The sequence below is a fragment of the Leyella stercorea genome (assembly GCF_021531655.1).
Genome location: NZ_JADYUF010000008.1, coordinates 1 through 57,671, shown reverse-complemented (window position 1 = coordinate 57,671; position 57,671 = coordinate 1). Strand labels below are relative to the sequence as shown.

47 protein-coding genes and 1 tRNA gene (1 of these 48 running past the window's edge) are annotated in these 57,671 nt (G+C 48.1%); 39 read left to right on the top strand and 9 right to left on the bottom strand.

Going from position 1 to position 57,671, the window contains the following annotated elements; all coding sequences use genetic code 11:
* From I6E49_RS03810 to I6E49_RS14405, 11 genes are all read left to right on the top strand, one after another.
* A protein-coding gene (locus tag I6E49_RS03810) for an efflux RND transporter periplasmic adaptor subunit (RefSeq protein ID WP_235400552.1) crosses the window boundary here: on the top strand, window positions 1-752 show its 3' portion. The gene continues 451 nt to the left of window position 1, outside the view; 752 of the gene's 1,203 nt are visible here — the last part of the coding sequence; the start codon falls outside the window, past its left edge; the stop codon is at window positions 750-752.
* Between the two features lie 154 nt (window positions 753-906).
* A complete protein-coding gene (locus I6E49_RS03805; RefSeq protein ID WP_235400551.1) occupies window positions 907-4,158 on the top strand; it encodes an efflux RND transporter permease subunit in 3,252 nt (1,083 codons plus the stop codon).
* A gap of 96 nt (window positions 4,159-4,254) precedes the next feature.
* Window positions 4,255-5,640 carry an efflux transporter outer membrane subunit gene (locus tag I6E49_RS03800; protein WP_235400550.1) on the top strand — a complete coding sequence of 462 codons (1,386 nt, stop codon included), beginning with the start codon at window positions 4,255-4,257 and terminating at the stop codon, window positions 5,638-5,640.
* A gap of 393 nt (window positions 5,641-6,033) precedes the next feature.
* A complete protein-coding gene (gene lpxA / locus I6E49_RS03795) occupies window positions 6,034-6,807 on the top strand; it encodes an acyl-ACP--UDP-N-acetylglucosamine O-acyltransferase (protein ID WP_262911508.1) in 774 nt (257 codons plus the stop codon).
* Window positions 6,808-7,158: 351 nt separating this feature from the next.
* Window positions 7,159-7,725, top strand: coding sequence for a DUF3575 domain-containing protein (locus I6E49_RS03790; protein WP_235400549.1), 567 nt, complete (start codon window positions 7,159-7,161; stop codon window positions 7,723-7,725).
* An 8-nt stretch (window positions 7,726-7,733) separates the two neighbouring features.
* Window positions 7,734-9,179 carry a DUF3868 domain-containing protein gene (locus I6E49_RS03785; RefSeq protein ID WP_235400548.1) on the top strand — a complete coding sequence of 482 codons (1,446 nt, stop codon included), beginning with the start codon at window positions 7,734-7,736 and terminating at the stop codon, window positions 9,177-9,179.
* A gap of 347 nt (window positions 9,180-9,526) precedes the next feature.
* Window positions 9,527-11,275, top strand: coding sequence for an Mfa1 family fimbria major subunit (locus I6E49_RS03780; protein WP_235400547.1), 1,749 nt, complete (start codon window positions 9,527-9,529; stop codon window positions 11,273-11,275).
* Between the two features lie 98 nt (window positions 11,276-11,373).
* A complete protein-coding gene (locus I6E49_RS03775; protein WP_235400546.1) occupies window positions 11,374-12,441 on the top strand; it encodes a FimB/Mfa2 family fimbrial subunit in 1,068 nt (355 codons plus the stop codon).
* 108 nt (window positions 12,442-12,549) lie between these two features.
* Complete coding sequence (locus tag I6E49_RS03770; RefSeq protein WP_235400545.1) at window positions 12,550-15,408, top strand: fimbrial protein; 2,859 nt, start codon at window positions 12,550-12,552, stop codon at window positions 15,406-15,408.
* Window positions 15,409-15,433: 25 nt separating this feature from the next.
* The gene (locus tag I6E49_RS03765; RefSeq protein WP_235400544.1) at window positions 15,434-17,833 is read left to right on the top strand and encodes a hypothetical protein; all 2,400 of its coding nucleotides are present in this window, start codon (window positions 15,434-15,436) and stop codon (window positions 17,831-17,833) included.
* A 139-nt stretch (window positions 17,834-17,972) separates the two neighbouring features.
* Window positions 17,973-18,101 (top strand): hypothetical protein, encoded by a 129-nt coding sequence (locus I6E49_RS14405; protein WP_262911507.1) that lies wholly within the window; start codon window positions 17,973-17,975, stop codon window positions 18,099-18,101.
* A 194-nt stretch (window positions 18,102-18,295) separates the two neighbouring features.
* Here I6E49_RS14405 and I6E49_RS03760 read toward each other — a convergent pair whose 3' ends face one another.
* Entirely contained in the window at window positions 18,296-19,522 is a 1,227-nt protein-coding gene (locus tag I6E49_RS03760) for an L-serine ammonia-lyase, iron-sulfur-dependent, subunit alpha (RefSeq protein WP_235400543.1), read from the bottom strand.
* A 580-nt stretch (window positions 19,523-20,102) separates the two neighbouring features.
* On the opposite strand from I6E49_RS03760, the gene I6E49_RS03755 reads away from it, so the two are divergent.
* On the top strand, window positions 20,103-21,488 hold the full coding sequence (locus I6E49_RS03755; RefSeq protein WP_262911506.1) for a DNA cytosine methyltransferase: 1,386 nt from the start codon (window positions 20,103-20,105) through the stop codon (window positions 21,486-21,488).
* A gap of 4 nt (window positions 21,489-21,492) precedes the next feature.
* On the top strand, window positions 21,493-22,638 hold the full coding sequence (locus I6E49_RS03750; RefSeq protein WP_235400542.1) for a hypothetical protein: 1,146 nt from the start codon (window positions 21,493-21,495) through the stop codon (window positions 22,636-22,638).
* 214 nt (window positions 22,639-22,852) lie between these two features.
* Here the strand turns inward: I6E49_RS03750 and I6E49_RS03745 are convergent, their stop codons facing one another.
* Both I6E49_RS03745 and I6E49_RS03740 read right to left on the bottom strand, forming a co-directional pair.
* Window positions 22,853-23,182: a hypothetical protein gene (locus I6E49_RS03745; protein ID WP_235400541.1), complete on the bottom strand. Its 330-nt coding sequence runs from the start codon at window positions 23,180-23,182 to the stop codon at window positions 22,853-22,855.
* A 718-nt stretch (window positions 23,183-23,900) separates the two neighbouring features.
* The gene (locus I6E49_RS03740) at window positions 23,901-24,101 is read right to left on the bottom strand and encodes a helix-turn-helix transcriptional regulator (protein ID WP_235400540.1); all 201 of its coding nucleotides are present in this window, start codon (window positions 24,099-24,101) and stop codon (window positions 23,901-23,903) included.
* A gap of 206 nt (window positions 24,102-24,307) precedes the next feature.
* On the opposite strand from I6E49_RS03740, the gene fic reads away from it, so the two are divergent.
* The 7 genes from fic (at window position 24,308) to tamL (ending at window position 35,748) form a co-directional block, all read left to right on the top strand.
* Window positions 24,308-24,856 (top strand): protein adenylyltransferase Fic, encoded by a 549-nt coding sequence (gene fic / locus I6E49_RS03735; protein WP_235400539.1) that lies wholly within the window; start codon window positions 24,308-24,310, stop codon window positions 24,854-24,856.
* Window positions 24,857-24,945: 89 nt separating this feature from the next.
* The gene (locus tag I6E49_RS03730; protein WP_235400538.1) at window positions 24,946-26,100 is read left to right on the top strand and encodes a Fic family protein; all 1,155 of its coding nucleotides are present in this window, start codon (window positions 24,946-24,948) and stop codon (window positions 26,098-26,100) included.
* 390 nt (window positions 26,101-26,490) lie between these two features.
* Window positions 26,491-27,087, top strand: a complete 597-nt coding sequence (locus tag I6E49_RS03725) for a TetR/AcrR family transcriptional regulator (RefSeq protein ID WP_235400537.1) — start codon at window positions 26,491-26,493, stop codon at window positions 27,085-27,087.
* Window positions 27,088-27,164: 77 nt separating this feature from the next.
* Window positions 27,165-27,923 (top strand): 3-oxoacyl-[acyl-carrier-protein] reductase, encoded by a 759-nt coding sequence (fabG, locus tag I6E49_RS03720; RefSeq protein ID WP_089544922.1) that lies wholly within the window; start codon window positions 27,165-27,167, stop codon window positions 27,921-27,923.
* Between the two features lie 81 nt (window positions 27,924-28,004).
* The gene (locus I6E49_RS03715) at window positions 28,005-28,682 is read left to right on the top strand and encodes an RluA family pseudouridine synthase (protein WP_235400535.1); all 678 of its coding nucleotides are present in this window, start codon (window positions 28,005-28,007) and stop codon (window positions 28,680-28,682) included.
* 44 nt (window positions 28,683-28,726) lie between these two features.
* A complete protein-coding gene (locus I6E49_RS03710) occupies window positions 28,727-33,355 on the top strand; it encodes a translocation/assembly module TamB domain-containing protein (RefSeq protein WP_235400533.1) in 4,629 nt (1,542 codons plus the stop codon).
* Between the two features lie 23 nt (window positions 33,356-33,378).
* Window positions 33,379-35,748, top strand: coding sequence for a translocation and assembly module lipoprotein TamL (gene tamL / locus I6E49_RS03705; protein WP_235400531.1), 2,370 nt, complete (start codon window positions 33,379-33,381; stop codon window positions 35,746-35,748).
* 119 nt (window positions 35,749-35,867) lie between these two features.
* Here the strand turns inward: tamL and I6E49_RS03700 are convergent, their stop codons facing one another.
* The 3 genes from I6E49_RS03700 to I6E49_RS03690 form a co-directional block, all read right to left on the bottom strand.
* Window positions 35,868-36,275, bottom strand: a complete 408-nt coding sequence (locus tag I6E49_RS03700; protein ID WP_235400529.1) for a type II toxin-antitoxin system VapC family toxin — start codon at window positions 36,273-36,275, stop codon at window positions 35,868-35,870.
* Complete coding sequence (locus tag I6E49_RS03695) at window positions 36,256-36,537, bottom strand: DUF6364 family protein (protein ID WP_235392127.1); 282 nt, start codon at window positions 36,535-36,537, stop codon at window positions 36,256-36,258. The genes I6E49_RS03700 and I6E49_RS03695 overlap by 20 nt, the downstream gene beginning before the upstream one ends.
* A gap of 140 nt (window positions 36,538-36,677) precedes the next feature.
* Window positions 36,678-37,460 carry a radical SAM protein gene (locus I6E49_RS03690; protein ID WP_235400527.1) on the bottom strand — a complete coding sequence of 261 codons (783 nt, stop codon included), beginning with the start codon at window positions 37,458-37,460 and terminating at the stop codon, window positions 36,678-36,680.
* A 362-nt stretch (window positions 37,461-37,822) separates the two neighbouring features.
* On the opposite strand from I6E49_RS03690, the gene I6E49_RS03685 reads away from it, so the two are divergent.
* The 9 genes from I6E49_RS03685 to I6E49_RS03645 all read left to right on the top strand — a co-directional run bounded on the left by I6E49_RS03685 (window position 37,823) and on the right by I6E49_RS03645 (window position 45,484).
* Complete coding sequence (locus tag I6E49_RS03685) at window positions 37,823-38,701, top strand: cell division protein FtsX (RefSeq protein WP_235400525.1); 879 nt, start codon at window positions 37,823-37,825, stop codon at window positions 38,699-38,701.
* 114 nt (window positions 38,702-38,815) lie between these two features.
* Entirely contained in the window at window positions 38,816-39,040 is a 225-nt protein-coding gene (locus I6E49_RS03680; protein WP_235400524.1) for a DUF3098 domain-containing protein, read from the top strand.
* Window positions 39,041-39,163: 123 nt separating this feature from the next.
* Window positions 39,164-39,961: an undecaprenyl-diphosphate phosphatase gene (locus I6E49_RS03675; RefSeq protein WP_235400523.1), complete on the top strand. Its 798-nt coding sequence runs from the start codon at window positions 39,164-39,166 to the stop codon at window positions 39,959-39,961.
* A 37-nt stretch (window positions 39,962-39,998) separates the two neighbouring features.
* Window positions 39,999-40,712: a tRNA pseudouridine(55) synthase TruB gene (gene truB / locus I6E49_RS03670; RefSeq protein ID WP_235400522.1), complete on the top strand. Its 714-nt coding sequence runs from the start codon at window positions 39,999-40,001 to the stop codon at window positions 40,710-40,712.
* A 14-nt stretch (window positions 40,713-40,726) separates the two neighbouring features.
* Window positions 40,727-41,893 carry a tRNA preQ1(34) S-adenosylmethionine ribosyltransferase-isomerase QueA gene (gene queA / locus I6E49_RS03665; protein WP_235400521.1) on the top strand — a complete coding sequence of 389 codons (1,167 nt, stop codon included), beginning with the start codon at window positions 40,727-40,729 and terminating at the stop codon, window positions 41,891-41,893.
* 8 nt (window positions 41,894-41,901) lie between these two features.
* On the top strand, window positions 41,902-42,306 hold the full coding sequence (gene folK / locus I6E49_RS03660) for a 2-amino-4-hydroxy-6-hydroxymethyldihydropteridine diphosphokinase (protein ID WP_235400520.1): 405 nt from the start codon (window positions 41,902-41,904) through the stop codon (window positions 42,304-42,306).
* A gap of 118 nt (window positions 42,307-42,424) precedes the next feature.
* Window positions 42,425-42,694, top strand: a complete 270-nt coding sequence (gene rpsO / locus I6E49_RS03655; protein ID WP_022158379.1) for a 30S ribosomal protein S15 — start codon at window positions 42,425-42,427, stop codon at window positions 42,692-42,694.
* 126 nt (window positions 42,695-42,820) lie between these two features.
* A complete protein-coding gene (gene typA, locus I6E49_RS03650; protein WP_235400519.1) occupies window positions 42,821-44,623 on the top strand; it encodes a translational GTPase TypA in 1,803 nt (600 codons plus the stop codon).
* A gap of 141 nt (window positions 44,624-44,764) precedes the next feature.
* Entirely contained in the window at window positions 44,765-45,484 is a 720-nt protein-coding gene (locus I6E49_RS03645) for a porin family protein (protein ID WP_235400518.1), read from the top strand.
* Between the two features lie 81 nt (window positions 45,485-45,565).
* Here the strand turns inward: I6E49_RS03645 and I6E49_RS03640 are convergent, their stop codons facing one another.
* Window positions 45,566-47,215, bottom strand: coding sequence for a fumarate hydratase (locus I6E49_RS03640; RefSeq protein ID WP_235400516.1), 1,650 nt, complete (start codon window positions 47,213-47,215; stop codon window positions 45,566-45,568).
* A 328-nt stretch (window positions 47,216-47,543) separates the two neighbouring features.
* Between I6E49_RS03640 and I6E49_RS03635 the strand changes: the two genes are divergently transcribed.
* The 4 genes from I6E49_RS03635 to I6E49_RS03620 all read left to right on the top strand — a co-directional run bounded on the left by I6E49_RS03635 (window position 47,544) and on the right by I6E49_RS03620 (window position 50,030).
* Window positions 47,544-48,443 (top strand): diaminopimelate dehydrogenase, encoded by a 900-nt coding sequence (locus tag I6E49_RS03635; RefSeq protein WP_235400515.1) that lies wholly within the window; start codon window positions 47,544-47,546, stop codon window positions 48,441-48,443.
* A gap of 656 nt (window positions 48,444-49,099) precedes the next feature.
* Window positions 49,100-49,336: a DUF3791 domain-containing protein gene (locus tag I6E49_RS03630; protein ID WP_235400576.1), complete on the top strand. Its 237-nt coding sequence runs from the start codon at window positions 49,100-49,102 to the stop codon at window positions 49,334-49,336.
* On the top strand, window positions 49,336-49,821 hold the full coding sequence (locus I6E49_RS03625) for a DUF3990 domain-containing protein (protein ID WP_235400514.1): 486 nt from the start codon (window positions 49,336-49,338) through the stop codon (window positions 49,819-49,821). Before I6E49_RS03630 ends, I6E49_RS03625 begins: the two co-directional genes overlap by 1 nt.
* 2 nt (window positions 49,822-49,823) lie before the next feature.
* Window positions 49,824-50,030, top strand: a complete 207-nt coding sequence (locus I6E49_RS03620; protein WP_235400512.1) for a DUF3791 domain-containing protein — start codon at window positions 49,824-49,826, stop codon at window positions 50,028-50,030.
* 11 nt (window positions 50,031-50,041) lie between these two features.
* Here the strand turns inward: I6E49_RS03620 and I6E49_RS03615 are convergent, their stop codons facing one another.
* Both I6E49_RS03615 and I6E49_RS03610 read right to left on the bottom strand, forming a co-directional pair.
* Complete coding sequence (locus I6E49_RS03615; protein WP_235400511.1) at window positions 50,042-52,066, bottom strand: DUF3472 domain-containing protein; 2,025 nt, start codon at window positions 52,064-52,066, stop codon at window positions 50,042-50,044.
* 257 nt (window positions 52,067-52,323) lie between these two features.
* Window positions 52,324-54,039, bottom strand: a complete 1,716-nt coding sequence (locus I6E49_RS03610; RefSeq protein ID WP_235400509.1) for a glycoside hydrolase family 10 protein — start codon at window positions 54,037-54,039, stop codon at window positions 52,324-52,326.
* 128 nt (window positions 54,040-54,167) lie between these two features.
* Between I6E49_RS03610 and I6E49_RS03605 the strand changes: the two genes are divergently transcribed.
* The 6 genes from I6E49_RS03605 to I6E49_RS03580 all read left to right on the top strand — a co-directional run bounded on the left by I6E49_RS03605 (window position 54,168) and on the right by I6E49_RS03580 (window position 57,671).
* Window positions 54,168-54,665 carry an outer membrane beta-barrel protein gene (locus tag I6E49_RS03605; RefSeq protein WP_235400508.1) on the top strand — a complete coding sequence of 166 codons (498 nt, stop codon included), beginning with the start codon at window positions 54,168-54,170 and terminating at the stop codon, window positions 54,663-54,665.
* Between the two features lie 39 nt (window positions 54,666-54,704).
* The gene (gene recR / locus I6E49_RS03600; protein ID WP_235400506.1) at window positions 54,705-55,319 is read left to right on the top strand and encodes a recombination mediator RecR; all 615 of its coding nucleotides are present in this window, start codon (window positions 54,705-54,707) and stop codon (window positions 55,317-55,319) included.
* Window positions 55,316-55,786: a hypothetical protein gene (locus I6E49_RS03595; RefSeq protein ID WP_235400505.1), complete on the top strand. Its 471-nt coding sequence runs from the start codon at window positions 55,316-55,318 to the stop codon at window positions 55,784-55,786. Before recR ends, I6E49_RS03595 begins: the two co-directional genes overlap by 4 nt.
* Window positions 55,787-55,788: 2 nt before the next feature.
* Window positions 55,789-56,979 (top strand): glycosyltransferase family 2 protein, encoded by a 1,191-nt coding sequence (locus I6E49_RS03590; protein ID WP_235400504.1) that lies wholly within the window; start codon window positions 55,789-55,791, stop codon window positions 56,977-56,979.
* A gap of 35 nt (window positions 56,980-57,014) precedes the next feature.
* Window positions 57,015-57,494: a GNAT family N-acetyltransferase gene (locus tag I6E49_RS03585; RefSeq protein WP_235400502.1), complete on the top strand. Its 480-nt coding sequence runs from the start codon at window positions 57,015-57,017 to the stop codon at window positions 57,492-57,494.
* A 104-nt stretch (window positions 57,495-57,598) separates the two neighbouring features.
* Window positions 57,599-57,671 (top strand) — tRNA-Asp (locus I6E49_RS03580).

Sequence of the window (57,671 nt, the reverse complement as noted above, 5' to 3'; positions counted from 1 at the left end):
AGCTCGCTCAGGCTGAGGCTGCTTATGTTTCAGCCAAGCAGAACCTTGACTTCTGTTTCGTATCAAGCCCTGCCAATGGTGTCGTAGGCGACCTGCCTTATCGTGTAGGTGCACTTGTTAGCGCATCATCACAGCAGCCTCTTACCACCGTTTCCAACAACTCTACAATGCAGGTATACTTCTCAATGACCGAGAAGGACCTCCTCGATATGACCAAGACAGCCGGTGGCATCAATGCTGCCATCTCAAGCTATCCTGCTGTAAAGCTCCAGCTTGCCGACGGTTCTATCTACAATCATCCGGGCAAGGTGGCTACCGTGAGCGGTGTCATCGACCCTACAACAGGCTCTGTTTCAATGCGTGCCGACTTCCCCAACCCCGAGCGCGTGCTCAAGTCGGGTGCTTCAGGCTCAATCGTAGTGCCTCACACCGCTACTTCAGCAGTTATAGTTCCGCAGGACGCTGTAGTTGAGGTACAGGACAAGCACTTCGTTTATGTAGTAGGCAAGGACAACAAGGTGAAGTATACTCCGGTAGAAATCAATTCGCAGAACGACGGCAAGAACTATATCATCACTTCTGGTCTTCACATCGGCGACCGCTTCGTAGTGAACGGAGTGTCATCGCTGCAGGACGGTATGGAAATCAAGCCCCTCACCGAGGCTCAGTATGCCGACAAACTGAAGAAGACCGAGGAGCTGGGCGAGGCTCAGGGCGACCTTGGCAAGCTTAAGAAGGCATTCGGAAAATAAATTTTGAGTTTTGAGTGTTGATTTTTGAATTGTCGGCTTTGCCGATTAGGAATTGTTCAATGTTGAATTAAGAATTCATAACTCAAAAATGAAAAACTCAAAATTGCCCTTGGCAATAACTCAAAATTCAAAATTCAAAATTTAAAGATATATTATGAAATTAGATAGATTTATCAAGCGCCCGGTGCTTTCTACGGTGATTTCTATCCTCGTAGTCATTCTGGGTGTACTCGGCCTGGTGTCGCTGCCTATCGAGCAGTACCCTAACATGGCGCCTCCTACTATCATGGTGCGTGCCGCTTACACCGGTGCCAACTCACAGACCGTGCTCAACTCGGTGCTTGCACCGCTGGAGGAGTCGATCAACGGTGTTGAGGGTATGACCTACATGACCTCATCAGCCACCAATGCAGGTTCGGCTTCTATCACCGTTTACTTTAAGCAGGGTATGGATCCTGACATGTGTCAGGTCAACGTACAGAACCGTGTGTCGCAGGCTTCTGCCTTGCTGCCGGCTGAGGTGACAAAGGCTGGTGTGACGGTTATGAAGCGTCAGTCGTCAACGGTTATCCTCTTCGGTCTTACAGCCGACGACGACCGTTATGACGACGAGTTCCTCACCAACTATGCCAACATCAACGTTGTGCCTGCCATCAAGCGTGTCAACGGTGTAGGTGAGTGTCAGTGCTTCTCGCAGAAGGACTATACCATGCGCCTCTGGATTGACCCAGTGAAGATGAAGAGCTACGGCTTGATTCCTTCTGACCTCACTGGCGTGCTCGCTCAGCAGAACATCGAGGCTGCTCCGGGTTCGGTAGGCGAGAATAGCGACAATCAGTATGAGTATACATTCCGCTATAGAGGTCGTCTGCAGACCCCTGAGGAGTTCGGCGACATGATTATAAAGTCGACACAGGACGGTCAGACCATTCGTGTCAAGGACGTGGCACGCGTAGAGATGGGTGCCCTCTCGTATAGCGTTGAGTCAAAGAACAACGGCAAACCGTCAGTAACCATGATGGTAACACAGACTGCCGGCTCTAACGCTACTGAGATTGCCACCAACATCAAGAAGCTCCTCAAGGATCAGGAGGCAACAATGCCGCCGGGAATCCACTTCGACATCATGCAGGACGTAACTGAGTTCCTCTTCGCATCAATCGAAGACCTTATCAAGACTCTGTGCGAGGCGTTCATCCTCGTGTTCATCGTGGTGTACGTTTTCCTTCAGGACTGGCGCTCAACTCTTATCCCGTTGATTGCCGTTCCGGTGTCGTTGATCGGTACATTCTTCTTCCTCTATGTGTTCGGCTTCTCGCTCAACTTGCTGACACTTGCCGCCCTTGTGCTTGCCATCGCCATTGTGGTCGATGATGCCATTGTGGTTGTGGAGGCTGTCCATGCCAAGCTCGACCTTGGATACAAGTCGGCACGACTGGCATCTATCGACGCCATGAACGAGATTTCGGGCGCTATCATCTCTATTACCCTTGTTATGGCATCGGTGTTCATCCCCGTGTCGTTCATGGGTGGTACGTCAGGTGCGTTCTACCGTGAGTTCGGTATCACCATGGCCATCTCTATCATCATCTCGGCTCTTAACGCCTTGACACTCTCTCCGGCTCTTTGTGCTATCTTGCTGAAGCCGAAGGACGAGCACGGCAAGGAGCGCAAGATGACCGTGATTGACCGTTTCCACGCATCGTTCAACGCAGCTTATGGCAAGGTTCAGGAGAAGTATACCAAGGGAGTTCGCCGTATCGTAGAGCGTCCTATCATCGCTATCGTTACTGTGATTGTCGCTATTGCCGGAATGGCAGTGCTTATGGGAACCACCAAGACCGGTCTTGTACCTGATGAGGATACAGGTACTGTATTCTGTACAGTCTCTACACCTCCTGGAACTTCAATGAAAAAGACCAACGAGGTGATGGACGAGGTAGACCGTATGCTCGCTACCAACCCCGCCATTGCCAGTCGTATGCGTATTACAGGTTACAACTTCATCGCAGGTCAGGGCTCTAACCAGGGTACGTTCATCATTAAGCTCAAGAGCTTTGAGGAGCGTCAGAAGGAAGAGGGACCGCTGAAGTATATCGGCGTACACAACCTGGGTTCTACAATGGTGCTCGGTATGATATACAAGCAGACCGCTGCCATCAAGGGAGCGCAGATTCTCGCCTTCCAGCCGCCTATGGTGCAGGGCTTCTCAGCTACCAACGGTATGACATTCTCAATGCAGGACCGCACCGGTGGCGACGTTAACAAGTTCTACGACATCACCAAGAACTTCATTGCCGAGCTCAACAAGCGTCCGGAGATTTCGAACGCCATGACATCATACAACACCAAGTATCCGCAGTATAAGATTGATGTTGACGTGGCTAAGTGTAAGCAGAGCGGCATCGACGCGTCTACCGTGCTCACCACAATGCAGGGCTACTACGGCGGTATGTATGCTTCTAACTTCAACGCATACGGTAAGCTCTATCGTGTATACATCCAGTCAGCACCTGAAAACCGTGCCGACCTGAAGAGTCTCGACAACATCTACGTCCGCACATCGGCTGGCGAGATGGCTCCAATCAAGGAGTATGTCAACCTGAGCCGTGTATATGGTCCGCAGGAGATTGACCGTTTCAACCTCTTCACATCAATCAACGTGAACGCATCGGCAGCCGAGGGCTACTCAACAGGTGACGCCATCAACGCCATGGCAGAGGTTGCCAAGACCTCATTGCCGGCAGGTTACACCTACGAGTTCTCTGGTCTGACACGTACCGAGCAGGAGTCTTCCAACTCTACAGCTATCGTTTTCGTGCTCTGTCTGACCTTCGTTTACTTGATTCTTTCGGCACAGTACGAGTCGTACATTCTGCCTCTGTCGGTAATTCTCTCAATTCCGTTCGGTCTTGCGGGAGCCTTCCTCTTCGTCAACATGTTTGGCAAGAACAACGACATCTACATGCAGATTGCGCTCATCATGCTTATGGGTCTTCTGGCAAAGAACGCCATCCTTATCGTTCAGTTCGCTCTTGAGCGTCGACAGACGGGTATGGCTGTCTCATGGTCGGCAGTTCTCGGTGCTTCTGCCCGTCTGCGTCCTATCTTGATGACTTCATTGGCTATGATTATCGGTCTTCTGCCATTGCTCATGCCGTGGGGTGTAGGCTACAACGGTAACATGACTCTTGGTGCAGCAGCCGTAGGCGGTATGCTCATCGGTATGCTTTGCCAGATCATGATAGTTCCGGCTCTGTTCTATATCTTCCAGACTCTGCAGGAGAAGATTAAGCCTATCGAGTTTGAGAACGACTCAGCCAGCGTCGATTCAGAGATTCGTCAGTACACCAACCCGTATGTGGCAGATGCATTGCACGATCAGATTGATAAGAAAACAAAATAAGAAATCAAGAATTTAGAAGTCAGGAGTTAAGCCATATGTACATTTGGCTTAACTTCTTAACTCCATAACTTCTTAACTTCTTAAAAATACGAAACAATGAAATTGAACAAGATAATTCTTTTCGCTTCGGCATCGCTCTTGATGACCAGTTGCGGAATATATAACAAGTACGAGCGTCCCGAGGTGAACACCAAGGGACTCGTACGCGACGTTTTGAGCAACTCCGACACGCTCGCCGTCAGCGACACCGCAAGCTTCGGCAATCTGCCTTGGCGTCAGGTGTTCACCGACCCGCAGCTGCAGTCGCTCATCGAGAAGGGTATTGCCAACAATACCAATATGCTCAATGCCGCACTCAACGTCAAGATAGTAGAGGATCAGCTGATGGTGGCTAAGTTGGCATTCGTGCCTTCGTTCACATTCTCGCCGCAAGGAACAATCGCTTCATGGGACGGCAATCCTGCCACAAAGACCTACTCATTGCCCGTGACGGCATCATGGAACCTCGACCTCTTCGGCAATCTTCTCAATGTGAAGCGTTCGGCACAGATGGCTCTGCTTGCCACTAAGGACTATCAGCTCGTAGTGCAGACCAAGATAATCTCTAACATCGCCAACATGTACTACACTCTGCTCATGCTCGACAAGCAGTTGCAGGTGGTCAACGATATGTCGAAGCTCGTTGAAGAGACATGGAACATCATGAAGATTCAGAAGGAGCTTGGTCGTGTTAAGGAGACCAGTGTACAGAGTGCTGAGGCAAATCTGTATTCTGTAAAGGCCCAGGCTACCGACCTGAAGCGTCAGATCCGTGAGACCGAGAACTCGCTCTCGCTGCTTCTCGGACAGCAGGCACAGACCATACAGCGCGGAACATTCGAGGGACAGTCGCTCCCTGCACAGTTCTCAACGGGCGTTGGCATACAGCTTCTTGCCAACCGTCCAGACGTACACTATGCCGAAATGTCATTGGCTCAGTGCTTCTACGATGTCAACGCAGCCCGTTCTAAGTTCTATCCGAGCATCACTATCTCAGGTACAGGTGCCTTCACCAACTCAGGTGGTGCAGGTATAGTAAACCCGGGCAAGTGGCTTCTCTCTGCAGTAGGCTCACTCGTACAGCCCATCTTTGCCCATGGTCAGATTGTTGCAGGCTTGAAGGTGGCAAAGGCTAAGCAGGAACAGGCTTTCAACACATGGCAGAACGCTGTGCTTTCAGCCGGTTCGGAGGTTAGCAACGCCCTCGTGCTCTACAACTCTTCTAACGAGAAGAGCGAGCTTGAGGCCAAGCAGGTAGAGAGTCTGAAGAAGAACGTAGAGTACAACAAGATGTTGTTCAACGACGGTTCAGCCACATATCTTGAGGTAATCACCGCACAGCAGAGCCTGCTCAATGCCGAGCTTTCTAAGGTAGCCGACGATTTCTACAAGATGCAGGCCGTTGTGAATCTCTACTACGCTTTGGGCGGAGGAAGATATTAAGAGTTAGGAATTAGGAGTTTTGAATTTTGAATTGTCGGCTTTGCCGATTTTGAATTATTCAATTACGAGTTTTGAATTTTGAGTTTTGAATTTTGAATTGTCGGCTTTGCCGATTTTGAATTATTCAATTACGAGTTTTGAATTTTGAGTTTTGAATTTTGAATTGTCGGCTTTGCCGATGTTGAATTATTCAATTTGGAATTCATAATTCACAACTGATAAACTCAAAATTGCGGCTTGCCGCAACAATTCAAAACTCAAAATTCAAAACTCAAAATTCAAAATTGCGGCTTGCCGCAACAATTCAAAACTCAAAATTCAAAACTCAAAATTCAAAATTGCGGCTTGCCGCAACAATTCAAAACTCAAAATTCAAAATTCAAAATTCAAATTATGATAAGTGATAAAGCATACATAGCTCCGGGTGCAAATATTGGCAAGAACGTTACAATCTATCCGTTTGCCTACATCGAGGACGGTGTTGAAATAGGCGACGACTGCATCATCTTCCCATACGTCAGCATCATGCGTGGCACTAAGATGGGACGTGGCAACAAGGTATATCAGAACACCGTGCTCGGTGCTGAACCTCAGGACTTCAACTATACGGGTGCTGACACACGCCTTGTTATTGGCGATGAGAACATTTTCCGTGAGAATGTGGTGGTCAATCGCGCCACATTCGCCGACGGCGAGACACGTATCGGCAACCGCAACTTCTTCATGGAGGGTGTACACATCTCACACGACACCAAGGTAGACGATTATGTAACCTTCGGTTATGGTACAAAGGTGGCAGGCGACTGCGAGATTCACAGCGCAGCCATCTTCTCGTCAGGTGTCATCTTGAATGCTAACGTGCGCATCGGTGGTGCATCTATGGTCACCAGCGGTGTGCGCATCTCGAAGGATGTTCCTCCGTTCATCGTAGCTACCGACAACCCCGTGCGCTACGGTGGCGTCAACGAGACACTGCTCAAGTCGTCTAACACAACCGACAAGGTCATCGGCCACATCGCCAATGCCTATCGTCTGGTGTTCCACGGACAGACCAGTGTATTTGATGCAATCAATCAGATTAAGGAACAGGTGCCTCCTGGAAAGGAAATCAACGCTATCGTCAACTTCCTTGAGGGTAGCAAGTTGGGCATCATAAGCAAGATATAAAAAGCATTTTCATACCTTTTATATATTAGTGTTGTTATTTCAAAAGATGCGGCAGGGTCGACGTGATGTCAACCCTGCCGCTGTTGTTTTTACCACATAACCTAATCATCATATTTGTGAGTAGTGTAATCGTTTGCATAAATTTCCAGCGGATTTTTTGTTTGAACTATATATAGGCTAATGATTTTAGTTATAACTTTGCGTAATAAAGATGACACAAGACTTTCAAAACGACAATAACGTTAAACACAAAAATCATATAGAATGCTATTGAGACACAAAACATTCGTATGTAATGGTGTAGAAGAAAAAGCTTAAACCAAATATAAATAATTATTACAAAAGCCTGAAATGATGAAACAGATATTCATATTGGCAATGATGCTATTCGCAACGTCAGGCACAGCAATAGCGCAGGACGTGGCATTGAAGACCAACCTATTGGGTTGGGCTACAGCATCGCTCAACGTAGGTGTTGAAGTTGGCATAGCCGAAAAGCAGACAGCACAACTGTTTGCCACCATCAATCCCTGGAAGTTTTCAAGGGACAGGAAGGTACGTTTCTGGAACGTAGAGCCTGAATACCGTTGGTGGACATGCCAACGCTTCGGAGGCAGTTTCTTCGGATTGCACGCTCTTGCCGGCGAATACAACATCAAGAACGTAGACCTGCCATTCGGAATACTTCCCAAGACAAAACGTGGTCGCCACTATGAAGGATGGTATATAGGTGCAGGCGTAACCTATGGCTATCAATGGCTGATGTCGCGCCATTGGAATATGGAAGCGTCGTTAGGCGTGGGCTATGCTTATAGTCCATACAAGCTCTACGGACGTTGTGCCCGATGCTTGGACAAGAACCATCGAAATTATGTAGGACCGACTAAGGCGGCTCTCAGTATGATTTATATATTCTAGACAGCATTATGAACACAAACTCATTGACTCGCATCATCATTTCGTGCCTCATAGGAGCAGCTTCGTACAGCTCGGCAATGGCACAGAAGCTTGCTTCGGGAGCTGTAGCCATCGACAATCTGAAGACACATGTCGAAGGCAACAAGGTGGATGTGGCGTTCAGCCTTAACCTAAACAACCTGAAGCTTAAGGCTGAACAGCAGCTTGTTTTCACTCCGATGCTTGCTGCCGACGGCGACACTACTGCTCTTACACCTATTATAATTAATGGCAGGGCCAAACAGATACGCATGGAGCGTAGCGGCGAATTGGCTGCAATGGCTAATGAATCTCAGCAGCCTTTGGTGATACAGCGCAAGAACGGAACTGAGCAGAGCGTTAGCTACAGCCAGACCATTACACGCAAGCGCCCGTTTGAGACCGAACACTTGAGTCTGCTTACCGCTCAAGACATCTGCGGATGTGGAGACAGGGAGAATCTCGACAATCTCCAGATTGCAACTATCGACAATATTGGAGCTTGGATGCCTGACATTGCCTTTGTAAAGCCGGCTGCCGAGGCACGCAAGCAACGTGCCGAGAAGGGTGAGGCTTACCTCAGTTTCCGTGTCAACAAGACGGATATTGTGGCTGATCTCTTTGAGAACGCACGCGAATTGGCCAAGATAACGAAGACCATCGACCTTGTGCGCAACGACAAGAATGTGCAGATTACGGACATCAATATTCATGGCTTTGCCTCGCCCGACGGTCCTTATGCCAACAACGAGCGCCTGGCTCGAGAGCGTGCCGCTGCTCTGAAGAGTTATGTGGCTAAGCTTTATCCTATTGAAGCCAAGCTGTTCAGCTCAAACTCCACACCTGAGGATTGGAATGGATTCCGCCAGAAGGTGCAGAAGTCGCATCTGGCTAACAAGGACGATATACTGAAGATTTCGAATTCAAGCCTTGCACCCGACGACAAGGACATGCGCATACGCCAACTCTATCCGCAGGAATATGCCGTGATACTTAACGACATCTATCCGCGACTGCGCCACAGCGACTACACTGTGAGCTATACGGTAAGGCCTTTCTCGGTTGAAGAAGCCAAGCAGATACTGAAGACCCGTCCGCAGCAGCTTTCGCTTCAGGAGATGTATCTTGTAGCACAGACAATGGAGGCGGGTTCGGCAGAATTCAATGAGGTGTTCGACATAGCCGTGCGAATGTTCCCCGAAGACCCGACTGCCAACCTTAATGCTGCATGTGCCGACTTGCAACGACGCGACATTGCTTCAGCAGAGAAACATCTGCAGAAAGCCGGCAACTCGGCAGAGGCATTGAACGCACGAGGCACTCTGGCTGTATTGAAAAAGGACTATGAGTCAGCTCGCCAGTTGTTTGCCGAGGCTGCTGCTGCTGGTTCGGCTGATGCCAAAGCTAATGCCGAGCGCATTGCTAACACGAAATAATACGTGAGCTATGGCGAGTGTGCCGTAGAATAATGTGTCTCTTTGAATAGGAGGGAGTCAAAAGTATAGCAGCACGCCCTGAAAGGGCAGAAGCTCATAGCCCGGCAACGCCCTGGGAAATAATAAGAGAAAAACCAAAGACGCCCTGTAAGGGCAAAAGCGTTCTGCTTCAATGCTTTAGCCCTTACAGGGCGATTGGACGTAATGCCTTTAAGCACCCAAGGCATTGCCCTGGGCTATGTGATTATTGGGCCTTCAGCCTGCGCTGATTAAGTTTTGCACCCCTCCAGATTACTTACGCTCAAAATAATAACAAAATAAACATTAATCAATTTAACTATTAAACTATGGTAAACGTTAAGAATCTATTCGGAATGGCTGTTATGGCTACGGCCTTGGTGGGTTGCTCAAGCAACGACAACCTCGCTCCTGATGGTAAAGACAATGCTGGCAAGGCAGGTGAAGCTTATGCTTCATTCACAATCAATCTGCCGACAACTACTGGTACTGGTACTCGTGGAGACGGTGATCCAGCGCCTACACCAGCAGATGGTACACCTTCATTTGCTGAAGGAACCGCTGCTGAGTATGAGGTTAAGAATGGTACTATTCTTATCTTCGACGCTTCTACTGATAAGTTTGTTACAAGTGCCGAGCTTGGAACCATGAACCCTTGGACTAAAAAAACGGATGAGAATGGTGTAACAACAGCGGCTATTGCTACTGTGAAGCTCTCGAATGTAACGGTAGGTGGCAACTATAAGGCACTGGTTCTTCTTAATAATTATAACGGGGATACCTCTAATAAAAAAGTAACATTGCCTACTGATGCTGAAACATACGCTGCTTGGAGCAAAGACCCATCAAAGGTAATTGTTGCTAACTATGAGAAGTCAACAAATGGCATCTTTATGGCAAATGCTCCAGAGTATAAGTCAGCTTCAGATCAGCCAACTCTTGTAGACGTTAAAAACGTCTGCGCATCACGTGAGGAGGCTCAAGCAAAGCCTGCTACTACTGTTTATGTAGAGCGTGGTTTGGCTAAGGTTACAATGCAGAACTTTGAAACTGATGGTTACACAGTTGCTGATGGTACATATAAAGACGCTACTGTGAAAATCGAGAATTGGAAACTTGACGTAACCAATACGAAAACCTTCCCCGTTCATCAGATTGGCGGCTTGACTACTGTTTATGCTGGTATATGGAGTAATGAGCGCTTCTATGACACTAATGCAAATTCTACTTTCAAGCGCGTATATTGGGGTGTAGATCCTAATTATGATAAAGCTGATTTTCAGATTTTGGAAAACTGCAAGACTGAGTTCAACATGATTGCTAAAGGTAATGTTGATGGTCTCGCTGGTGCAGACAAACCTCAGTACTGTCTTGAGAATACATTCAACCTTGGTAACATGAAGCAGGGTCAGACTACACGTGTTGTGTTCAAGGCTGTCTTCACTCCTAAGGATTTTGTAACAGGACAGACATTCTATAAGATTGGTAATAACACCGCTATCTGGGATGCAACTAAACTTGCGCAGCAGATTAAGACCCTTGCTATCAATGCTATGAAGATAACAAATTCTACTGAGCAGGAAAAGTATGATGTAAAGCTTGATGCAACTACTAATAATATTAGTGGAGAGGCAGGTCAGCACATTATTGAGACTGCTAATATTACATTTAGCGACGAAACAGGCACCTATACATCAAAGATTAATGAAAATGTTATTAAAGAAGTCAACGAGAAGCTTGGTTTGTCAGAAGATCCAACCACCCATAAGGTAATAGTTGGTATCTCAACATACCTCAACGGTGAGGCATACTACATCGCCCGCATCAAGCACTTCAACGAGCTGACACCTTGGAATGCTGGTGAAGCTTATGATTCAAATAACGAAAAGTATCTCGGTCGTTATGGTGTTCTCCGTAACAACTGGTACAACCTTTCTGTAACAAGCATCAGCGGTCTTGGCTATCCTGATGTTCCTGAGGTTAAGCCTACTCTTCCTGATGATGAGAACGATCAGTACGTCAACGTAGAGGTTAAGATTCTTAGCTGGGCTAAGCGCAGTCAGCAGATTAAGCTCTAATAATAAACAAAGCATAAAGCGGCGGAGGTCTCCGAACCTCCGCTGCTATCTAAACATCAATATCTAAATTCATCTTAATTAATTTAACGGCAAACATTATGTTTCACGGACTGGTTAAATATATATGCTCACTCCTCGCCTTTGCACCATTGCTGGCTTCGTGCTCGCTGATGCACGACGACCTTGAGCCATGCGACAATGGCGCTTACCTGCACTTCCGCTATGACTACAACACGCAGCGCGCCGACCTTTTCAACGACCATGTTGGAGGCGTTGTTGTCATGGTGTACGATAAGGACGGCAAGTATCTGTTCCGTCAGGACGCTTTCAATACCGACACCGACGCTCCTATCCGCCGCCATGACTTTGCCGTACATCTCAACTTGCAGCCTGGCGAATACCAATTTCTCGCCATTGCAAAGCAGAAACGCTACGAAGATGCTTTGGCAACTAATGGTGCCAAGTTCCGCATTCATGCCCCTAACGAAGGCGAAGACATGACTAAGTTCAACACCGTGTTAGACCGCAATGAGGCGGGCGACATTGCTGAGGTTGACTGTTCGGCTCCGCTCGACACGCTATGGATTGGCAAATCACAACATCTCACTACCGTGTACGACCTTAAGGGCACACACGATACCATCTCCTTGGTGCGCGACACCAAGCAGCTTACTATCTCGCTGCATCAGATAGACGCACCCGACAAAATCTCTGCCGATGATTTCGGTTATGAGGTAATAGCCGATAATGGCTACATCAATTACGACAACTCTTTGGCAAGTGACTCCAAGCTTCGCTATACGCCTTTCCATACATGGACTACTGAGTTCCGCGATGAGACCGGAAACGTTAAGGAACGTACCGCTCATGCAGGACTGATGCTCTCGCGTCTGGTCTACTTCCCACCCGAACAGAACGACCGCAACGCCATGCTACATATATATAATAAGGTGACGGGCAAGACAATCGCCTTGATAAACCTGCCCGACATACTTCAGCAGGGACGCGATGCTTATGCCGCACAGAACTACGGCATACAGGAATACCTCGACCGCGAGTACGACTACCGCCTCGACTTCTTCCTCATCGGAACCGAGTGGCAATACGTCAACCTCTCTGTTGGTGTGCTCGACTGGGCAAAGCGCATTCAGCGCATCAGCCTGTAATGTCCATTAACTTCACAATCGAAGCGAGTCGTCTTCAGATAACTTCCGATAACTCCTTTCGCTTGCGAAACTTAAACTAAAGTATTGAACCTAATTACAACAAAAACAATGAAACGACTTGCAGACATACTCCTTTCTCTTGCTGCCCTGTTGTTGCTGGCAGCATGTACTGATGATGCCGATGTGTACAACACCCCGGCTTCATCCGAGGGCAATCTGTGTGTCTATGTGCCAGTTACTCGCGAGGGCGATGAGGTTACGAGCAGTCTCGACCCAAGCAACCCTACATACAATGCCTCTGTAGACGAGTGCAAGATCAACGACCTCCACCTTTATGCTTTCCATGTTGGGGGCAAAGGAACATTACTTTCGCAGGAACTTCCATCGCCTGAGGCAAGCAATATGCTCAACGAGAATGTCGCTTCTTATCAGCTCAAGATAAAGCCCGGCACCTATCGTGTGTACGTAGTGGCAAACATGAAGGATGTGCTCGCTGATAAGACCATTAATACCGAAGGTGATTTGAAGAATGTGGTGTTGGGTTACACCCCGGTGTCAAAGCCCGGTATGCCCGTAGCCAATAATATCCCTATGATATACGAGCCTGCAACAAAGGCAGCCGACGGAATAACTACCGACGGAACAATTACCATAAATAATACGGACAAGACACCTAAGATCGTGATGGCTAATCTGCAATTCACCTGTGTAAAGGTGTGTCTTAACCTTATATACAATCCCGAAGACCGGGACATGAATGCAGCGTTGAAGTCTAACGGATTGCAGATTACCGATATTATGGGCAAACGACTCTCGCCACAGACCAGTCTGTTGTGGGACGGCAAGTTCACTAACCCCGACGTAAGCAGCGAATATGCTACAGGCATCGAGTCGCCATTGTACGATGCTACGGCACATACGGGTAGTGGCGCTTACTATACTTCGTGGACAGAAACCCCAGCCAATGCCAATGTCAACAACGAGGACATTATCAAAGTGAAAGGTGAGGGCGCAGCTGCACCTACAAACCCAAAGGAGAAGTGGCTCTTCCGTGCTACCTATTATCTGCCCGAGCGCTACGTGAAAGAGGCCTCGCAGCAGTCGGCATTGAAGGTAGATGGTGCTGTAGGTGGTTCAGCCATCGCTAACAGCTACAACATCAATCTTGGTCATCGTAAGGACGAGACCTCAACAACTGAAGTTCCAACTTTCCCACGCGGCACATACTACGAGATTGTAGGACGCATAAAGAGTCTGGGCAACATCGACCTCGATTGTGTTGTAGGTGTAGAGCCTTGGAAACTGGCAGAGGTTGATGCTGACTTTACACATACTACGCTTTGGGCTTCGAAGACAAGTGCAGAAGTAACATCCTTGCAAAATGCTATCATCGACTATGGTACAAATGCCGATGCAAGCAACATTACGTTTGGATGTGATACGGAGATTGAAAAGATTTCAGCAGGAAAGTTGCCCGTTATTGTCGCAACTAATGATATTGCAACTCATCGTATAAGATTCAGTATAAATCCAGAACTCTCGGTAAAAGACTTTACAGATGCTAAAGCTCTTAAAGGTACTGCCAAAGTATGGATAAAGGCTGGCAACATAAAGAAATACCTTGATGTATCGTACGACGTTACACCATACTTCAAGGTGGATCCCGTGGATATTGTAATCTACTACGACCAAAACAATCCGTCCGAATTGACAAAGGTGGTGAAGTTCACTACCAACCTTGGTGGTATACAGTTCCCGTCAGGTTGGACTGTTTCGGGAGAGGGACAAAATGTAGAATATGCCCAGTCTAAAATAAACATCAAGTGCGACAAAACTAATGTGGCTGATGGTACCTTCACCATAACGGCTGTTACCAACCCTGTGACAACAACCACACACGTCTTTACTGTTAAAGCCATTGGCGATAACAATGTTGAACAGCAGATACGTGTGACGGTGCGTCCGCCAGTAGGTCCTTATCGTATCTATATGCGAGCCATAAACGACTTGGCGTGGACTAAAGACGCAAGTAACCTTGAAGAATTCCAGCATTCTAATATGCTTGATGAAGAAGCCTACAATAATTCTAAAGAAAACAACAACTGGCGAGATGGATGGTGGGTGCAAGGAGGTGCTGACTGGAGTAAAGACCGTTCGTCGCACGTGGACTATCACAAGGTCTACATCTACACACAGATAGGTGAGACAAAGGCTGATGGTTCAAAGGACGAGAATACGGCAGAATGGTATTTCACCGGAGGGTGGCCAGGTAGCTCGATGACACCTGACAATAACAACCCTGGTTGGTATTATTACAGTATAGCGCATGATGCTACGTCTGGATCTAACAACGGTAAGGGAGATGCAAAGACTACTCCTCAAAAGACGATAAAGCCAGGACAGACCCTGCTGATTTTCAGCAATGGTACATACACCAGTGAGGGCTACCAGCCGCATCGTTTCACTCATCACAACGACCCCGGCATCACACTCTTCAACTATGAGGATCGTGAAGGCTGGTATCTGTATGACCCTTTGTCGGATCCTTACTACAGAGTATATGATGAGAAGCCTACCGTTGTAGACGTAGAGTATACCATATATACTAAGGGCAGAAAAATAAATGGTTGGTATTGTCTATATGGAGTAAACAGTAGTGATGGTAAAGGTAAATTTACAATGTGGTGCAATAACTGCAAATTTTCTAACGAATTTGAGTGCATGGAATACGGACAGGACAGCAATAACAAAACCTGGTACAAGACCATACTCCACCTCAAAGCCCCATTAGGAGAGTACGACAAGAATCTGAGAGTTAAGTTAGAAGGTTTAGATGGTGAAAGTAATTTTCCTATACTGTTCGACGGTGACAACTATCCCTCAACCAAGATGCACGGCAAGCGTTATGTTGTGGAAGGCAGTTTCGATACGGACACAAAGACGTGGAAGAAGGGAGCTCCCTTTTAAAAAGTAACAATTAAAAGACAATAATATGTATATCAAGAAATTGACAATTTGCCTCTTCATGCTCTTGGCTATGGTGTCGACTGCTTGCAGCGACATCAGAGACATTGTAGGAGGCGGCACGCAAGACTTGCCGACCGATGGAGTGGTGCTGACTCTTAAGTTGCCTAATTTCACCAAGAATACTGTGGCGACAAGAGCAAACGAGCAGCAGCAAATCAAAAGCCTCTGCGTATTGTGCTACGATGCTGACAATAAGTATCTCGGCATGAGCAATATCACAGGCGCGGACATCAAGCCTAAAGGCGGCGACTCTTATGATGTTAAGGTGAAGGCTGAGCCCGGAACAGTCACGCTACATATTGTAGCCAACACCAACATAACAGAGAGCGACGCCAAGGATGCTGAGGGCAAGAACAACCTGTACAACGCAACACGCGACGGCAACCTCAACCTCAGCACTCCCGTTTGTTGGGGAAGTGTAACGGTGAAAGACCTGCTTAGCCGCAAAACCGACGTGTCGCTGTTCCGACAGTTTGCCAAGGCGTCTGTTACAAAGAATGAATCGTTGACCAATTTCGAGATAACAGGTTTCAGACTCTTCAATACGGCATCATCGGGCACGATAGCCTCAGAGTCGATTAACAAGGTGGCTTTGCCTTCGGTGGATTGCTCTGCTAAGACAGCCGAATATGTTACGGGCGAGCATCCTTTCTACGAGACACCTGCTGGCAAAGCATACATGATAATCAAGGCAAAATATGATGGCGGACCAGATACCTATTATAAAGTGGAGTTCTTGAACAACGGCACTTCAACGCAGATGGATCTTCTTCGCAACCATCATTATCAGGTTAAGGTTACGGCTGTGAACCATGAAGGATGGGCTACAGAAGGTGAGGCAATAAACAATAAGTCCGAGAACAGACTGTCTGTAGAAGTGGTGGACGACAATCCGCCTATTGTGAACATGATAGCATGTAAGGACTACGAACTTGGCGTGTGTGGCATGCTGACTGTAAAGGGTAATGCAAAGACGGCTACAATTTCGTTTGTAACAACCAAGCCAGACTTCACATATAATGTGAAGTGGAATGCAGATTGGATTACTGGTTACAATGTAACAAAGAGGGTTGTTTTGCCAACATCTGCTGAACACCACTCGTCACCAGGCAGACTGTACACTATCGAACTTACTCTGACCGAGAACTTCGATTCAAAACCGCATACAGATTCTGTAACAATAACATCAGGCGACTTGTCGCGCGTTGTACAGATTATCCAGTTGGGCTACGACTTCCGTACTGATAAAAATAGAATTGTGCGGATACGAGATCTTGAAAATAAAAGTTCAGATTTAAACCAAGACGACTACTTCGGCTGGATGGACTCGAAGCTTCAGGGCATATGGCCAGAGGAGAACCAAGGCAGAGTGCGCAACGACGGACTCCACTTCTTCGTGGGAAAAAATCAGGTTTACTATCTCATTCCGAAGCTTCAGGGCGACGAACTCACGTGTAATGACACACGAGTGAAGGTGGACGAGAAAAGCGTCAACGGATTCTACAAGGTGATGCTTGCCAACAATTCGGACGAATCGTATAACGACAATAATTATAATAGGTGGATTAGCAATTTAACCATTACAACCATCACCAACGCGGGAACCAAGATTACCGTAACCTATCCAGTTTATCATGTAGGATTGTTTGCACAGTTGACAGGAGATGCAGCAGGCATATATCAGTTGGGCAATAGTAAGGCTTCGGGATGGTACTATTACGAGATGGTTGACGTAAAGGCTAAGGTTACTAAAAAAAATGGAACTATCGAGGACAAGACCTATCACATGCTCGACCGCAACCTTGGTGCTACAACCAACGGCTACTACTCTCCTGCCACAACCGCGCTTGAAGGCAATGTGGGAGCAATAGGTGGCTACTTCATAATTTCGAAGGCACAAAATTCTGATGAGGCAAAAAAAGATGACGATGTGGTAAAGGCTTTGGCAATAGGCAGCAACTTCAAGGTGTGCGACAACATGTGTCTGCAAGGTCTCATAGACAATAACGTGCTGAAGATAGAAGGGAAGAATACCGATTATGGCGAGGTGTACAACTGCATCTGTATTAAAACTGCAGATTCGGAGATTCCCGAGATTTACATCCCGATGAGCGGATATTATGAGGGCAAGTCCAACGAGGATCCGGTTTACAAGGACAGCTATCATGCCAATCTATGGACAAGCTCACGTTTGTCTGATTATCAAGGATTCTCGTCAACCAGTCCTGAGTACGGCTTTTGGTACTTGTATCTCGATGCTTTCGGCAAGAGCCTAAACTTGTCAAACTACCGATTTGTGTCGGGTTCGTCTGGAATGAACAAGGGGCGATACCGTGCCATGCCAGTAAGACTTGTTGCCGAATAAGGGTAAATTATATAGTAGTGGGTGTGTCAAAAGTCACAGCAGTACGCCCCGAAAGGGGCAGAAGCACATAGCCCAGGGTCGCTCGGCTCTGCCGCTTGCCTAAGCAAGAACGCCCTGAGGTAAAAAGCCACCAAAAACAATGCGCCCTGTAAGGGCAAAAGCGCTAATTATCAATGCTTTTGCCCTTACAGGGCGTTTTGCTATTTTCAATCCGTACACCCAAGGTGCTGGGCTATGTGCTTATTGGGCTTTCAGCCCGTATAATTGAGTTTTGTCTCACCCTCCTCATCCGATATTTGGAGTGATGTATACATGAGCATTTTGTTCAATGCTTATACAAGAAGGGGCTGTGGAGAGTTATTATTAGTAATGATAATTTGTATTCGACTTGGTGCTGCGGAGGCCGGAGACCTCCGCTACTTATAGGTACATAATTGAATTACTCCGAATCCCGGAACAACCTTATTTCTTTTCCTTCATGTGCTGCTCGTAGGCTCTTGCCAGTCCGCCCGTACTTGTTTCCTTGTAGAGCGACGGCAAGTCGTGGCCAGTCTGCTTCATCACCTTCACTACGCGGTCGAATGAAACGGAGTGGGTTCCGTCAGAGAACGATGCGTAGAGATTGGCGTCGAGAGCACGTGTGGCAGCGAAGGCGTTGCGCTCAATACACGGAATCTGAACCAGTCCGCACACGGGGTCGCACGTCATGCCCAAGTGATGCTCCAGTCCCATTTCGGCAGCATACTCAATCTGCGACGGACTACCGCCGAACAGCTGACATGCTGCAGCCGAAGCCATGGCGCACGCTACGCCCACCTCGCCCTGACAGCCGACGTCGGCACCTGATATAGAAGCGTTCTGCTTCACCACATTGCCGAAGATTCCGGCTGTAGCCATAGCGTGCAGAATGCGTGTGTCGCTGAAGTTATGACCCTTAGAGAGATGATAGAGCACAGCAGGCAATACACCGCACGAACCGCAAGTAGGCGCCGTCACGATAATACCGCCCGAAGCATTCTCCTCACTTACCGAAAGAGCGTAGGCATAAACCAGCGCACGCGACTGCAACGACTGCTTGTATCCGCTTGCCTTGACATAATAGATAGGGCCCTTGCGCGGCAGATTGAGCGGACCGGGAAGCGCACCCTCATGGTCGATGCCACGCTCAACGCTCTCCTTCATGGCCTGCCATACATCCATCAGATAGTCCCATATATCCTCGTCCTCGTTCTCGTTGACATACTCCCAATATCCACGGCCGTTGCTTTCGCACCAGTCCTGAATCTCGCGCAGCGTATTCAGCTTGTACACTTCGCGCAGTCCGGTAAGCCAACGTCCCTTCTCGCCTTCCGACAATGCGCCGCCGCCTACACTGTAGCAAATCCATTCGTCAGTCTGGTTGCCGGCATTGTCAAATGCCACAAACTTCATACCATTGGGATGGAAGGGCAGAAACACTTGCGGTTGCCACTCAATACGCAACGGAGCGATTGGGCGCAACACTTCGTCGATAGCCACATCGGTCATGTGGCCGCGTCCGGTAGCAGCCAGACTGCCGTAGAGCGTCACCTCAAACGAGGCAGCGTGCATGTTATGACTTGCAAATATCTTAGCCGCCTTCTGCGGTCCCATAGTGTGACTGCTTGACGGTCCCTTGCCTATACGGAAAAGTTCTCTCAATGATTTCATAATGGATTGTTTGTTTTAGTCTTCTACAAAGTTACAACAAAAATCCGAATAAAAACCGTCCGGTCTTTTATTTATTTCAGCTGTAATTGTTTGTGCAACGTCATTATATCTTCATACCAAGTCTTTGAACGTACGTTTAGTGAATAGAAAATAACATAAAATCACTATCTACATTATATTTTATTGGTTTTGTTTGTAATCAGAATGGCGTAGTTTTTTTTTATGTATTATTGAAAAATCAAATAATTAAATTTTGGAAATTGCTTATTTTCCTTTAACTTTGCAAATGGATTCAGTCGCAAGCGTGCGAGGCCAATCCATTTTCGTGGTAAAAATAATAAGCGTTTGCTGTTTATTCATAAAACGTTCAGAAACTTGCAGGTAGAAGAACAATATACAGAATAAGCGAGTAAGCGTCCACATATAGCGTGGACGTTTCTCTTGTCTGTATATTAGGTTTCCTGCAAGTACCTTGAACGTGGACAAGAATCGTCCGCGTTTTTTCGTATAGGTACTTGCAGGATTCTTTGTTTTCAAGAATATCCATCCAACGCATTAAGACATAATTGTTTTTAATGCTATGCTCAAAGACAAATTTGAGAGTCTGCATCATGATTGTAATGATGACGGACAGGGTGAGTTGTACCCATACGAGAAGTCGGATTTTCTGTCCGACATACAACTATCTATCAATTTCCCCATTGCCCAAACAGCAGAAAACAGCAAGAAACACCGTGTTCTTTCCTTGTTCTCTGGATGTGGAGGCATGGATTTGGGATTTGAAGGAGGTTTTATTGCCAATGCCAAATCATTCTCTACAGATTCGCCATTTGTCGAACGTGTAGTAAGGAATGGTTGGGTGATGCTCAAACGTACCGATTTCACAACAGTTTTTGCTAATGATATTCTACCCGAAGCAGAAACGGCATGGACTACATATATGTCACGTTTCGGACATACACCCGAAATGTATCACCGTGTCAGTATTGTCGATCTTGTGAAAATGCACAACAATGGTGTTGATGTATTTCCACGAGACATTGACGTTGTGACTGGCGGATTCCCTTGTCAAGACTTTAGTGTTGCCGGAAAACGCAAAGGTTTCGATTCTGATAAGAATGATATGGGCGTGAAACGGAATGAGAACGCTCCGTCAGAAGAGACGCGAGGCAAACTGTATTATTGGATGAAGCAGGTGATAGATATTGTTCGGCCGAAAGTGTTTGTTGCCGAAAACGTGAAAGGACTTGTCAATCTCGGTGACGTGAAGGACATTATCCAGCGTGATTTTGCAAGTGCTGATGGCAACGGTTATATAGTATTGCCGCCACAGGTGTTGAATGCTGGCAATTATGGAGTGCCCGAATCGCGCGAGCGTGTCATATTTATAGGTATAAGAAAGGATGTGTTGCGAACAGAAGCATTGGCTGCTCTTACATCTGAAAGCATACCCGATGAATACAACCCTTATCCACGTCCTACTCATGCAGGCAATACAACCCAACCGGGACTGTTGCCCAAGGTTACCACTTATGATGTACTGAAGTATTTACCAGAACCTGCTGACGCCGTAGACCCGTCACAAAGAATATACTCAAAGGCTAAATTCCAGACCAACGGCAGTCAAGGTCAGACTGAGATAAAACTTGACGGACTTGGACCTACCATCCGTTCGGAGCATCATGGAAATATAGAGTACCGTAGATTGTCGGCTGAACATGGCGGAAAACACATTGCAGAATTGAACAATGGCATGCATGAACGCAGGCTTACACCTCGTGAATGTGCCTTGATTCAGACATTTCCGCCAGACTTCCGATTTGTAATGCACGATAAGGACGGACGCAAGTATCGCTTGAGTTCGTCAGGTGCTTACAAGGTTATAGGCAATGCTGTGCCGCCCGTACTGGCATTTAATATAGCTATACGTCTACAGAATCTATGGGATAAATACTTCATCGATTAGTATTATGGCAATAATCTATAACAAACCGTTTAGCCTGACTCAAAACAACTTGATTTCCGTACGTCCGTCGGATGTCACACAGACCGACATGGAATTCGCCCATTTCATGCGGCTTGCGGAGTCGTGGCTTAATGATGCATCTGAGTCTGACAGACAGATGTTCCGCAAATGCAATGGTACAGAAATGGAACACATAGCCTTAAAGGCTTTAAAGGATGTGGCTCCGCAAACTTCGTTCAGCGTAGACAATATAAAACTGGTGTCAGGTCTGCACTTCCCCGACATACAGGCAGCCGGACATTTCGGGGTAGAGGTGAAATCTACCAAGTCAGACACGTGGACATCAACAGGAAGTAGTATTGTAGAGAGCACCCGCATTCCAGATGTTTCGCGCATATATATGTTGTTTGCCAAGTTGGGAGGGAAAACACCGGAATTCCGTTGCCGTCCATACGAGCAATGTCTGAGCAACATTGCCGTCACCCATGCTCCTCGTTATCTTATAGATATGAACCTCGCAGACAACGGTGAGAAGAACATCTTTGAGAAGATGAGTGTAGAATATGACACATTTAGAATGTTGGGTGAGAAGGAGAAGATAAATAGTGTCAGAAAATACTATATGCATGCCAATCGTGCCAAGGGCAAATATGAAATGCCATGGTGGATGGGTGATGCCAACACTGAAGTTTCGTCATCTATAATGATAAGGTTCTTCAATGACCTGTCAATGAATGAGAAGTCTGACATCCGAGCACGAATGCTTATTCTTTTCCCCGAACTTTTCGGCCCGAAGCAAGACAAATACAAGCGTGCTGCACTATGGATGTGCAGTCGGTATTCTGTAATCTGTTCGAATCTTCGTGATACATTCAGTGCTGGAGGAAAAGTTGAGGAAATCGGAGGGGTCAGGTTTAAGTGTAAAATGCCCCAGGTACTAAAAACGCTATATCAAAATCGTGGACTCATAAAGTATTTGTTGAGCAATCCCGATGAGGCTCTTATGCAGGATTTAGAAGACCATTGGGGCGAGAACGAATCGCAATCGTTATGCTTGGACAAATGGTTTGGCTTGATGCAGCAAGTGTTTGACGAAAATAACGAGTTGAAAGACGTTGATTTAAAGGAGTTGTTCGTTCTGTGGCAATAGACCATTAACGGCGTGTGAATGTCATAACCAATCACACGTCGTTAATGGTTTTCTACATTCGCAGCAAGCGAACGGAACGTCGGACTTCTGTCCGACACACGATAGCTACAGGCTATTGAGCCACTTCTTGCCCGATTTGGTGTTGAGCCATATTGCGAATGGCAGCATAACGGCAATGAGCCATGCAAAAGTCAATATCAATGCTTCCATATTCTTAATTTTTTAGAACCTTGTTGCCAACGTAAGCGAACAAGAATGTTATAAACATACCGAGAAATATCATTGTTGAAATAATAAAGGCATCAGTATCTCCTATGAACACAGTAGCTACATTGCCGAGCACCATAACAGCAAATGTAGTTTTTGCCAAGTCATAGAAAAATTTGCCAAGGGTTTCGCGGCTTATTTTCTGTCTTTCTTTTTCTTCTTTTTGAGTGACCATTGTGATAAAACAATTCAACTTGTCATTACTCTGCAAAATTACATAAAAAAGTCGAATTATGTGCCTGTTTTGTAAAAAAGTTGAGATCACAACAGTCTTCATTGTTTTCTGATTATCATGTACTGCGATTTTTTTAAGAAACTCTATGTTGGATATTCTCTTTTATGAATGATACGATAAATGAGCCGATAAATATTGTTTATTTTGTCATGAAATTACTGCATTCATTTGTTGTTATTATTTGACTGGAATATATTACCTATTTCTTTATAATTTCCTAAAAATATCGTAACAAGAAAAACATTTGATAAAAGTAGAAAGACATTTAATATCTTAGCATAAAACGATAATGCTGTTATATTTATAATACTATTAGAAAACATAATTCCCAAACTGTATAAAAATAAATCAAATGTTCGTTCGTACCAAATATTGCTAACGTTATTGAAACTGTATTCGTCTATTTCGCACAAAATATCAAATTGGACAGTATAACTTAATATTTGTGATAAGCATATTGAGAAAAAGAACACGATGAAACGTATATTAGTCTTACCTGAAATGTAATTACTAGTATTTTCACACAAGTGAAGTAACATTGCAAGATTATATATTAATAAAGCTATTATTAAATATGGAAATAGTTCAACTTGTTGTATAAAACAAGCACCTTTCGATAAACCATAATATACAAGAGGTATGAAAGAGTTTAGATACTCATATCTGGTAAACATTTTATCCATAAATTTTTCTAATAGTAAAACAAATGCCAAAAGTAGAACTGCCAAAATAATTGATATAAATAGATGCATTGCTATTTTTATACTGTTTGACGTACTTGGAATATAATATCCATGCCTAATACTTCTATGATTTTATTTACAGTGGCAAGTGATGGGTTGCCTTTGCCTCGCTCAATATCCTTTACAGTAGCAAGGCTCACCTCTGCCATCTCAGCAAGATCAAGCTGAGAAATGGAGAGTGTCTTTCTGCGAGATTTCATTACTTCTTTCAAGTCCATAGTCTAATAAAATATACTTATGGAGCAAATTTAATAAGAAAAGTTGGTAAAAGCAAGCAAAAGTCTGATAAATTATACTTTCGGTTCTATTGTAGTGATATTGCTATATTTGCAGCAAGCGAACGAAACAATCCTCATAATCATTCGTGATTGTCAAAGATTGTTTTTATCTTTGTAGATGCAGAAACAAATAAGATAATGTAATTATGACAACAAAGGAAATAGACGAACGTTCGTTAGTGAATGCTCACCGCCTCTTTGAGTCGGGTGATATCGGCCAGATGCCTGTAGGTACAGCTATGGGACTTCAGCAGATACACCGCTATTTGTTCAACGACCTATACCCATTTGCCGGTGTCGTTCGTGACAAGAATATAGCCAAGGGCGGTTTCCGTTTTGCCAATTCGCTCTATCTTGAAGCTGCACTCGCTGCTGTAGAGAAAATGCCGGAAGACACGTTTGAGCATATCATAGAGAAGTATGTAGAGATGAACGTGTGCCATCCTTTCATGGAAGGCAACGGGCGCTCTACGCGCATCTGGCTCGACATGATGCTGAAACGAGCACTTGGCAAAGTGGTCAACTGGCAGTATGTGGACAAGGACCAGTACCTCTCGGCAATGGAACGCTCACCAATCAACGACCTCGAACTGCGCTATCTGCTCTCGCAGAACCTCACTTCAGATACGGAGAATCGTGAGGTGATATTCAAGGGGATTGAACAGAGCTATTATTATGAGGGGTATGAGAAATGAAAAATAATAGCAAATCATATGTCAAGCCAATTCTTCAATTGTGTGACTGCTTTTTGTTTGTAATGTGGAAAATCTAATGATTTACGAGAATGACTAATAATAACAAACAACTATACATCGACTTTGAAGCATACGAGCGTTTGGCTGAGCCGCATAAACGTGAGAGGGCTTCTTTATGGCGCACGGCTATTGGTCTGCAAGATGTGGATGGACTGAAGGTGTCTGATTATCTGAAAGAAGCTGCTGTCAAGCATATTGAGGGCGACATTACCATTGATGATGTGCGACAGCAGTTGAAGTCATATTATGTCAATAAGACGACACATGATAATGACGATGCAGAGAAGGAGGAGGCCGACCGTGTGGCTGCTAACATCGCCAAATTGTTGAGTGAACAGTCCTTTTCATTTACAGCTTTAGAGTTTCTGAATATTCACAGACATTTGTTTGATGGTGTATTCAAACATGCTGGAGAAATCCGTCCGTATGATATTAGCAAAAAGGAATGGGTGTTGCAAGGCGATACTGTTGTTTATGGCCGTGCAGCAGACATTATGATGGCATTGAGATATGACATTCAACAGGAAAAGGACTTCTGTTATAAAGGATTGACAACAGATGAAATTATCAATCACATTGTTGATTTCGTAACGTTACTATGGCAGAATCATCCGTTTCGTGAAGGCAATACACGTACTACAGCTGTGTTTGTTATCAAATATCTGCGGTCGATTGGTTTTCGGGCAAACAACGATTTGTTTGCCGAAAACTCATGGTACTTCCGCAATGCTCTTGTGCGTGCTAACTATCGTAATCCATCAAAAGGTGTAGAGCCAAACAAGTCCTTTCTTGTTAAGTTTTTCCGTAATTTGATGTTAGGTGAGCAACACGAGTTGAAAAACCGATATATGCTTATTGGGTATAACGATACCGATAATACCCATACAAGTACCCATACAAGTACCCATACAAGCACCAGTACAAGTACGAATAATTTGAAGGCGGGCCTAACTGAAAATGTTAAGCGATTGATTCTTGCGATTGGTATAGAGGAAAAGAGTGTAAAGGAAATGATGGAGGCTATTGGACTGAAAAACCGTCCCAACTTCCTTGAATATTCTCTTACGCCAGCTATTAGTGACGGATTCGTAACAATGAAATATCCCTCTTCCCCTCGCCACCCCCGCCAGAAGTATCTTCTTACAGTGAAGGGATTGGCTGTGTATGATAAAATGTCGTCTTAGGCATTAAGGCGATTTTCCCCCGCCTTTTCAAAAGGAGTCCTTTTGCTGTGTAAAAGGACTCCTTTTGCAGCGTAAAACGAACCCTTTTGCAAGCCAAAAGGAGTCCTTTTTGAAAGCCGAGGCATTTTGGCTCGAAAATCAGAGGAATAATATCGAAATTCATAGGCATATATATAACAAGGTGTAAGTATAACGTGCCTACGGGCAAACAGCCTCCTGTGTTCTTTTGTTTTTCCCCTACGTTGCTCTATTTTTCCTTTTGTCTTTTGCTTTTTCTCTGTTAACAAAAGACAAAATGCAGGCGTTTTATTTGCTTGTATCGAATTATTGCTGTAATTTTGCACATACATAAATTGATGTGCAAAATAATAGAAAGGTAAAGGAAACGTTATGTCAATATCCAAGACTCGCCAAAAACTCGTTGATGTGGCACGCCAGCTGTTTGCCAAGAACGGCATTGCCAACACTACAATGAACGACATTGCTGTGGCATCGGGCAAGGGTCGCCGCACGCTTTACACATACTTCAACCGCAAGGAAGACGTGTATTCGGCTGTGATAGAGTCGGAATTGGAGCGACTTTCGGACAAGCTCGACGAGGTGGCAGGCATGAAGATGCGCCCGCAGGACAAGATTATAGAGCTGATATACACACATCTGAGCATGATCAGGGAGACGGTGGTGCGCAACGGCAACCTGCGTGCAGAGTTCTTCCGCAACATCTGGATGGTGGAGAAGGTGCGCAAGAAGTTTGACGAAGACGAGATAGAACTCTTCCGCAAGGTATATGCCGAAGGAAAGGCAGACGGCGAGTTTGACATCGAAGACGTCGACCTCGTGGCAGACATCACACATTATTGTATAAAGGGACTTGAGGTGCCGTTCATATACGGTCGTCTGGGACACGGAATGACCGAAGAGACCAGCAAGCCGCTTGTTGCAAAGGTGGTGTACGGAGCACTGGGCAAACGCATCAATAATGTATAGTGTCCGTGTGCAGGCATTATATATATATAAGGTGAACGAATTAAAAATTACAAAATAACAATTAATTAATTAACGAAATGGGATTACTTACAGGTAAGACTGCCCTCGTCACTGGAGCAGCCCGCGGCATCGGAAAGGCTGTCGCTATGAAATTCGCCTCTGAAGGCGCTAACATCGCATTCACCGACCTCGTTCTCAACGACGATATGGCAGCAGGTCTTGAGGCAACACGCAAGGAGATTGAAGCTCTCGGCGTTACATGCCGCGCTTATGCTGGCAACGCCGCCGATTTTGAAGAGACCGAGAAGACCGTTAAGCAGATTCACGCTGACTTCGGTTCTATCGACATTCTCGTCAACAACGCCGGTATTACCAAGGACGGACTCATGCTGCGTATGTCTGAGGCACAGTGGGACGCTGTACTGAACGTCAACCTTAAGTCGGCTTTCAACTTCATCCACGCTTGCTCGCCTATCATGTTGCGCCAGCGTAGCGGCTCTATCATCAATATGGCTTCGGTAGTTGGTGTACACGGCAATGCCGGACAGTGCAACTATGCTGCCTCTAAGGCTGGTATGATTGCCCTCGCCAAGTCAATAGCCCAGGAGCTCGGACCTAAGGGAGTACGTGCCAATGCCGTAGCTCCGGGATTCATCGAGACAGCTATGACAGCACAGCTGCCTGAGGAGATCCGCAAGGACTGGATGAAGAAGATACCTCTTCGTCGTGGCGGTCAGACCGAAGACATCGCCAATGTATGTCTGTTCCTCGCTTCAGACATGTCTTCTTATGTCAGCGGTCAGGTCATCCAGATCGACGGCGGCATGAACATGTAATCAGACTGATTATACATTAATAATATGGTAGGAGGGTATGGCGGGAACCATATCCTCCTATTTTAATTCTTATACTAACTTATGAAGGTAGTCTACGAGGACAATCACATTATCATAGTCGACAAGTGCAGCGGCGAAATCGTGCAGGGCGACAAGACCGGCGACAAGCCTTTGTCCGATACGGTGAAGGAATATATCAAGCAGAAGTACAACAAGCCGGGCAATGTATTCCTCGGTGTGGTGCACCGGCTCGACCGCCCCGTAAGCGGACTTGTGGTGTTTGCCAAGACATCGAAGGCGCTCTCGCGACTCAACGACATGTTCCGCACGGGCGACGTACACAAGACCTATTGGGCAATAGTGAAGCGTCGCGACATAGCTACGGAAGGAACGCTCACCGACTGGCTCACACGCAACGAACGGCAGAACAAGAGCTACGCCCACGAACGTGAAGTGCCGGGAGCCAAGAAGGCGGTGCTGAAATACAAGGTGCGTGCCGTTGCCGACAACTATATGCTCATTGAGGTGACACTTCTCACCGGACGCCACCATCAGATACGCTGCCAGCTCTCACACATGGGATGCCCCATCAAGGGCGACCTGAAATATGGCGCGCCACGCAGCAATCCCGACGGCAGCATATCATTGCTGTCGCGCCGAGTGGAATTCGTCCATCCCGTGTCGAAGGAGAACATCGTGGCTTACGCCGATGTGCCTGACGACCGACTGTGGAACGACCTCAGCGCCAATGCAGAGTAGGGATTAGTTCTCTCAACAAAAATAAACTCCTAAAAAAGTCAAATATGAAGCCAGTTGTAAAGAAATCGCTTATTGCCGTGGCTGCCGTAGTGGCTACGCCCATTATCATTTTAATTCTATTGGCTGTGCTGCTTTATGTGCCGCCAGTGCAGAACTGGGCAGTAAGGCAAGTGGCTTCATACGCTTCTGAGTCGACCGGTATGACCGTACGGGTCGACAATGTACGCCTGCGCTTTCCGTTAGACCTGACCGTCAACGGCTTTCTTGCCACACAGCCCAACGACTCTTTGCGCCATAAGACAGACACCATTGCCGACGCCCGCCAGCTTACGGCGAGCGTGCGTCTGCGCCCGTTGTTTCATGGCAATGTAGTGGTCGACCGCCTCGAATTGGCAGATACCAAACTCAATACAGCCCGTTTCATACCATCGGCGCGTGTCAAGGGACGCGTCGGACTGCTCTCGCTGCGCAGCCGAAGCATCAATCTTAATGACGAGACAGTGCATGTCGACCATGCAGCATTGCAGGGCGCACGTCTGGATGTAGCCCTTAGCGACACCGTTCAGGAAGATACTACAAGCACACCGTCGCACTGGAACATCACGCTCGACCGCCTTGACATAGCCGACACAAAGGCTACGGTACACATGCCGGGCGATTCTATGCGCATCGCAGCAGGTATTGGCAGGCTGGAGGCACACAATGGCAGCTTCAATCTGTTCACAGGAACCTATCGTGTAGGCTCGCTCGACTGGCGCGAGGGTACGCTCAACTACGACATGCGCTACACCCAGTCGCAGCCTGGACTCGACTACAATCACATTGCACTCTCTGGCATAGCCATGCACGTCGATTCGCTGCACTATAGCGACGCCGGTGTAAGGCTGAGGCTCAAGGAATGTGCGCTGAAGGAGAAGAGCGGACTGCAAATAAACGAATTCTCAACCTATCTCTTGCTTGATTCTACACATGTGTGGTTGCCCGATATGCGACTGCGCACACCCCGCTCGATGCTCACGGCAAAGGTCAAGATGGACCTTTCGACATTTGCCGAAAGCAATCCGGGCGTTATGGATGTCAACATCAAGGGTTATGTGGTAAAGACAGATTTCGTGCAGCTGCTTGGGTTCTTGCCCAAGGAGATGCTGCGTACTATGCCTGCCACACCCATAACGGTCAATGCCGACATCAACGGCAATATGCGACGGCTCAGCATCAACCAACTTTCGCTGACCTATCCCACTGCCTTCGCACTCAAGGCGAGCGGCAAGGCACGTAACATTACATCCCCCGACCGTCTCCGGGCCGACATAAAGGCAGAGGGACGTACATACAATCTCGACTTCATCAAGACTTTGCTACCACGCTCGGTGGCTGCATCGTTCAACATACCATACGGCATTGGGCTTAATGCCAATGTGCATGCCGACGGACAGCGTTATGCTGCCGACTTCAAGGTGAGCGAAGGTGGCGGACATGTGGGCGGAAAAGCATCGGTCGACATGCGTAGCATGGCTTACAACGCCACTCTCTCGGCTAAGAGTCTGCACCTTTCCCACTTCGTGCCGGGACTGGCTGCAGGACCCTTCACGGGCAGTCTTAAGGCTCACGGAGTAGGCACCGACATGCTGTCGCCACACACTTCGCTCGATGCAGAGGGTAGTGTCGACGAGTTCAGATATGCCGGTTACGACCTTTCTAACATGAAGCTCACAGCCAATGTACACAACGGCGTGGGCCATGCGTTGCTCGACAGCCACACACCACTGCTGCAGGGCACCATCAATCTGAATGCACTCATGAACGGCAAACGCATGGATGCACAGCTGGCGTGCGACCTTATCAACGCCGACTTTATGCGTATGGGCATAAGCAAGCGTCCGCTTACAGCCTCACTGCGCGCCGACGTCGACCTGGCGAGCGACTTTAAGATAAATCACACAGCCCGTGGAGTCATCGGCAACATCATTGTGCGCGACAGTTTGAAAACATACACACCCGAAAGAATCTCGCTCGACATATTCACACGCCGCGATTCTACCCATGCGGCAGTCACTTGCGGCGACTTTGCGCTGCGTCTCAATGGCAGCGGTACGATAGAGCACATACTGAAGCAGCTGCAGAATGTCAACGATGAGGCTATGCGGCAGTCGAAGGAGAGATATATCGACCAGCTGCGATTGCGCGAACGTCTGCCCGATGTAACCCTCTACTTTGATGCCGGACGCGAAAACATCTTTGCGCGTACATTGCGTCACTTCGGCTACGACTTCCATAACGCATACGCTGACATGTCGGCATCACCCTCGAAGGGTATCAACGGCAAGCTGAGCCTTGACTCGCTCGTGGCATCGGGCGTACAAATCGACACCATACGCCTTGCATTCAAGTCGGATTCGGTGAAGACCGACTTTGAAGGACAAGTGCGAAACAACCGTTCTAACAAGCAGTTTGTCTTCGACGCGCGCTTCCGTGGAGCCTTCCACGAGCAGTCGCTGTATTTCGGAACACGCATATTCGACGCCCGCGAACGCCTCGGCATCGCCCTCGGACTGCGTGCACAGATGGAGCATAATGGCGTGCGTGTGTCGCTGGGAGGCATCGACCCCGTGTTAGGATACAAGCAATTCAAGGTCAACAAGAACAACTACGTGTTCTTTGCCAACGATAAGCGGCTCTCTGCCGATATGTCTCTGCGTGCCGACGACGGCATGGCGGTGCGCATATATACCAACGACAGCACCGAAGCATTGCAGGACGTGACTATCGGACTGACACGTTTCGACCTGCAGAAGGTGCTCGCCGTAGTGCCTTATGCACCTAATATATCGGGCATTCTCAACGGCGACTTCCACTACATATCTCAACATGAGGGCGACATGTCGGTATCGTCGTCGGTGAGTGTGGACAAGATGACTTACGAGGGTTGCCCGATAGGCAATCTGTCGAGCGAGTTTGTGTATATGCCGAAGGGCAATATGCGCGAGCATTATGTAGACGGAACGCTCTCGATGGATGACTACGAGGTGTGCACACTCACCGGTTCGTACAACACCGAAGGCGAAGGCACGCTCGATGCCGACCTCAACATGTCGCGCACACCGCTGCTTCTGCTCAACGGATTCGTCCCCGACCGCATCATAGGATTCAAGGGTTATGCCCAGGGTGAGGTGAAGGTGCACGGTTCGCTCAGTCGTCCTGATGTCAACGGCGAGGTGTATTTCGACTCAGCCTATGTCGTAAGCGAACCCTATGGCATTGAGATGCGCATGTGTGATGACCCGCTCACCGTTACCGACAGCCGACTCTCGCTCGAGAACTTCCAGTTGTTTGCACGCAACGGCAATCCGCTCACGCTGCGCGGATATGTCGACTTTGCCGACGTGTCAAACATGTCGCTCAGTGTACGGATGCGTGCCGACAACTATCTGCTTATCGATTCGAAGGAGACTGCACGCTCGGAGGCTTACGGCAAGGCTTGGGTCAACTTCCTCGGATTGGCTGAAGGTCCGCTCGATGCGTTGCGTGTGCGTGGCCGACTCGATGTGTTGGGCTCTACAGACATTACTTATATATTGCGAGACTCGCCTCTCAGCACCGACAACCAGCTTGACGGACTCGTCAAGTTTGTCAACTTCCGCGACCCCGATGCCGTAACGGTGACACGTCCGCCTATCAACGGACTCAACATGGACCTCACTGTCAATATCGACGACGGCACTCATGTGATGTGCGCACTCAATGCCGACCACTCCAACTATGTCGACCTCATAGGCGGAGGCGACCTGCGCATGCTCTATACTGCCAGCGACGGACTGAGTCTGTACGGACGTTACACCATAGGTTCGGGCGAAATGAAATACTCGTTGCCCGTAATTCCGCTCAAGACGTTCACCATCAAGGACGGAAGCTATGCCGAATTCTCGGGCGACCCGATGAATCCGCGACTCAACATCACGGCTACAGAGGAGAACAAGACTACCGTAACGAATGACGGCGGAACCGGTCGCAGCGTGACATTCGAGTGTGGCGTGGTGATAACCAAGACGCTTAAGGACATGGGATTGCAGTTTACTATCGACGCACCCGACGACCAGCAGATGCACAACGAACTCATGACGCAGTCGGTAGAGAACCGTGGCAAACTGGCAGTGACCATGCTTACAACGGGCATGTATCTCGCCGACGGCAACACCAACTCGTTCTCGATGAACAATGCGCTAAGTGCGTTCCTCAATTCGCAGATAAATGCCATCAGCGGCAATGCCCTTCGCACGCTCGACCTTTCGTTTGGTATGGACAACACCACGCTCGGTTCGGGCCAGGTACATACCGACTACTCGTTCAAATTCTCAAAGCGATTCTGGAACAACCGCCTGCGTATCGTCATAGGCGGAAAGGTTTCGAGTGGTGCCGAGATAGAAAACCAGAACGAAACTTTCTTCGACAACGTGACGTTTGAGTATCGACTCTCGCCCAACTCCAACAAGTATCTGAAGCTGTTCTACGACCGCGACTCGTACGACTGGCTCGAAGGCTATGTCGAACAGTTTGGAGGCGGTTTCCTATGGCGCAAGAAGATGGACAGCCTTAAGGAAATATTCCGTTTCAGAAAACCGAAACAGGCAGACGAGCCGGAACTGATCAACGACACTACACGACAGAAGAAATGAACATAAAAGCCGTATATAAAGATATGAATGCAATAGGAAACAACAGCATACTGACACTCTCACGCCTGTGGAAGGGCGTGATGGGCGTGCTCGGCATTGTGCTACTGGCATCGTGTTCGGAGACTGCGAGCGTGCCCGAAGGCGACCAATTGTATACCGGACAGCGCAAAATAAAATACGAAAACTATAAGGCAAGCGACCACTTCAGCACCACTCAGGAAGAGGTGGAGGCGGCTCTTGCCACCGAACCGAACGGAGCCATACTCGGCAGTTCGTACTATCGCTCGCCATTCCCTTACCGCTTGTGGATATACAACGCATTCCACACCAGCGACGAGGGTCTGGGCAGATGGATACGCAAGACTTTCGGCAAGGCACCTGTGCTCATGAGCAACGTCAATCCGCGTCTGCGGTCGCAGGTGGCGCGCGAACTGCTGCGTGCACGCGGCTATTTCGGGTCGTATGTCAACTACGACATCATCACAAAGTCAAACCCAAAGAAAGCCAAGATAGGCTATAACGTCAACTTTGGCGACCTTACCACCATCGACACATTGACTTACGTGAATTTCCCCGTTGAGGCTCAGCGGCTCATCGATTCCACATCGGCTGAGGCGTTGGTGCACAAGGGCGACCCGTTCGACGTGTCGACGCTCGATGCCGAACGCACACGTGTGTCGACACTGTTGCGCAACAACGGCTACTTCTACTATCAACCGGGCTATGCCACCTATCTGGCTGACACCCTGGCAGCGCAGAACAAGGCACAAGTCAAGTTGCAGTATGCCGACAGTCTGCCCTCGCAGATAGGCAGAAGGTGGTATATCGGCCACATAAATCTTCAAATGCGGCGTAACGTGATGCAACAGCTCACCGACACCGTGACACGTCGCGACTACACAATAGTATATACCGGTAAGCGCACGCCTATCCGTGCAGGTGCGATAGCACGCGACTTGAAGATGCGACCGGGTCAATTATACAGCTATAACACCTACCAGCAGTCGGTCAATACGCTCACTTCGAAGGGACTTTTCTCTCGTGTCGACCTGGGATTCGCCCCGCGCGACACCTCGGCAGCATGCGATACGCTCGACCTTACGCTCGATTGCGTGTTCGACAAGCCGTACGACTTCTATGTCGAGGCTAATGTTGTGGGCAAGACGACGGGCCGTGTGGGTCCGGGAGTGGTAATGGGTGTTGTCAGACGCAACGCATTCCGTGGCGGCGAGAAGTTGTCGGTCAATCTGAAAGGTTCGTACGAGTGGCAGACCGGACACCGTGCCGACGGTACAAGTTCGAAGTTCAACTCGTATGAATATGGTGCCGACGTGTCGCTTGAGATGCCCCGACTGCTCTTAATCGACCGTCTTATGGACCGTGTACGTGCCAAACGCTGGCTGAGCGGACAAAAGGTGAAGCCCAACAACACCGTATCGAACACCCTTATCAAGGCTTCGAGCGACGTGCTCAACCGTTCGGGCTACTTCAAGCGCCACATCGTGTCGGGCGAACTGACCTATACCATACAGCCCGCGCCCAATAGGGTGCACCAGTTCTCGCCCCTCATACTGCAATACGAGTACATGCAGAAGCAGACCGAGGCTTTCAAGGATATAGTAAGTCAAAGTCCGTATCTGCTAATATCAATGGCCGACCAGTTTGTGCCTAAGATGCGCTATACGTTTACATATCAGTCGCGCTCCAACTTCCGCAACCCTATATACTGGCAGTTGTCGGTGAGCGAGGCTTCCAACCTGCTTTCGCTGGGCTATCTGGCGTGTGGCGAGAAGTGGAGCAAGAAGGGAAAGACGATGTTCAAGAATCCCTATGCACAGTTCTTGAAGATAGAGACCGACTATCGCAAGACGTGGCAGGTGACCGACCACAGCCAATTGGTGGGTCATGTGAATGCCGGCGTGATATGGTCGTACGGCAATGCCAGCGCAGCTCCATACAGTGAGCAGTTCTATGTGGGCGGTGCCAACAGCATACGCGCCTTCAACGTGCGCAGCATCGGTCCGGGCCGCTATTACACCAATCAGTCGCGACTGTCGTATATGGACCAGACGGGCGACATAAAGTTCCAGGCCAACGTGGAGTATCGTCCGCGTCTGTTCGGCAATCTGTACGGAGCGCTCTTCGTAGATGCCGGCAACGTATGGGCATTGCGCAACGACGGCTATCGTGAAGGGTCGAAGCTGCAGATGAAGAATCTGCTGAAGGACATGGCATTGGGCACAGGTGTGGGCATACGCTACGACTTGGAGTTCTTCGTTCTGCGTCTCGACTGGGGTATCGGTATCCATGTGCCCTATAAGAGCGGATTCTATAATATGAACAGCTTTAAGGATTCGCAGAGCCTGCACTTCGCCATTGGCTATCCGTTCTGATGCCGATGGCAGAGGCAAGGGTGAAGCCGACAAATAAAAATAAACAATATTGTATAGCAAAAGAACAACATTGTCTTACTATAATTTAGTGTAAGACAATGTTGTTCTTTCTTGTTTTATTATCCATTAATAAAAAACTCGTCTGGAGTCATAACAGGTACATTAGCTTCTACAAAATCCTTTTTATTTCTAGTCAAAACAACATCGACTTTTGAACTTATTGCCGAATAATACTGCATAGCGTCTTCCAGATCGTCAAAGCCTGAAACCAAAGCCATGTCTACAGTTTGCCTGTCAACTGTTGTTGTTACAGTAAGACTTCTAAGTTTTTCGAATAGTAGAACACGTTCTTCTTTTTTCATCTTACGACACAGATAAGCCAAAGTTGCATAACTTAATGAACTGACATATAATGTTATTTTTTTGTGAAAACCTAACGCAAATAACTTCAGGGAATTCTGGCAAAACGGTTCTCGTTTTAAGAACAAATCTGCAACGATATTAGTGTCAAGAAAGACCTTTTTCATTGTATCTATCCTCTAAATGTTTATGGTATGCTTTTCTTCCATTTATATCGTCAGCGTCAATAGAGTCAGAAGGAACCACCCCCAACATACTCATAACCATATCAGGAATTTCAATTTCTTCATGTTCCATCTTCTTCTCTTTTTTTAGCAAACGTTTCAAGTATGCCTCAACAAGTTTTGTCAAGTCTGTTCCTTTTCTGCTTGCATATCTTTGTGCATCTTCAAAAAGGTATTTATCCAATGTTAGTGCTTTTGTTTCCATATTATGTCCTATTATGATGTTGTATATTGCAAATTTAATTATTAAATTCGAAACGAACAAGCAAACACTATCTATTTTCCAGACTTCGTCATCGTGTCACCTCCCAAAACTCCAATCTGCCATTGCATTCAATATACCCTTTAGTATGCAGCGATGCAATTGAAGCCCTCGGCAGCTACACGGTCGCGGATAGTATTGAGTTCGTCGTGCGTAGCCTTGCGCAATGTCGGGCATGGAGTTTCGCGGTCGATGGTGTATATCATCACTTCCGAGGGGCGTATTTGTCGCACGGCTGCGAGCCACGGCTCAACGAATCGGTCGCTGGTGTTGGACACGTCGCGCCCGAGGTCGTCAGTTCCGTTCATGAAGATGGTCTGTATGATGACGTGACCATTGAACGACTGCATCTCCTTGATTATCCGCTCCACGTCGTAAGCCGTCGATACGGGGCGGTCTACATTATTTATATATATAGGGTCGACGGTGTCGAGCTTCATGATATTGTTGTCGACGAGCATCAAGGCGCGATGCACGTCGGGTCGGACGGCAAGCGTAGAGTTGGTCAGTACCGAAACCTTTGCGTCGGGATAGTACATGTTGCGCAGCCGTATGGTGTCCTCGACGATGCCCAGAAAGTCGGGATGGCCCGTCGGTTCGCCATTGCCCGAGAACGTGATGACGTCGAGCGCCGAGCCGTCAGCCTTCATTTCTTTCAGCTTCTCTTCAAGCGCTGCCGCTATGTGCTGGCGTGTAGGGCGTGGCGATGTGGTGTGGCGGTTGCGATTGTAGCCCACTTCGCAGTATATACAGTCGAACGTACATATTTTTCCGTCGCTCGGATTGACGTTCACTCCGAGCGATATTCCCAGTCGGCGGCTGTGTATCGGTCCGACGATAGGAGAGGGATAAAGTATTGTTGACATATATGTATGAAATTAGTGTTTTTCTTGTCCGTTTTCAAAAGGACTCCTTTTGCCTTGCGAAAGGACCCCTTTTGGTGTGCAAAAGGACCCCTTTTGGAGTGTAAAAGGACTCCTTTTGGAGTGCAAAAGGACTCCTTTTGAAAAAGCCCCGTTGCAATGCAAAGTTACAGTTATATTTTGACATACGAATGGCTGTGCAGCAAATAATTTCAAATGCGCCAAATGGCAGGTTATTGTCTGGTTTGTTGCGGCTGCAGATACAGCATTCGTGTGCAGCGTGTTAATTGTGGTTAATTGCTCGCTGTTCCGGTTTTTTTTTTGTTATTTTGCAAGAAATTTGGTATAATATACCCTTTAGAAAAATGGCAAAAAGAAGGAAAAAGACCGGCAGTCGTCACGGATTGCAGGCAGTAACGCTGTGCATAAGCACGGCTATGGTGCTGATATTGTTGGGTTTGGTTGTGTTCTCGGTGCTCACTGCGCGCAACCTCTCTACGTATGTTAAACAGAATATTGTGGTGACACTGATGCTTCAGGACGACATGACGTCGGGCGAGGCAAGTCAGTTCTGCACCAGACTGAAGCAGCGACCGTACATCTGCCGCCTCGACTATATAAGTAAGGAGCAGGCATTGCGCGAGGGCATCAAGACGCTCGGAGCCGATCCGCGCGAGTTTGCCGACACCAATCCCTTCCTTTCTTCGATAGAGATAACGCTGAATGCCGACTATGCCAACACCGACTCGCTGCAAATCATCTCGCGCGAGCTGAAAAGCTATCCGAAAGTGAGTGAAGTGAAGTATCAGAAGGACTTGATAGACAGCGTAAATGCCAACATCGCCAAGATAAGCATCGTGTTGCTTACGATAGCGTTGTTGCTCACAATAGTGTCGTTCTCGCTCATCAACAACACCATCCGCCTCAGTGTCTACGCCCGCCGCTTCTCCATACACACGATGAAGCTTGTGGGTGCGTCGTGGGGATTCATCCGTGCACCGTTCGTGCGCCGCTACATGCTGCTTGGACTGCTTGCAGCCATAATAGCCTGCATAGCCCTGGGCGGAGCCATATACATTTTATATATGTATGAGCCTGACATCCTTGAGGTGCTCACATGGCAGGTATTGGCGATAACAGCCGGCACAGTAGTGTTCTTCGGACTGTTCATCACGGCTCTATGCTCGACCATTTCGGTCAACAAGTTCCTCAAGATGAAGGCGGGAGACCTATACAAGATTTAATGATTAATGTTTAATGATTAATGTTTACCTTACGCGCTAAACATTGATAATTAAACACTAAGCTTTAAAATTAAACATTGAACATTAATAATTAAACATTAATAAAAAAGAAAAGTGGACAAGAGAAATTTTGCTTTCGACAAGATCAATTTCATTCTCATTGCTGTGGGAATGGCTATTGTCATTCTTGGTTTCATCCTTATGAGTGGTGGCGGCAGCGACGAATCGGTGTTTGATGCCGACATCTTCAGCGTGCGTCGCATCAAGGTAGCGCCGGTGATTTGCTTCATCGGCTTCATATCAATCGTGTATGCAATAATCAGAAAACCGAAAGACTAATGGTAGTGTTTAATTATTAATGTTTAATGATTAATTATTCTAAAACATTAATCGTTAAACACTAATCATTAATCATCAATAAAGAATTGAACATTAATAATTAATCATTAATAATTAAAGCAAGTGGATTGGTTACAAGCGTTGGTCCTGGGCATTGTTCAGGGCCTTACCGAATATTTGCCGGTAAGTAGCAGCGGCCATCTTGCCATCGGTTCATACCTCTTTGGCATTGATGGCGAGGAGAACCTGGCGTTCACCGTATTGGTGCACGTGGCTACAGTGATGAGTACGTTCGTGGTACTGTGGAAGGAGATAGACTGGATATTGAAGGGACTCTTCAAGTTTAAGATGAACGACGAGACCAAGTATTTCCTCAACATCGTCGTGTCGATGATACCTATAGGCATCGTCGGCGTGTTCTTTAAGGACCAGGTAGAGGAGATATTCGGTTCGGGACTGCTCATTGTGGGCTGCTGCCTGTTGCTGACAGCCCTGCTGCTCACATTCTCTTATTACGCCAAACCGCGTCAGCGCGAACACATTTCGCTCAAGGACGCCTTCATCATAGGATTGGCACAGGCTTGCGCCGTACTGCCCGGACTGTCGCGCTCTGGTTCTACCATCGCTACGGGACTTCTGTTGGGCAACAAGAAGGAGAAGATGGCACAGTTCTCGTTCCTCATGGTGATACCTCCCATACTCGGTGAGGCTCTGCTCGACGTACTTAAGGCAGCCAAAGGCGAAGAGGCTTTCGGCGACATCAGCGTTCTGCCGCTCGTAGTAGGATTCGTTGCCGCCTTCGTTAGCGGATGTCTGGCATGCAAGTGGATGATAAACATCGTGAAGAAGGGCAAACTCATATACTTCGGCATATACTGCGCCATAGCAGGAGCCGTCACTATCGTGTGCTCGCTCTTGTAAACCGACTACTTATAAATTAAAAGACTACATACTGGGAATGAATTTCACCAAAGGCGAAGTCATCGCCATCAACAAACCCCTTGAAATGACGAGCTTCAGCGCTCTTGCCTTTGTTCGCAAGCGTCTGTGTATGCGTCTTGGAGTGAAGAAACTCAAGGTGGGGCATGCCGGAACGCTCGACCCCCTCGCTACGGGTGTGCTGGTGCTATGCACAGGCAAGTTCACCAAGCGCATCGAGGAGTTTCAGCAGCATGGCAAGGAATATACAGCCACGCTACAGCTCGGTGCTACAACGCCAAGCTACGACATGGAGCATCCGGTCAACGAGACTTATCCCACCGACGGCATCACACGAGAGCGCATAGAGCAGGTGCTTGAGCGCTTCAAGGGCGACATTGAGCAGGTGCCGCCTACGTTCAGCGCATGCAAGGTGAGCGGACAGCGTGCCTACGACTTGCGCCGTAAGGGTAAGGACGTGGAACTGCAGCCCAAGAAGATACGCATCGACGATATAGAGCTGACCTCGTTCGACCCCGAACGCATGCAGATGTCGATACGCGTGGCGTGCGGCAAGGGCACATACATACGCGCTCTGGCACGCGACATCGGCCGCGCACTCGATTCGGGAGCATATCTCACGCAGCTGTGCCGCACCCGTTCGGGCGAGTATCGCATAGAGGACTGTCTCGAACTGAAGCAGTTTGAGGAGTGGCTCGCCAATCAGACAATAGAAACAACAGAAGATGAATAAATAAAAAACGGACTATGAAGTTATCACAGTTTAAATTCAAATTACCCGAGGACCAGATTGCACTCTATCCTCACAGCTTGTACCGTGAGTTTGAGAACGACAAGGGCGAGAAGGAGACATTCCGCATTACACGCCGCGACGAGTGCCGTCTGATGGTTCTGCACAAGAAATCTCAAACTATTGACATGTATAAGAAGGATGCCGACGGCAAGCCCATCGAGGGCGAATACCTCGACTTCCGCAACGTTCTCGACTACTTCGACGAGCATGATACATTCATCTTCAACGACACTAAGGTGTTTCCGGCGCGCCTCTATGGCACAAAGGAGAAGACAGATGCTAAGATTGAGGTGTTCTTGCTGCGTGAACTCAATGAAGAGATGCGCCTCTGGGACGTGCTCGTTGAGCCGGCACGTAAGATTCGTATAGGCAACAAGCTCTTCTTCGACGATTCGGGCACAATGGTGGCTGAGGTCATCGACAACACTACAAGCCGCGGTCGTACGCTGCGCTTCCTCTACGACTGTCCGCACGACGAGTTCAAGCGCGAACTGTTTTCACTGGGCGAGGCTCCGCTGCCACGCTATATCATCGACCGTCGCGAAAACCATCACGCTACAGAGGACGACTTCGACGACTTCCAGTGTATCTTTGCCAAAAACGAAGGTGCCGTCACCGCTCCTGCTACAGGCTTGCACTTCTCGCGCGAGCTGATGAAGCGCATGGAAATCAAGGGTCTTAACTTCGCTTATATCACCCTGCATTGCGGTCTGGGCAACTTCCACGACATCGAGGTTGAGGACCTTACCAAGCACAAGATGGATTCAGAGCAGATGCACATAGGCGCTGAGGCTTGCGCTATCGTCAACAAGACAAAGCAGGAAGGACGCCATGTATGCGCCGTAGGTACAAGCGTTGTCAAGGCAACCGAGACTGCTGTGGGCACCGACGGAATGCTGAAGGAATACGAGGGATGGACCAATAAGTTCATATTTCCACCCTACGACTTCGGACTTGCCGACTCAATGATAGCCAACTTCTATCATCCATACTCAACATTGCTTATGGAGACAGCCGCATTCGGCGGATACGACCTCGTGATGGAGGCTTACAACCTCGCCGTTAAGCACGGATTCATGTTCGGAAGCTATGGCGATGCGTTGCTCATACTCAACGACTAATAATATTTATGCATGTAGTATACCTTTCGCTCGGTTCAAATCTTGGCGACCGTCATGCCACTATGCGTCGTGCCATTGACATGCTCAATGCCGAGGCAGGCACTGTCGACCGACAGTCGTCGCCGCTTGAAACCGAACCATGGGGATTTGAATCAGCCAATAAGTTTCTCAACATGTGTGTGCGTTTGCTCACAACGCTTACGCCTGAGCAGCTCCTGTTGAAGACACAGGACATAGAGAAACGGCTTGGTCGCACAGTGAAGTCGGTAGATGGGAAATATCACGATCGTCCGATAGACATCGACATGCTGATGTACGACGATGTCAACATTTCGACACCGACCCTCACTTTGCCCCATCCTCACATGCATGAGCGCGACTTTGTGATGATACCGCTAAGGGAAATACTGTAAAAAATGGTTAATTTCAGCGCGTTTCATGCTCGTATCTTGCTGATTACGAATAAAAAGTCGTACCTTTGCACCCGCATTACGCAAAAAATCAATAATATTTTAAATTTACAAAAGTTCTATGTATTTAGATCAGGCAAAAAAACAAGAGATCTTTGGACAGTACGGAAAGTCTAACACTGATACTGGTTCAGCTGAGAGCCAGATAGCATTGTTCTCATACCGTATTTCCCATTTGACGGAACATCTTAAGAAGAACCGTAAAGATTATACTACCGCACGTTCATTGACACAGCTGGTAGGAAAGCGCCGCGCATTGCTCAACTATCTGTACGACCGCGACATCAATCGCTACCGTGCAATTATCAAGGCCCTCGGTCTTCGTAAGTAATTCGCGCACAGAAAGCTTAAGGCAAACAGAAAGTCCCGAAAACGATTCAAGTTTTCGGGACTTTTTGCGTATATGTGAACAAAACTTCGTAACTTTGCAAAAAGTTTTTTTTAAGGTACTATATAAATGCAAGACATTAGAAACATTGCGATTATTGCCCACGTTGACCACGGCAAGACTACTCTTGTCGACAAGATGATGTTGGCGGGCAAGCTGTTCCGCGACGGCCAGGATAACAGTGGCCAGGTATTGGATGCCAATGACCTGGAGCGTGAACGAGGAATAACCATCCTTTCCAAGAACGTTTCAATCAACTGGAAAGGAACAAAAATCAATATTATAGACACCCCGGGACACTCCGACTTCGGCGGTGAGGTAGAACGCGTGCTCAATATGGCAGATGGTTGCATCCTGCTTGTTGACGCTTTCGAGGGCCCGATGCCCCAGACACGCTTCGTTCTTCAAAAGGCGCTGGAGATAGGATTGAAACCTATCGTTGTAGTTAATAAGGTAGACAAGCCCAACTGTCGTCCTGAAGAGGTCTACGAGATGGTGTTCGACCTGATGTTCTCGCTCAATGCCACTGAGGATCAGCTCGATTTCCCCGTAGTATATGGTTCGGCAAAGAACGGATGGATGGCTGAGGACTATAAGACTCCGACTGATAACATCGACTATCTGCTTGATAAGATTGTTGAGGTGATACCCGCTCCGAAGGTGCTTGAAGGTACTCCGCAGCTGCTTATCACATCGCTCGACTATTCAAGCTATACTGGTCGTATCGCAGTGGGACGTGTTCATCGCGGCACTCTGACTGAGGGCATGAACATAACCATATCGCATCGTGACGGCAAAATGGAGAAAACCAAGATCAAGGAGATTCATGTATTCGAGGGAATGGGTCAGAAGAAGGTTGAAGAGGTTCACTCTGGAGACATCTGCGCTATTGTAGGTCTGGAGAACTTCGAGATTGGCGATACCATTTGCGACTTTGAGAATCCTGAGCCACTGCCTCCTATCGCTATCGATGAGCCTACAATGAGTATGCTCTTCACCATCAACGACTCACCGTTCTTCGGCAAGGAGGGTAAGTTTGTGACTTCACGTCACGTCAACGACCGCCTTCAGAAGGAGCTTGAGAAGAACCTTGCGCTGCGTGTACGTCCTTTCGAGGATTCTACCGATAAGTGGATTGTCAGCGGACGTGGTGTGCTTCACCTCTCGGTTCTCATCGAGACAATGCGTCGTGAGGGCTATGAGCTTCAGGTAGGTCAGCCGCAGGTAATCTACAAGGAGATTGACGGACAGAAGTGTGAGCCTATCGAGGAGTTGACAATCAATGTACCTGAGGAGTTCTCAAGCAAGATGATTGATATGGTGACACGTCGTAAGGGCGAGATGACATCAATGCAGACACTCGGCGAGCGTGTTGACATCGAGTTCGACATTCCTTCGCGTGGTATCATCGGTCTGCGTACCAATGTGCTTACAGCAAGCCAGGGCGAGGCCATTATGGCTCACCGCTTCAAGGAGTATCAGCCGTATAAGGGCGAGATAGTACGCCGTATGAATGGTTCGATGATTGCAATGGAGACAGGTACAGCCTATGCTTACTCTATTGACAAGCTTCAGGATCGTGGCAAGTTCTTCATCGATCCGGGTGAAGAGGTTTACGGCGGTCAGGTAGTGGGCGAACATGTTCACGACAACGACCTCGTAATCAACGTTACCAAGGCCAAGCAGCTCACCAATGTGCGTGCCAGTGGCTCTGATGAGAAGGCTCGTGTGATACCTAAGGTCGTAATGAGTCTTGAGGAATGTCTTGAGTATATCAAGGGCGACGAGCTCGTTGAGGTTACTCCGAAGAGCATCCGTATGCGCAAGATCACTCTCGACCATCTTGCACGCAAGCGTTCTAACAAGGACTAATGTCTTGCTTGTGGTTTAGTATGTCGCTGATATGCTGACCAAACTCAAGTATACAATATTTGAAAATATAGGAAAGGTGTTTCTTGGCATAGATGTCGGGGGACACCTTTTATTATAATAATGTATAAGGAAATAATAACTATGAAGAAATCATTATTGTCACTTCTCGTTATGTTGAGCTGTGTTGCTGCGTCGGCACAGACTGCTGCGGGCAAGTTTTCGATTATTCCCCGTGTGGGAGTGAGTCTGGCCAATCTCTCGGGCGATGGCGTTTATTTCAATACAGGAAGCAGTACGGGAGCGTGGGGCTCGTCGCGCAACAAGCCGGGATTTACCGTAGGAGTAGACTTGGATTATCAGTTAACCAATTCGTTGTCGGTCATGTTGGGTGCCCATTATGCCCAGCAAGGTTGCAACTACGGCAATGTTAACGAGCAGACATCGCAGTCGGGCAACGTTAATACGTATGTCGGACTGAACGATTTGTCTACACAGTTGCACGTAATTAATGTTCCGTTGCTGCTCAACTACTATGTAGCTCCGGGATTTGCCGTGAAGACGGGTGTACAGTTTGGCTTCCCCGTATCGGGTAAGTTGAAGTATACTGAGACAAAATTCACCGAGAATGACAACGACGAGTTTGTTGCCGACACGCCTGTGAAGCACGACATCAACCTCAATTCAACGATCAAGAAGGTTGACTTCTCGATACCGGTAGGACTCTCGTTTGAGTATATGAACGTAATAATTGACGCACGCTACAACATCGGACTTACAAATGTTCAGAAGGATTTCCTCGAAATGAAGCCCGTTAAGAACCGTGTGTTTATGTTTAGCGCAGCTTACCGTTTCCAGTTGTAGGAAACATAAAACAATAAAAGATAATAAAAAAACAGCATTGATTACTTGACAAAGAAGTAATCAATGCTGTTTTTTGTGCTATTACTTGCAGTTAGGACACCAAGGCTTCAACTGCTGGAAGAAGTCGTTGCCCTTGTCGTCAACGAGTATGAATGCAGGGAAGTCCTCAACGGTAATCTTCCAGATAGCCTCCATACCGAGTTCGGGATACTCTACGCACTCGATGCTCTTGATAGAGCTCTGCGACAGAACGGCAGCCACGCCACCGATTGTGCCGAGATAGAATCCGCCGTGCTTCTTGCAAGCGTCGGTCACTACCTGCGAGCGGTTGCCCTTGGCAATCATTACGAGCGATGCGCCGTGATCCTGGAACTCGTCTACGTACGGATCCATACGGTTGGCAGTGGTCGGACCCATTGAACCGCAAGGATAACCCTCCGGAGTCTTAGCCGGTCCGGCGTAAAGGATAGGATGGTTCTTGAAGTATTCAGGCATCTCTTCGCCAGCATCCAGACGTGCCTTAAGCTTAGCGTGAGCGATGTCACGAGCCACGATGATAGTACCCTTCAGGTTGACACGTGTGCTGACTGGATACTTAGAGAGCTCTGCGCAAACTGCCTCAATACCGTTGTCGAGGTTGATTTCGATGCCCTTAGTGCCCTCGCCCGGACGACGAAGTTCTTCAGGGATAAGCTCAGAAGGATTAGAGTCCATCACCTCAAGGAAGATACCGTCCTTTGTAATCTTACCCTTGATGTTGCGGTCGGCCGAACAGCTCACGCCCATACCGATAGGACAGCTTGCTCCATGACGTGGAAGACGGATCACGCGAATGTCGTGTGCCAGGTACTTGCCGCCGAACTGGGCACCCAGCCCAATCTTGTGAGCCTCCTTCAGAAGCTTCTCCTCAAGGTCGATGTCGCGGAAAGCACGACCAGTCTCGTCGCCAGTAGTAGGCAGAGTGTCGTAGTATTTGATTGAAGCGAGCTTCACTGTGAGCAGGTTTTTCTCAGCCGATGTGCCGCCGATAACGAATGCGATGTGGTAAGGAGGGCAAGCCGCTGTGCCGAGGCTCTTCATCTTTTCAACGAGGAAAGGCAGCAATGTGCCCTCATTCTGTATAGTAGCCTTGGTCATCGGATAGAAATATGTCTTGTTGGCAGAGCCACCGCCCTTAGCCACCATTACAAAACGATACTCGTCGCCCTCTACAGCCTCGATGTCGATCTGTGCCGGGAGGTTACAGCGTGTGTTCACCTCGTCGTACATATTGAGCGGAGCATTCTGCGAGTAGCGCAGGTTGTCCTGTGTAAATGTGTTGTAGACACCGCGCGACAGAGCCTCTTCGTCCTCGAAGTCGGTCCATACGCGCTGTCCCTTCTCGCCGTGTATGATGGCAGTACCGGTGTCCTGGCAGAAAGGCAGGATGCCCTTGCAGGCAGTCTCGGCGTTGCGCAGGAACTGCAGAGCAACGTACTTGTCGTTCTCCGAAGCCTCGGGGTCTGACAGAATCTTTGCAACCTGCAGGTTATGTTCGCGGCGCAGCATGAATTCTACGTCGTGAAAAGCCTGCTGTGCGAGTAATGTCAGAGCCTCCTTCGAAACTTTCAGGATTGTCTTGCCTTCAAACTCACCGGTGCTCACGCCTTCCTTGCTGAGCAAGCGGTATTCAGTAGTATCCTCGCCCAACTGGAACATAGGAGCATACTTGAAATCTGGTGTTGATGCCATAATGTTATTTAGTTAATTGATGATTTGAAAATTTCTTTGCCACAAAGTTACAACGAATTGAAGACAATGCAAAATAATTGCCACCTTTATTTTCCCCTATTTTACGGTAAAATCTTAATCGCAAGCTTCATGATATTTGTGCAACTTGCCATTGTTAACGTATTGTGGCGAAAATCGTGTCGTTTTATTATCAAAACCCTACGAAACTCTACTAATTTGTAAGTATTATGAATGGTAGAATGAAAAAAGTTTATTCTTTAATGCGCTTTATTGTCTAATTTGCGTAACTTTGTGCCCGTAAAAACCAATAAAAAGAAATACAAAAGAAATGAAGAAGATCAGAGCAGCCGTAGTAGGATACGGCAACATCGGACATTATGCTGTCCAGGCCCTTGAGGCCGCCGACGATTTCGAGATAGCAGGTATCGTGCGTCGCAATGGTGCCGACAACAAGCCGGCAGAGCTTTCACAGTATGAAGTAGTTAAGGATATTCGTGAGCTTAAGGACGTAGACGTAGCCATTCTTGCTACTCCTACACGTTCGTGCGAGGAATATGCCAAGCAGATTCTGCCTCTCGGCATCAACACCGTCGACAGCTTCGACATCCACACTTCAATCCTCGACTACCGTGCAGCACTCACTCCTATATGCAAGGATCACAAGGCTGTGAGCATCATTGCAGCCGGATGGGATCCGGGTTCTGACTCTATCGTGCGTACACTCATGCAGAGTCTTGCACCGAAGGGACTCAGCTACACCAACTTCGGTCCGGGTATGTCGATGGGTCACAGCGTATGCGTGCGCTCAAAGGAGGGTGTAAAGAACGCTCTTTCTATGACTATACCTAAGGGTGAGGGCTTGCACCGCCGTATGGTTTACGTAGAACTTGAGGACGGAGCTAAGCTTGAGGACGTCACAGCAGCCATCAAGGCCGACCCGTACTTCGCTAACGACGAGACTCACGTATTTGAAGTGCCTTCGGTAGACGCTGTGCGCGACATGGGACACGGCGTTCATCTCACTCGCAAGGGTGTCAGCGGCAAGACACAGAATCAGCGTATGGAGTTCACCATGAGCATCAACAACCCTGCTCTTACCGGTCAGGTGCTTGTCAATGTGGCTCGTGCCTCAATGCGTCAGCAGCCGGGATGCTACACAATGATTGAGGTTCCGGTAATCGATATGCTTGAAGGCGAGCGCGAGGACCTCATCGCTCACTTGGTATAAAAACTGCGGCTGAAAGGCTGACAAACAGCAGCTGAAAAGTCAATGAATAGTGGCTGAAAGGCTGAAAAATAGTGGCTGAAAAGCCCGAAAATAACGCTTGAAAATCAAATGTACCCCTTTTGCATTCCAAAAGGGGTACATTTGTTATGCAAAAGGAGTCCTTTTGGAGAGTAAAAGGAGTCCTTTTGGAATGTAAAAGGAGTCCTTTTGGAGAGTAAAAGGAGTCCTTTTGGAATGTAAAAGGAGTCCTTTTTTTAGTGGCAGTTTTTTGTTTCAAAATCTGGAGTGATACTATAGTTTTAATGAAGGACAAACAATAGGAGGTTATGGCGTCCTCGCCATAGCCTGAGCAAGCAGCGGTGCAAACAATTACAATAATAATGTATCAGCTAACTGCTAAGGCAACGGCGGGGACGCAATAGCCTCCCACCATTTGCATTGCCTATTAACACCCCAACTTGAACTTCTAATATTGTCATTTTAAATGTTGTATAAGTCTAAAAAAAGAATGAATTCATTTTGTATTGCGCTCGGTTTGCACTATCTTTGCAAAAGATAGGCTGCAATTCAGCGTAGTTTTCATTTGGTACAGATGCTTGTTTTTCATCCTGCACTTTTACGCTGTCGCATTGAACACTACAAAATCAACGTTTATTATGGAAATGACTCCCCGAACTCCAGAATTCGATCGTCTTGCCTTTACGGTTTTGGCAATAGAGGCATCGGCCCAGAAAATGGGCATTTCGCCGTCTGAGATGAGGCGAAGACTTGAACGTGTTGGACTTGTCAAGAGTCTGATACAGGATTGCTATGACACCTTGCATACCGAAAGCAGGGAAGCTGTGGCTAATGATGTTGTTGAGGCACTGAAGAATTGGGAAAGGACAGATTAATGAACGGAATGACTTTATATCATGGCTCAAATGTTACAGTAGAGCATCCATTGGTTAATATCGGTAGAAGAGACCTTGATTTTGGTCCTGGATTTTATCTTACGCCTATTGCCGAACAGGCTTCCAAATGGGCAGCGCGTATACGAACCATACGAAAAGCCAGTCTGGCTGTTGTCAATATTTATGAGTTTGCCATTCCGCAGAATTGTAGGTTGAAACGCTTTGAGGCTTACGACAAGGAGTGGCTTGACTTTATCGTTGACAGCCGAAAGGGCAAACAACCTTGGAATGGCTATGACATCATTGAGGGTGGAGTTGCCGATGACAGAGTTATTGATGCTGTTGAAGCCTATATCAATGGCTATGCTGATATAAATAGTACACTTGGCAAGCTGTTTTATCACAAGCCGAGTTGGCAAATATGCATTCTCAATCAAGAGATTATTGACAAGTTTTTACATTTTAAATCTGCAGAAAGGATATAGTTATGCTCGACTTTCTTCTTTGGAACAAGATTGCGCGAATCATTGCGCAATTGGCCGATACGCTCAATATATCTACCGACAGGGCCTTGGCGATATTCTATGAATCAGAGGTGTGCCGTATGCTCCACGACGAAACATACGGCCTGCATCTTATGAGCGACACTTATATCGTTAACGATTTGATAGATGAATTAAGGAGCAAGCAATAATCCCGCTGCCCTTACTTCCTTATATATTTCCTGCCGTTGCTTATCACGATTCCTTTGGCATCTTCGTCTACCTTCTGACCGCCAAGATTATATGTGGTGCCGTTGTCTGGCGACGTGCCGTTGTTGGCTGTAATATGGTTGATGGCAGTAGCGACGGCGCCCGACGCGACGTTCATTTCGTATATGCGCAGGAACGGACCGTCGGTGGCTGTGGTCTGGCGCACCACAATCTTGAAGTATCTTATGTCGGCAGCTTTGTCAAGAATCACACGGAACGAAGACTTCGACGGAGCGTTGGCGTCGCTGCACAGCAGTGTCCAAGTGGCATTGTCTGTGGAGCCGTAGATGTCGTAAGCCTTGATGTGGCGGTTGTCGTTGTTGTCCATCTTTATTTCAAAACCGCCCACATTCTTCATCTCCTGCATGTCCACTACGATGTAGTGGGGCAGCTGAGCTGTGTTTCCGTACCACTGCGGATGCCAGTAGGTGTTGTCGTCGCCGTCAACTATCTGCTGCGCTCTGCCTTTAGAGCCTTCGCCTGCAGTCTCTTCTGATGAGTATTCTATGGCTTTCCATCCGGTCTTCTTCAGAATATTGTCGTTGAACAGCTGTTCCTTCTCAATGCGTGTCTTTTCGTTGGCTATGGCAGTTAGCACACGGTCGTTGAGCGGAGTGATGTTGATGGTGTCTACGGGAGTGTAGTCGGTGGCAAGAGCAACAGTTGTCTTGGTCTTGTTGGTGGGTGTATATCCGCCCGTCTGCATGAAGAAGGTGCGGTCGGCAGGGTTGTCGGTAGTGCCCTGTCCGTAATCGGTGCGTGCTCCTGTTTTGTCGCCTCCGTCGGTATGACCAAACCCTACGCTGTTGCGGTTGTACCATTTGCCGTTGCTGCGTGCTCGCATATACCCGTTACGATAGTAGGCTATACGGTTGGCCTGACCCGTTGCGCTGTGATAGTTTTCAAGGAAAGAGTACCAGGAACTGAAGTAAGTGGATGAATTTCGCTTGCGCACGGTAGCAATATACTGCCATCCCTTGCCGTCGAGCGCATTAAACCATGCTGACACGAGCATGTTGTGCTGTGTGTGAACGGTGGGTTTGCCGTTCACTTCGGTAGTGTATGACGTAGTTTCGGGGCGGCAGTTGGTTATGAACTGCACGTATGTTCCGGGAGTCCAGTACGTTCCTTTGCGGTAAGTCTGCACACCGGTACCTTCATTTCCGAATCGGTTGGTAGTGGTCAGCGGGTCCCAATCCACAGCACCTGCACGCATATATTCAGGCAGGTTAGGGTCTTCGTCGGTAGAGCCGTCGTCCCACATCGAGAAGATCACGTCGTGTCGTGGCGATCCGTCGGCTGTATATCCGTTCATCTGTATGCCCATATATCCGTTGAGTACGCCGAGCGCCATGGCAAAAGTGCCCGTGATGTCCGACTCCTTGGGCAGCATTATCTCCATAAAGCACCAGTCGTAGGCGTCGCCTGTAGGAGCGTTGGGGTCGGTAGAGCCCCAGGAGTTGAGGTGAACTGACGGCGAAGAGAGATAATTGGCAACGTAAGGCTTCTCCATAGCCGTCGTCTTGAACGTGAAACTGCGTATAAGGTTGATGTTCTGGTTGCCCGACAGGCATTCCAGCCGATAGCGGTAGTAGGCCGAACGCTTGAACGTTACGTCGCCTACAGTTACATTTACGTTGCTGTCGGTGCCATTGGCAGTAAATGTCTTGCTGAAAAGCTGCACGTCAGGTGCATCGGGGGCGATGATAGTGAGTCGGAACTTGGCGCTGTAACCTTTCTTTACGTTCAGCTTGATGGTATTGGTGACGGTTGCGGCAGGCTGATGAAAGTAATAGACTGCGCAAGCGTTGGCATTGGTCCAAGCCGACAGGCTGTTGTAGTTTGTGGCAATGCCGTTGTTGTCACGTCCCTCTCCGGGAATATATATGCCCGAAGCTCCTGGCTTTCCATCAAGAGTTTCCACATAGCCTTGAGCTGCCGACAGTTCGGTTTCGTAAACCGTTGCGTTTGCATTCATTGTATATAGCGCTATCAGTGCGCAATATACGGTTTTCTTAAAGTCAATCATATAACAACATTAAATTTTTATAATCTCACGCAAAGGTACGGTTTTATGCTAAGAAACGGGTAAAGCCAAACGTTAAAAACTCAACATTAGGAATGGATACGTACAGCTTGTTTTCTTCTGTTTTATCCAGCATTTTGCGTTGTACTGGATAAAAAAACGGCTTTTTTATCCAATACGACGTGATTTATTGGATAAAAAAGCCGTTTTTATTTTCTGAATATTCCCACTCTGTGGCTTACGCCCTTGCTGTTGAGTGTACGCAGAATGTAAACTCCGCGTGGCAGCGAGCTGACGCTTACGGTGCGTGTGCGACGATAGGGCAGGGTGGTTATGGCTGCCTGCTGCATCGACTCTACAATCAGAAGGTCGGCATCTGCCAGCGCAGTGTAATGTGGCAGCGTGACGTTTGTGCCGTCGCAGGGCAGCATGGTGTTGCGTGTGGCGGTGCTGTGGCTGCATGCGTCGGTAGCCATATAGTAATGGCAGTGCTGCTGCAGTGCTGCGCTCTCGTTGCCATAGCGGTCGGTGGCGCATACGGCATAATATATGTTGTCGTTGTCGGGAATGGTGAGCTGGCGGCTTTGACGGCGTGCTACGATGATGTTGCGTGCATCGTTTGTGTCGACAGGATATCGGGTCGAGGCATAAACGTTGAACAGCATCATCGTAGTGTCAGCCACGTTATGGCGCCATGACATCAGTGCTGTGCCGTTGCCGTTGGATGTGATGCTTAGGTTCTGGGGAGCGTCGGGGCGTGTTTTGCTCTGCCATGTCATTGGCGGAATGAGCGATGCATACTGCGAGTATTCGTTGCGGGCGTATTGGTATATGCCCTTGGTGTCGTCAGTGAAGAATTTGGAGCGGAAATAGGCGTGTCCCAATCCCTCGGCACGCAGAAACTCCAGTTCGCGCGTTATGTCGCTCAACGCCCAGTTGCGCTCGCGTGGCGACATGAAGTATATGCCCAGTCCCGGCACAACGATGCGTCCGTGGCTTCGCTCTTTCCAGTCGAGGGCGAAGGGGAAGAAGTCGTTGTCGCGAAAGTACATCATCGGGAACAGTTCGTCCATCAGTCCGTCGCGCAACCAAAGTTCGGCATCCTGGCAGACCTTGGTGTTGGCGTTCCATCCACGGCTCCAGTAGCGCTGCGTGTCGTCATACTTGCCTATGGGCGAGCAGCTCATCTTCACCCACGGCTTTATGCTTTTTACACGACGGGATATAGTGCGTACGATGCGTGTAATGTTGTCGCGGCCCTTGTCGCGTGCCAAAGTCTTCAGCTTGGGCAGTTCTTCGGGATAGCGTATGTAGTCGAGGTGGATGCCGTCTACGTCGTAGGCGCGTGTCACTTCGGCACAGATGCTTGCCAGATAGTCGGCAGTCTGCTGGGTCTCGGGATTCATGTAGCCGTCGGCCTTGATGCGTATGATGTTGCGCGGCATCTTCTTGCGCAGCAGTTTGCATCCCATTGCGTCCCATTTGCCTACAGGCATGGTGACAATCCATGCATGCAGCTCCATGCCACGGAGGTGGCATTCGTTGATGGCAAACTGCAAAGCGTCGTAGCCGGGAGCCTTGCCAGGATGTCCTGACAGACATCCGTCCCACGGTTCGTATGCCGAAGGATATATCACTGTGCCGCGTACACGTGTCTGTAGCAGTATGGTGTTGATGCCGGCAGACTGTAGCTGGTCGAGAATGCGGCGCAATTCGTCCTTCTGTTTTTCTATAGAGCGGGCCGACTGGGCGTAAGAGTGAGGCCAGTCTATTCCGCCAATGGTGGTGAGCCATACTGCTCGCACCTCGTGTTTGGGCGTTATGGCTGTGCAACGGGCAGCGTGTGCCGTGCCGGTGGCACTACTTGCTGTCAATGCCAGGATGGCAATGATGAGTGAAAAAATATATGGGTGGATTTTTCTCATTTTGTGTTCGCTTTTTTGCAATTGAACCACAAAGGTAGCTATATTTTTCTGTTTCGGACGGCATATTGTCTTGTTTTAGAAATATATTATGTAAATTTGCAACTATTCAAATCAAAAACAATCAGATTATGAGAAAAAAATTATTGGCAATGGTTGTGGCTCTGTTTGCAGCCGTTACTGCAAATGCCCAGTTTGAGGAGGGCAAGGTATATGTAGGGGGATCGCTTACAGGCCTTAACATGAAATATACGGGTTCGGAGAAATTCTCGATCGGCACACAGGTTCAGGCAGGACTGTTTGTAGCCGACGACATGCTGCTTCTCGGTCAGGTGGGATATGAGCACTCAGGCAATAAGGCCATATCCGACAAGTACACCGTAGGTGTGGGCGGACGCTACTACATCGAGCAGAACGGCATCTATCTTGGCGTAAACTGCAAGTATGTACATGCAGGCAAGAAGTTCAACGACGTGATGCCAGGCGTGGAGGTTGGCTATGCCTTTTTCCTCAATGATGCGGTTACGGTAGAGCCGGCTATCTATTACGACCAGTCGTTCAAGAACCATAAGGATTATTCTACCATCGGCTTCAAGATTGGTGTGGGCGTTTATCTGTTCAAGCAATAATCCCGATTTTGGGTCAGACAATATCTATATTTCATTCTGATGGATAATGCATATCCCTCCAAACTGCTTGAGAAAGCAGTGGGAGAATTTTCTAAATTACCGGGCATAGGTCGCAAGACTGCCTTGCGACTTGTGCTCAATATGCTGCGCCGCTCGGAAGAGGAGGTAGAGGAGTTTGCCGGTGCTGTGTCGCGACTGCGCAAGGACGTCAAGTACTGCCGCCTGTGCCACAACATCAGCGACACCGAAGTGTGCCCGATATGCTCCGACACCCGTCGCGATGCGTCTACAATATGCGTTGTCGAGAACATACGCGACGTAATGGCGGTGGAGAACACTCAGCAATATAGCGGACTGTATCATGTTCTGGGTGGAATCATTTCGCCTATGGACGGCATCGGTCCGTCAGACATCGAGATTGATTCGCTCGTGAAGCGTGTGGCAGACGGAGGAGTGCGCGAGGTGATACTTGCCCTCAGCTCCACTATGGAGGGCGACACCACCAACTTCTACATATCGCGCAAGCTGGCTCCATACGATGTTGAACTGAGCGTGATAGCGCGTGGCATTTCTGTAGGCGACGAACTGGAGTATACCGACGAGGTGACTCTGGGACGCGCTATTATTAACCGTACTAAAATGACTGGAAAATGATAAGACATACTCGCAACGTTCTTATGCTTGTATTGGGCATTGCGGTGGCTGTATCGCTTATAGCTGTAGTGCTGTATGAATCGGATACGCTGCCCGTAGGCGTGCTGTCGGGACGTGGAGGTAGCGATGAGTTTGTCCTCACTATGCTTATGGAGCTGCTCACGCTGTGCGTCATTCCGCTGGCGCTGCGTCTGTTCCGATTCAAGACCATAGCCGCCCGTATCACCTCGACAGCAGAATTGTTGCGCTGGGGCATGGTTCGTATGCTTATGCTGTGTTTGCCCATGGTGGCAAACACCTTATTATATTATATATACATGAACGTGGCATTCGGATATATGGCCATAATATTGCTGCTCAGTCTGTGCTTTGTGCTGCCTACGATGGCACGCTGCGAGGCTGAGATGAATGCCGGCAGCCTGATGGCTGAACATCAGCAGGACAGCGCTGAATCTGAAAAACAATAGGAATGGTTAAACTGTCGGTAGTAATTGTCAGTTATAAAGTGCGCGCTTATGTAGAGCAATGTCTTGCATCGCTCTTCCTTTCGTTGCGTGGCATAGACGCAGAGGTGTTTGTTGTCGACAACAATTCGCACGACGGCACCGTACAGCTCATACGCTCTCGTTTTCCGCAGGTAAAGGTTATGGACAGCAGTCATAACCTCGGCTTTGCGCGTGCCAACAACGCCGCTATCCGTCAGAGCGTCGGCGAATATGTACTGCTGCTCAATCCCGACACCATTGTGGCTGAAGATACCATACGCTGTGTGCTCGATTTTATGGATGCTCATCCCAATGCGGGCAGTGCAGGTGTGGCAATGCAGTGTGCCGACGGATCGCTTGCTCCTGAGTCGCGTCGCGGTAGACCTACGCCAATGACAGCCTTCTACAAGATGTGCGGACTGTGCGCCATGTTCCCACGTAGCCGTTTCGGCCGTTACTATATGGGCGGAATGTCGTGGAGCGAGGCAGGGCGCATTGACGTGGTGAGCGGAGCCTTCTGTATGATGAGGCGTTCGGCGCTGGATAGGGTAGGACTGTTGGACGAAGACTTCTTCATGTATGGCGAAGACATCGACCTGTCGTGCCGTATAGCCGATGCCGGATATGAGAACTGGTATATACCGGCACACATACTGCATTACAAAGGCGAGAGTTCGCATCAGTCGTCGTTCCGCTATGTGCATGTGTTCTACAATGCCATGCTCATCTTCTTCCGCAAGCATTACGGCAGTGTGAGCCATCTTGTGGCGCTGCCAATCAAGGCCGCCATATTGCTTAAGGCCACTATAGCCCTTTTCTCAATGCAGATGCGTGCCATAAGGCGTGCTCTCGGATTTGTCGACCCGCAGCGCATGCGCCGTGCCGCATACATATTTATATGTACCAAGGACAGCGAGTCCAAGTGTCGCGACATCGCATTGCGCAATGCTCTTGAGGCAACGTTTGTTGTCAGCGATTGCCTGGAGCGGCCAAACGGCCATGCCTGCATGGCATTGCCCGATGCCCATAAGGTGTATGTGGTGTACGATACCGACGCATTCGGCTTCGGACAGGTGCTGCGTCTGTTCCGTGAGAATCGGCGCAAGGGTGTGTCGATGGGCACATTCAGCAGCAAGACTGGCAACGTAATCACTTATGAGGAGGTTTTGTCATGAGCGAAAAGAATCTTACAAAGGTGAGGTTGAGGGCAATGGAGCCTGAAGATCTCGACTTTCTGTACAACATCGAGAACGACCGCGAACTATGGAACGTGGGCAATACCAACGTGCCATACTCGCGCTATGTGCTGCACGACTATATAGCCAACGCCACAAACGACATATACAGCGACGGACAGGTGCGCATGATTGTGGAGAATGCTGACGGGCGTACGGTGGGAATGGCTGACCTTTTCGACTTCAATGCCAGTCATAGGCGTGCCGAACTGAGCATTGTCGTTATGCGAGGCTTCCGCCGATGCGGCTATGCTGAGGCTTCCGTGCACTATATGCTACATTATGCGCAGCGCATTCTGCACCTTAATCAGGTGTATGCAGTCATATCGGTAGACAACCGTCCGTCTATAGCATTGTTCGACAAATGTGGATTTACAACGTTGGCAAATCTGCCGAAATGGCTCTTCGATGGCGAAAAATATACGGATGCAGTGGTTATGAGTAAGTTTTTTTGAAAAAATATGACAAAAAACTTTGTTAATTCAAATAATATTCATACCTTTGCACTCGCTTAAAAAACGGCAGAACAAGGTTTTTTTTAGTAAGCCTTAATCATACTGGTGCGTTAGTTCAGTTGGTTAGAATACATGCCTGTCACGCATGGGGTCACGAGTTCGAGTCTCGTACGCACC

What these genes read in the sequence shown, in the direction of transcription:
- I6E49_RS03790 (WP_235400549.1), top strand. Translation starts at nt 7,159, where the DNA reads ATGATGAAACAGATATTCATATTGGCAATGATGCTATTCGCAACGTCA.
- I6E49_RS03725 (WP_235400537.1), top strand. Translation starts at nt 26,491, where the DNA reads ATGTCAATATCCAAGACTCGCCAAAAACTCGTTGATGTGGCACGCCAG.
- I6E49_RS03625 (WP_235400514.1), top strand. Translation starts at nt 49,336, where the DNA reads ATGAACGGAATGACTTTATATCATGGCTCAAATGTTACAGTAGAGCAT.
- I6E49_RS03765 (WP_235400544.1), top strand. Translation starts at nt 15,434, where the DNA reads ATGTATATCAAGAAATTGACAATTTGCCTCTTCATGCTCTTGGCTATG.
- I6E49_RS03690 (WP_235400527.1), bottom strand. Translation starts at nt 37,460, where the DNA reads ATGTCAACAATACTTTATCCCTCTCCTATCGTCGGACCGATACACAGC.
- I6E49_RS03595 (WP_235400505.1), top strand. Translation starts at nt 55,316, where the DNA reads ATGATAAGACATACTCGCAACGTTCTTATGCTTGTATTGGGCATTGCG.
- I6E49_RS03630 (WP_235400576.1), top strand. Translation starts at nt 49,100, where the DNA reads ATGGAAATGACTCCCCGAACTCCAGAATTCGATCGTCTTGCCTTTACG.
- I6E49_RS03715 (WP_235400535.1), top strand. Translation starts at nt 28,005, where the DNA reads ATGAAGGTAGTCTACGAGGACAATCACATTATCATAGTCGACAAGTGC.
- I6E49_RS03760 (WP_235400543.1), bottom strand. Translation starts at nt 19,522, where the DNA reads ATGAAATCATTGAGAGAACTTTTCCGTATAGGCAAGGGACCGTCAAGC.
- I6E49_RS03775 (WP_235400546.1), top strand. Translation starts at nt 11,374, where the DNA reads ATGTTTCACGGACTGGTTAAATATATATGCTCACTCCTCGCCTTTGCA.
- I6E49_RS03780 (WP_235400547.1), top strand. Translation starts at nt 9,527, where the DNA reads ATGGTAAACGTTAAGAATCTATTCGGAATGGCTGTTATGGCTACGGCC.
- I6E49_RS03745 (WP_235400541.1), bottom strand. Translation starts at nt 23,182, where the DNA reads ATGAAGACTGTTGTGATCTCAACTTTTTTACAAAACAGGCACATAATT.
- tamL (WP_235400531.1), top strand. Translation starts at nt 33,379, where the DNA reads ATGAATGCAATAGGAAACAACAGCATACTGACACTCTCACGCCTGTGG.
- rpsO (WP_022158379.1), top strand. Translation starts at nt 42,425, where the DNA reads ATGTATTTAGATCAGGCAAAAAAACAAGAGATCTTTGGACAGTACGGA.
- I6E49_RS03750 (WP_235400542.1), top strand. Translation starts at nt 21,493, where the DNA reads ATGGCAATAATCTATAACAAACCGTTTAGCCTGACTCAAAACAACTTG.
- I6E49_RS03770 (WP_235400545.1), top strand. Translation starts at nt 12,550, where the DNA reads ATGAAACGACTTGCAGACATACTCCTTTCTCTTGCTGCCCTGTTGTTG.
- I6E49_RS03730 (WP_235400538.1), top strand. Translation starts at nt 24,946, where the DNA reads ATGACTAATAATAACAAACAACTATACATCGACTTTGAAGCATACGAG.
- I6E49_RS03590 (WP_235400504.1), top strand. Translation starts at nt 55,789, where the DNA reads ATGGTTAAACTGTCGGTAGTAATTGTCAGTTATAAAGTGCGCGCTTAT.
- I6E49_RS03710 (WP_235400533.1), top strand. Translation starts at nt 28,727, where the DNA reads ATGAAGCCAGTTGTAAAGAAATCGCTTATTGCCGTGGCTGCCGTAGTG.
- I6E49_RS03755 (WP_262911506.1), top strand. Translation starts at nt 20,103, where the DNA reads ATGCTCAAAGACAAATTTGAGAGTCTGCATCATGATTGTAATGATGAC.
- folK (WP_235400520.1), top strand. Translation starts at nt 41,902, where the DNA reads ATGCATGTAGTATACCTTTCGCTCGGTTCAAATCTTGGCGACCGTCAT.
- I6E49_RS03645 (WP_235400518.1), top strand. Translation starts at nt 44,765, where the DNA reads ATGAAGAAATCATTATTGTCACTTCTCGTTATGTTGAGCTGTGTTGCT.
- I6E49_RS03740 (WP_235400540.1), bottom strand. Translation starts at nt 24,101, where the DNA reads ATGGACTTGAAAGAAGTAATGAAATCTCGCAGAAAGACACTCTCCATT.
- I6E49_RS03615 (WP_235400511.1), bottom strand. Translation starts at nt 52,066, where the DNA reads ATGAATGCAAACGCAACGGTTTACGAAACCGAACTGTCGGCAGCTCAA.
- I6E49_RS03700 (WP_235400529.1), bottom strand. Translation starts at nt 36,275, where the DNA reads ATGAAAAAGGTCTTTCTTGACACTAATATCGTTGCAGATTTGTTCTTA.
- I6E49_RS03640 (WP_235400516.1), bottom strand. Translation starts at nt 47,215, where the DNA reads ATGGCATCAACACCAGATTTCAAGTATGCTCCTATGTTCCAGTTGGGC.
- recR (WP_235400506.1), top strand. Translation starts at nt 54,705, where the DNA reads ATGGATAATGCATATCCCTCCAAACTGCTTGAGAAAGCAGTGGGAGAA.
- I6E49_RS03695 (WP_235392127.1), bottom strand. Translation starts at nt 36,537, where the DNA reads ATGGAAACAAAAGCACTAACATTGGATAAATACCTTTTTGAAGATGCA.
- I6E49_RS03805 (WP_235400551.1), top strand. Translation starts at nt 907, where the DNA reads ATGAAATTAGATAGATTTATCAAGCGCCCGGTGCTTTCTACGGTGATT.
- fabG (WP_089544922.1), top strand. Translation starts at nt 27,165, where the DNA reads ATGGGATTACTTACAGGTAAGACTGCCCTCGTCACTGGAGCAGCCCGC.
- queA (WP_235400521.1), top strand. Translation starts at nt 40,727, where the DNA reads ATGAAGTTATCACAGTTTAAATTCAAATTACCCGAGGACCAGATTGCA.
- I6E49_RS14405 (WP_262911507.1), top strand. Translation starts at nt 17,973, where the DNA reads ATGCGCCCTGTAAGGGCAAAAGCGCTAATTATCAATGCTTTTGCCCTT.
- typA (WP_235400519.1), top strand. Translation starts at nt 42,821, where the DNA reads ATGCAAGACATTAGAAACATTGCGATTATTGCCCACGTTGACCACGGC.
- I6E49_RS03685 (WP_235400525.1), top strand. Translation starts at nt 37,823, where the DNA reads ATGGCAAAAAGAAGGAAAAAGACCGGCAGTCGTCACGGATTGCAGGCA.
- I6E49_RS03800 (WP_235400550.1), top strand. Translation starts at nt 4,255, where the DNA reads ATGAAATTGAACAAGATAATTCTTTTCGCTTCGGCATCGCTCTTGATG.
- I6E49_RS03635 (WP_235400515.1), top strand. Translation starts at nt 47,544, where the DNA reads ATGAAGAAGATCAGAGCAGCCGTAGTAGGATACGGCAACATCGGACAT.
- fic (WP_235400539.1), top strand. Translation starts at nt 24,308, where the DNA reads ATGACAACAAAGGAAATAGACGAACGTTCGTTAGTGAATGCTCACCGC.
- truB (WP_235400522.1), top strand. Translation starts at nt 39,999, where the DNA reads ATGAATTTCACCAAAGGCGAAGTCATCGCCATCAACAAACCCCTTGAA.
- I6E49_RS03585 (WP_235400502.1), top strand. Translation starts at nt 57,015, where the DNA reads ATGGAGCCTGAAGATCTCGACTTTCTGTACAACATCGAGAACGACCGC.
- I6E49_RS03785 (WP_235400548.1), top strand. Translation starts at nt 7,734, where the DNA reads ATGAACACAAACTCATTGACTCGCATCATCATTTCGTGCCTCATAGGA.
- I6E49_RS03605 (WP_235400508.1), top strand. Translation starts at nt 54,168, where the DNA reads ATGAGAAAAAAATTATTGGCAATGGTTGTGGCTCTGTTTGCAGCCGTT.
- I6E49_RS03620 (WP_235400512.1), top strand. Translation starts at nt 49,824, where the DNA reads ATGCTCGACTTTCTTCTTTGGAACAAGATTGCGCGAATCATTGCGCAA.
- I6E49_RS03610 (WP_235400509.1), bottom strand. Translation starts at nt 54,039, where the DNA reads ATGAGAAAAATCCACCCATATATTTTTTCACTCATCATTGCCATCCTG.
- lpxA (WP_262911508.1), top strand. Translation starts at nt 6,034, where the DNA reads ATGATAAGTGATAAAGCATACATAGCTCCGGGTGCAAATATTGGCAAG.